Raw genomic sequence first — 44385 nt, 5'->3', positions numbered from 1 at the left:
CTCGGGTGCTTTTTTCGTTTTCGCCAAACTGGAATCGCGCGAATCGGTCGTTACGCGCCCAGTTCCGAGTGATCGACATGCGGCTGCTTGGCGGTATCGACGCTCGCGTCGTCCTGTTGCGGCGCCTTCGGCGCGGCCGTCTTCGCCGACAGCGGCTGCGCGGCCTCGAGCGTCGCATGCATGCGCTTCGCACCGCCGGCCGTGGCCGCCGTCGCAGCAGCCGTGACGATCGGCTTCGCCGGCGCCTGCGGCGCATTGACCGGCACGCTGTGGCCGCGCGCGACATCGCGCAGGCGCCCGCGCTCGGCCATCACCTTGCCGCTATATCCATTGTCGCCCGGGTTCGTCGAGCCGTTGTACATGCGCAGGCCGCTGGCAAGCGAGCCGCCGCGTGCGATGCAGTCCTTCAGCACGAGCGCGCCGACCTGCAGGTTCGCGAGCGGCTGCAGCGCGGTATCCGTGCCGCCAAAATACTCGAACTTGTCGGAGTGGACCTTCGACATCACCTGCATCAGGCCCTTCGCGCCGACGCCGCTCTCCGCATACGGATTGAAGCCCGATTCGATCGCCATCACGGACAGCAGCAGCAGCGGATCGAGACCGATGTCGCGGCCGGTCTGGAACGCGGCCTTGACGAGCTGGCCGACCGGCTCCTGAGCGACGCGGTAGCGACGCGACAGGTAGGTCGCGACGAGCGCCTGTTCGCGGTTCGACGCGAGCGAACGGTCGTCGCGCGCATCGGCGGGCACGCGCTGGGACGGAATCAGCTTGGCCAGCGAGACCGGCGAATGGCCGTTGTGGGCCTCGTCGGCGTCGTTCTGCGCGACGGCATCCGACGCGACGTCGAGACCGACTGCAAGCGCGTCGGGCTCCGGAGCATCGTCCTGCTGCGCCTGCTGCGCCTGCACGCCAGCAGGCGCGAAATTCGGCAGCGGATGACCGGTCAGCAAGCGGGCCGGACCGGCCTGCACGGCCGCGGACACGACCGGCATCAGCTTCGCGGCGATCGTGCCGCGCACGGTCGGCAGCAGCCACAGGGCGAGCGCAACCGCAACAGCGAGACAGCCTACGACGCTGAATAAATGGTGACTGACACGCGTCCCGCGACGCAGCACTGCACGCACGACGTGCGTGTGCCGCTCACTGGGACGCCACGATAACCAAGCGTTCATTCATATCTCCCATGAACATGATTCGTGCGGCTCGCTCAGCTCGATGGCGAGACAGAATGCGCGCCGCGGAATCACGACGCCGCACGTCTTGGTCGGGACGGCAGGCATCGGAGAAACGGTATAAGTACCGTTCGAGGCCACGGCAAAACAGGGCCGGCGCCTTCATATCCATATGAAGGCGGGCATATGCGGTGGCACTCACGCAAAAAACCAGCGTCAGGAGGCGCTGGCTGAGACTACGACGAGAACCGTCGACAAGCCGTGCAGGTTCCGGCAGACGGTGACGCGCTGCGTCAAAAGATCGGTGATTGGCGGCTCGAAGCCTTTTACCCTGCAACCAATGTGAGCCGATTCTAACAGGGTTTTATAGATCGTCAACACTATAAAACCTTCAAATCATAACAAAAAGTAATATTAGACAACCCTTCAGAACCGCGAGGCCCCTGCCGAAGCGGGTTTGCGCGCCGTCAACTTTTTTCGTGTCGGGCAGCCGCGCGGCCGGCCGGGTAAAATCGTCGGTCGATTCGGGGCCGCAGCCGGCCGCTGCGCCCGCCCATTGCTGCCCGCCGCGCGGGTGGCCCGGACCTTGTTCATGAAATACAAAGACTTACGCGATTTCATTCAGCGCCTCGAGGCGCTCGGCGAACTGCGGCGCGTCACGCAGCCCGTGTCGCCCGTACTCGAAATGACCGAGCTGTGCGACCGTGTGCTGCGCGCCGGCGGCCCCGCGCTGCTGTTCGATGCGCCGCCCCCGTACGCATTTCCGGTACTCGGCAACCTGTTCGGCACGCCGCGGCGCGTCGCGCTCGGCATGGGCGTCGATGCGGGCGACGAAGCCGCGCTCGGCTCGCTGCGCGACCTTGGGCGCCTGCTGTCCGCGTTGAAGGAACCCGATCCGCCGAAGAGCCTGAAGGACGCCGGCAAGCTGCTGTCGCTCGCTAAGGCCGTGTGGGACATGGCGCCGAAATCGGTGTCGTCGCCGCCGTGCCAGGAAATCGTCTGGGAAGGCCAGGACGTCGACCTCCACAAGCTGCCGGTCCAGACCTGCTGGCCCGGCGACGCAGGGCCGCTCGTCACGTGGGGCCTGACGGTCACGCGCGGGCCGAACAAGCCGCGCCAGAACCTCGGCATCTATCGCCAGCAGCTGATCGGCCGCAACAAGCTGATCATGCGCTGGCTCGCCCATCGCGGCGGTGCGCTCGACTTCCGCGAATTCACGCTGAGGAACCCCGGCAAGCCGTATCCGGTCGCCGTCGTGCTCGGCGCCGATCCCGCGACCACGCTCGGCGCGGTGACCCCGGTGCCCGATTCGCTGTCCGAATACCAGTTCGCCGGCCTGCTGCGCGGCAGCCGCACCGAGCTCGCGAAATGCCTGACCCCCGGCGTCGACACGCTGCAGGTGCCGGCGCGCGCGGAGATCGTGCTCGAAGGCTTCATCTACCCGCAGGAAGGCGCACCGGCGCCCGCCCCCGCCGGCGCGCCGCCGCGCCCGGCGAACACGCCGTCCGCCGCGTATGAACATGCGCTCGAAGGGCCGTACGGCGACCACACGGGGTACTACAACGAGCAGGAGTGGTTCCCGGTGTTCACGGTCGAGCGCATCACGATGCGCCGCGATGCGATCTACCACTCGACCTACACCGGCAAACCGCCCGACGAACCCGCGGTGCTCGGCGTCGCGCTGAACGAAGTGTTCGTGCCGCTGTTGCAGAAGCAGTTCACCGAGATCACCGACTTCTACCTGCCGCCGGAGGGCTGCAGCTACCGGATGGCCATCGTCCAGATGAAGAAGAGCTACGCGGGCCATGCGAAGCGCGTGATGTTCGGCGTGTGGAGCTTCCTGCGGCAGTTCATGTATACGAAGTTCATCGTCGTCGTCGACGAGGACGTGAACATCCGCGACTGGAAGGAAGTGATCTGGGCGATCACGACGCGTGTCGATCCGGTGCGCGACACCGTGATGGTCGACAGCACGCCGATCGACTACCTGGATTTCGCGTCGCCCGTCGCGGGCCTCGGCTCGAAGATGGGGCTCGACGCGACCAACAAGTGGCCCGGCGAGACGTCCCGCGAATGGGGCCGCCCGATCGAAATGGACGCGGCCGTGAAGACGCGCGTCGATCAGCTCTGGCGCGACCTCGGCCTGTGAGGACCCGCGCCGCCCGATTCCCGAAACCACAAGAAGAAAAACGATGAGCTTTCCGCCCGCCTCGATGATGTCAGACGGCTTCTTCCTGTCGCTGTCGCTTTGTCTCGACATTGGCCTCGTGAATGTCGCGATGCTGTCGCTCACGCTGTCGCACGGCTTCCGGCCGGGCTTCTGGCTGGGTGTCGGCTCGTGCGTCGGCGATCTGGTCTACGCGGCGCTCGCGCTCGCCGGGATGGCCGTGCTGCTGCAGTTCGAAGCGGTGCGCTGGGTGGTATGGATCGGCGGCGGCGCAGTGCTGCTGTTCCTGACGTGGAAGATGGCGCGCGAGGCGCTGGCACCGGCCAGGTCGCCGGACGGCGACGATGCGGACGCAGCGGCACCGCCGCGCGCGAGCGCGCGGCGCAGCTTCATGCGCGGGATGCTGCTCGCGATGTCGTCGCCGAGCGCGATCCTGTGGTTCGCGGCGGTCGGCGGCGCGCTGATCGCGAAGGCCGGCGCAACCACGCCGGCGACCGCGTCGGTGTTCCTGTCGGGCTTCTTCCTCGGCGGCCTCGCGTGGACCCTCTTCATGTGCACGCTCGCGAGCCAGGGCCGCAAGCGCGCGGGCCCTGGGCTGATGCGCGCATGCCACGTCGCATCGGCGCTGCTGTTCGCGTATTTCTCGTACAGCGTGATCATCGGCGGCTATCGCGACCTGATCGTGCACGCGGTCTGAACGGGCACCCGATTTCGTCGGGCGCGCGCCGCAACGCGCGCGCCGCGGTGCCGCGTCAGCCGTGCAGGTATTCCGCGTAGCGCGCGAGATCGACGTTGCCGCCGCTCACCAGCACGCCGACCCGCTTGCCCTCGACCGGCAATACGCCGTCGAGCACCGCCGCGGCCGCGAGACAGCCGGTCGGTTCGACGACCATCTTCATCCGCTGCGCGAAGAAGCGCATCGTCTCGACGAGCTGCGCGTCGCTGACCGTGACGATCTGCTCGACGAGCCGCTGGATGATCGGGAAGTTGTACGCACCCAGATGCGTCGATGCGGCGCCGTCCGCGATCGTGCGCGGCGTCGCGATATGCACGACCTCGCCGCGCGCGAGCGACTGCTGGCCGTCGTTGCCGGCTTCCGGCTCAACGCCGACGATCCGGCAACCCGGCGACAGCGCGGCGGCCGACAGCGCGCTGCCTGCGAGCAGCCCGCCGCCGCCAAGGCACACGACCAGCAGGTCGAGCGGCCCGGTTTCCTCGATCAGTTCCTTCGCCGCCGTGCCCTGCCCCGCGATCACGTGCGGGTGGTCGTACGGTGGAATCAGCGTCATCCCGCGCTCCTGCGCGAGCCGCGCACCGATCTCCTCGCGGTTTTCCGTGTAGCGGTCGTAGGTGATCACCTCGCCGCCGTAGCCGCGCGTCGCTTCGACCTTCGCGGCGGGCGCGTCGTGCGGCATCACGATCGTCGCGCGGATGCCGGCGAGCTTCGCCGCGAGCGCGATCGCCTGCGCGTGGTTGCCCGACGAGTACGTGATGACGCCGGCCTTGCGCTGCTCCGCGTCGAAATGGGCAATCGCGTTGTACGCGCCGCGGAACTTGAACGCGCCCATCCGCTGGAAGTTCTCGCACTTGAAGAACAGCGTCGCGCCGGTGCGCGCGTCGGCGGTACGGGAGGTCAGGACCGGCGTGCGGTGCGCGGCGCCGTCGAGACGGGCGGCAGCGTCGATCACATCGTCGAAGGCGGGCGCGGGCAGGACAGGCATCGGATTCGGGTGCGGGGTGACGAGGAAGGCATCCATTGTCCCAGCATCGCCGCTCGCCGACGAGCGACCCCGACAAAAAACGGCGCAGCATCCCGCCAGGGACGCTGCGCCGTTCGCCACGCGCGGTCAAGCCGCGCGGGAATCAATCAGCGGCGCCAGTAGCCGTGGCCGTAGTAGCCATGGTGACGCCAGTACGGGTGGCCATAATAGCCGCCATACCCGCCATATCCGCCATATCCGCCGACGACCACGGCGGGCGGATAGTAGACCGGCGGCGGCGCATACACGACGGGCGGAGGCGGTGCGTAATACACGGGCGGCGGGGCCGCATAGACCGGGTACGCCGGCGCGACCGGGATACCGATGCCGACCCCGATCGACACGTGAGCCTGTGCGGCACTTGCGGCACCCAGGCCCAGCGCGGCGGCGGCGATGAACGGAACGAGCTTCTTCACTTCGATTCTCCTGCTGGAGCGGTATTTTATGCGCCCCTGTCGGCAACGGCAGGCATGCACGTCGCATGCAAGCAATGTAGCGAAAACCCGGAGCACCCGCGTCGAGCATTTGTTGCAAATTGCAATCGTGCGCGCCCGCAGGCCACGCACCGCACCGCGCGGACGCCTGCCAGAGGGCGCCGCGGGTCGCGGGAATCCGTCCGAACTGACGGCTGCCGTCTGCTTGCGCGGTCAGTCTTACCGATTCCCGCGAACGCCGTGCGCGGCCACTCGTAATCAACGATTACAAATTTGAGACAGGAGCCCGACAGTTCGGGTTCCGGCGTCGAGCGGCCCGCCCGCGGGGTCGGATCGCATTGCGCAATGCATCGCTGATCGAGCCTATGCGATCCGGCTTTGCACGGCCGCAGCAACGACGCCACCCCGGCGCCCTGCCCCGCCGCGACCGCCTCGACATTCCTGCGATACTGACGGTCTCCCGGATTTCGCATTGCCCACTGTCATGTCCCTGCCCGACACACCCCGCCTCGGCTTCATCGGCGCCGGCCGCCTCGCGCGCTGCGTCGCGCAGCGCTTCGCACAGGCCGGCTTCCCCGTCGTCGCGATCGCGAGCCGCACGCCCGCGTCGGCCGCCGCCCTCGCCGCGCGCATCGACGGCTGCCGCGCCGTCGCAACGCCGCAGCATGTGGTCGATGCGGCCGACCTGATCTTCCTGACGGTCCCCGACGACCACCTCGCGGCAACCGCCGCCGCCCTGCGGTTCGATGCGTCGCGCGCCGCGCAACAGGCGCTCGTGCACTGCAGCGGCGCGTCGGACGTCGGCCTGCTCGACCCCGTCAGGCGGCAGGGCGCGGCGACGGGCGGATTCCATCCGCTGTACCTGTTCGGCGGCGGCGACGAAGACCTGACCCGCATCGACGGCTGCTCGGTGACGCTCGAAGCCGATGGCGCGCTGCACGCGGCGCTCACGCGCCTCGCGGCCGCGCTCGGCTGCCACCCGCTGTCGATTCCGGCGGGCGGCCGGATGCTCTACCACGCGGCCGCGCACTACGCGGCGAGCTTCGCGCTGTGCGGGCTCGCCGAAGCGGTGAACCTGTGGCGCTCGCTCGGCTTCGACGAGGAGGCCGCGCTGCGCGCGCTGCTGCCGATGCTGGCCGGCACGATCGAGACGGCACGCGACAAGGGGCTCGCGAACGCGCTCGCGGGGCCCGTGTCGCGCGGCGACACGGGCATCGTCGAACGCCAGCTCGCGCTGCTCGAAGCGCGCGGCGGCGATCACGCGACGCTCTACGCGCTGATGACCCGTCGTGCGGTCGCGCTCGCAGCGCAGCGCGCGGCGCCGCCCGCCTCGCTGCCGGCGCTCGCCGACGCGGTCGAGGCATCGCTCGCCCGTGCGGCAACGGGCGCCTCCCCCTCGCGCGACGAGGCGTGATAAGGTGTCGGCCGATGCGCCGCCATCCGGCGTTGGCGGCCGCACGCTACTCGACTGTATAAAAAGGATGCCAACGATGTTCGGCGAAATCGCCCGTTTTCTGCTCAATACCGTCTTCACGCTGTTCGGCGCCGCGTTGCTCCTGCGCGTCTGGATGCAGGCCGTGCGCGTGCCGCCGTACAACCCCGTCACGCAGGCCGTGCTGCAGGCGACCAACTGGCTCGTGCTGCCGCTGCGCCGCGTGATCGCTGGCGTGCGCGGGATCGACTGGGCGAGCGTCGTCGCGGCACTCCTGACCTCGCTCGTGTACGTCGTCCTGATGATCGTGATGGCGGGCGTCGATCCGACCGCGCTGGCCGCGACGATCGTCGTCGTCGCGCTGCTGACCGTCGTGAAGTGGGCGCTGAATCTCGTGATCTGGATGACGATCCTGATGGCGCTGCTGTCGTGGCTGAACCCGCGCTCGCCGGCGATGCCGATCCTGTACCAGCTCACGGCCCCGTTCCTCAACCCGCTGCGCCGCGTGATCCCGAACCTCGGCGGCCTCGACCTGTCGCCGATCCTGCTGTTCGTGATCGTGCAGGTGCTGCTGATGATCGTGACGCGCGCCGCCGTGTCGCTGACGCTGTTCGGGATCTGACACAGGCGCGCCTGTCATGCGCCCGCGCGCGGCGGGCTAACCCGCCTGCCCCTGCTCCGCCGGCGCGTCCAGCGTGTCGATCACGCCGAAGCGCGCCGGAATCATCGCGTAGCACACGCGCACCTTCTCCTGGCCGACGCGCTCGAGCAGCCGCTGCGCCTCTTCGTCGGTGACGACGAACTCGACCTCGATCGTCATCGATCCTTGCAACTCGAAGAACCGCGCCTCGTGCAGCACGCGGTGCTGGCCGAAGCCGGCCATCGCGCGAAACGCGGAGCCGCCCGCGACGCCCATCCGGCTCGCCTCCTCGAGCAGCCACTCCCACAGCGGCTTCCAGTGCAGCCGATGGTGCTCGTGCACGTAGAAACGCAAAAAGATCCTGTCCATCGCGAGCCTCCGGTGGCGTTCGCGCCCAGGTCGCGCTCAGGCCGCGGCAAGCCACGCGCGGGCCGTCCACATGCCGAGCGCGGTCAACGTGAACGATCCCATCAAGTGTAGGGCAGCCACCGCCAACGCCCATCCGAACTCGCCCTGCAGCGCGTGCGTCATCACTTCGACGGAGTAGGTCGAGAACGTCGTCAGCCCGCCGAGGAAACCGGTGATCACGAACAGGCGCCATTCGGGCGGCAGGCCCGCCCTCTCGGCGAACACGACCGCGGCGATGCCGATCACGTAGCCGCCGATCAGGTTCGCGGCAAGCGTGCCGAGCGGCACGTCGGGAAAGTATTCGTTGAGCGCGAGACTCAGGAACCAGCGCAGCAGCGCGCCGAGACCGGCGCCGACGAAGATCGCGACGATCGAATAGACCAAGTGAATGCCTCGCTGACGATGCGGCGCGGCGCCGGCCGCCGCGCGCGGGAATTGCAGGCTGCCCGCCCGCGATGCGCAACGGCCCGGCGCACGCTGCACTTTATGCGGATTCGGGGCGAGCCGGCAATGCATGCGGTGCGAACCGGCGTCCGCCGGACGCCAAAGCCGGCACGCGAACCCGCGGCAATCGATTCGCGGCCGCACGCGATGCGGATTTCCGTCGAATTACGCTGCACATTACGAAACCATTCGAATAAAAGCGATTATCGAGCGGCCACGTGAAAATCCGGAAATCGATTTCACGGCTTTAGTTTATTTCATGAAAACGACCGTTTCATCGGGCTCGCCGGTATTTTCCCTGATCAGATATTCCCGAATCCTGCCGATATTTCATGCAATTACATCTGGTTATTTCGTAGACTTGATTCGGCCCACCCACTCCATCGGCATGGAGACTCAAAATGAACAAAAACCGCCTGTCGTCCATGTTGATGCCGGCGCTGTGCGTGTCGCTGCTCGCATCGACCGTCGCGTTCGCGCAGGACAACGGATCGTCGTATATCGAAGGCACGCGCGCGCCGAAAGGCTTTGCGCGGCCGCCGTTCCATACGAAGCCGCGCGCGAGCACGGCCGCGGTGTCGGGGCTCACGCCCGCGCTCGCGCGGCACGCATACGGTTTCGACGCGCTGTCGAATCAGGGCGACGGGATGGTCGTCGCGATCGTCGACGCGTACGACGATCCGAAGATCGAGTCCGACCTCGGCGTGTTCAGCAGCACGTTCTCGCTGCCTGCGTGCACGACGCTGAATGGCTGCTTCACGAAGGTGTACGCGAGCGGCAGCAAGCCGAGGAGCGACGCAGGCTGGTCGCTGGAAATGGCGCTCGACGTCGAATGGGTGCACGCGATCGCGCCGAACGCGCGGATCGTGCTCGTCGAAGCCGCATCGAGCAGCTTCAACGACCTGATGAGTGCGGTCGATGTCGCCGTGAAGCGCGGTGCGTCAGTCGTGTCGATGAGTTTCGGCGGCAACGAATTCAGTGGCGAGACCGGCTTCGACAGCCACTTCAGCGCGCCGGGCGTCACGTTCGTCGCGTCGTCGGGCGACAGCGGCACCGGCACCGAATACCCGGCGGCGTCTTCGAACGTGATCGCGGTCGGCGGCACGACGCTGTCCGCCGACGCTTACGGCAATTACATCGGCGAGACGGCGTGGAGCGGCAGCGGCGGCGGCGTGAGCAGCCAGGAGGCCGAACCCAGCGGCCAGGCTGCGTGGCCGATTCCGGTCGCCGGCAAGCGCGGGGTGCCGGACGTCGGTTACGACGCGAACCCGTCCACCGGATTCGCCGTGTACGACTCGGTCACCTATCAGCGGCAAGCGGGCTGGTTCCAGGTCGGCGGCACGAGCGCCGGCGCGCCGCAGTGGTCGGCACTCGTCGCGATCGCGAATTCGCTGCGCACGGCGGCCGGCAAGAGCCGGTTGAGCGGGACGTACAACACGCTCTATGCGGCCGGGAAAACCGCGTATGGCAGCGACTATCACGACGTCACCACCGGCAGCAACGGCAAATGCGGTTCCATCTGCAACGCGGCCGGCGGCTACGACTACGTGACGGGCCTCGGTTCGCCGCACGCGCCGGCGCTCGTGCAGGCGCTCGTCGGCCAGCCGTAGGCGCGGTGACGGGTCACATGCTTGGCGGCGTTCAGCCGCGCCGCCACGCGGCATCGAGCGCGGCGAGCGTCGCAAGTGCCCCGCCCTTCAGCCCGATCACGTCCGCGCGGCGCGCATGCGCTTCGCGCGCGTTGATGCGGATCACGTCGGCGCCGATCCGTTCGCTCAGCAGGCGCACGGTCGGAATCGCCGTGCCCGCGCCGACTTCGACGACGACGACGCGCCCGGCCCCGGCAAGCCAGTCGTCGAGCGCGCGCTGCTGCGCGTCGTAATGCGCGCCGATCCATCCGGCATCGCCGAACATCAGGATGTTGGGCCGCGCGAGCCCGCCGCAGTGCGGGCACGCGGGCAAGTCGCCGACGAGGCGGCAGGTCGCTTCGTCGACGACCGGCACGAACGCGTCCGCGGCCCACGTGTGTTCCGTGCACGGACGCAGGCACTGCATCGCGTGGATCGAACCGTGAATCTCGACGATGCGCGCCGGATCGAACCCGGCCTTCTGGAACTGCCCGTCGACGTTGCTCGTCAGCACGAAGCCGCCGTTCGGCATCGCGTCGATCCAGCGGCGCAGGATCGCGAATCCGGCATGCGGGACCGTCGACCGGTACAGCGCGAGGCGATGGCCGTAGAAGCCCCACGCGAGCGGCGCGCGCGCGCGGAATGCCTGCGGCGACGCGATCTCGTGGAATTCGAAACGCTCGTGGCGCAGCGCGGGGTACGCGCGCCAGAAGCCATCCGTGCCGCGGAAGTCCGGCAGGCCGGAATCGACGCCGATGCCGGCGCCGGCCGTGACGAGCAATGCATCGGCACGGGACAGCGCATCGATGGCGGCGGTGACGAGATGCGCGGGAAGCGGCGGCTCGGTGAGGGTGGCGGAATCGGTGGGCGGCATCGTGGTTCGGTCGTCGGCAGCGAACGTCGCGGCGTTCAGCGTCGCGATCATACGCCGGAACGGACGCCTTGCGACGCGTCCATTCGGCCAGGGGCGGTACTTGGCCGAATGCAGTCGCCGCCATGCGCGAAACCGTCATTGTTCGCCGCCCGCAGCGCGATTGCCGGGGGACGGCTTCCCGCACGCATCAGCGATCACCCGCCAGCACTGCCCGGGTCATCTGGCTTGTCCGGTTCGTCCGGCGCCGCAGCCCGTATCTCGTCGACCGCGAAATAGACGGGCTTGCCGAGCCTGCGCGCGAGCGCGACGTCCGCATCCGCGCCGCGCGATGCGCCGTCGATCCGCAACACCGCGTCGCACCGGTGCAGCAGCCGGTGCGCGGCCGGATACAGGAAGGCCTCGCTGAGCGCATCGCCGACCTGCCGGGATCCGGCCACCGCCGCGAGCGGCAGCGACAGCCACTCGCCGATCATCGGCACATGCCCGCGACGATAGACGGCCAGCGCGGCCTGTTCGAGCCGAGCGAGGTTCGCGGCGATGCGGGCGGGATCGCCGCCGGTGCCGCTGCGATACGGGCCGGCGATCAGCACGAGCTGCGGCGTCATGCGCTCCTCCCGCCGGCCAGTCCGTGCAGCGCGACGTACTGCAGCAGCATGATCGTCTTCGCATCGACGATCTCGCCGCGCTCGATCGCATGCAGCGCCGCGGCGAGCGGCATTTCGACGACTTCGAGATCCTCGCCCTCGTCCGCGAGCCCGCCGCCGTCGCCCGTGCGCAGCGACGCGTCGTATTCGCCGACGAAGAAGTGCAGTTTCTCCGTCACGGACCCCGGGCTCATGTACGCGTCGAACACCTTGCGGACGTTGCGCACCCGATAGCCGGTTTCCTCCTCGGCTTCCGCGCGGATCCGCGCGTCCGGCGTCGCGTCGTCGAGCAAGCCCGCCGCGGCCTCGAGCAGCATCCCGTCATGGCCGTTGACGAACACCGGCATCCGGAACTGGCGCGTCAGCACCACGTTGCCGGTGGCGGGATCGCACAGCAGGATCGTCGCGCCGTTGCCACGGTCGTAGGTTTCCCGGCTGAGCCGCTGCCAGGTGCCGTCGCGGCGGCGGAAATCGAACGTCACCTTCTTCAGCACGTACCAGTCGTCCGACAGCACGGTGGTCTCAACGATGCGCACGCGGTCCTGCGTTGCAGCCATGGCGGCCTCCATTCGACAAATGACGGCGCCCATGCTAACGTGCATATTCGTGCAATATCAAGAAATTTCGCGCACCCATGCACATGACCCCATGCTGACGACACAACGCAAGAAGGCCATCCTCGACAGGCTCGCGCGCGACGGCCAGGTGCTGGCCGGCGCGCTGAGCGACGCGTTCGGCGTATCGGAAGACACGATTCGCCGGGACCTGCGCGAACTCGCCGCCGAAGGGCTGCTGCAGCGCGTGCACGGCGGTGCGTTGCCGGCCTCGCCCGCGACCGCGCCGTTCGCGCAGCGGCAGGACCTCGAGTCGGCCGCGAAGCGCCGCATCGCGCGCCGGGCCGCCGAGATGATCGCGCCGGGGCAGGTCGTGATCGTCGACGGCGGCACGACATCGGCGCTGCTCGTCAGCCAGCTGCCCGCCGATCTCGCGGCGACCGTCGTCACGCACAGCCCGAGCGTCGCGGTCGCGCTCGCCGAGCATCCGTCGATCGACGTGATCCTGATCGGCGGAAGGTTGTTCAAGCATTCGATCGTCACCGTCGGCGCGGCCGCGATGGAAGCGATCGCGCACGTCCATGCGGACCTCTACTTCATGGGCGTGACCGGCGTCCATCCGGTCGCGGGCCTCAGCACCGGCGACTACGAGGAAGCGGGCATCAAGCGCGCGCTCGCCGCGCGCGCGGCCGAGACGGTCGTGCTCGCGTCGTCGTCGAAACTCCGTGCGGCGTCGCCGTTCGTGATCGGCGACATCACGCTCGCGCAGACGATCGTCGTCGAGCAGGCGGCCGACCCGGCACTGACGCAGCCGATCGAAGCGGCCGGCGTGACGGTCGTGCGCGCGTAGCGCCGGGCGCCCGATTCAGCGACCTCGGCCGCGAGGTCCTGCGTTCATGCGTGGATTCGCCGGACCTGCGCCGCAGCGACGGAACTCGGTAAGATGACTCGCATACCGCCCCCTCGAACGCCAACGCAATGTCCACGTCCCGCCCTGCAGCCGATTCGTCTGCCCCGCCATCGCACCCCGGTGTGGCCAGACTCTTCCTGACCTTCGCGCAAATCGGCCTGACCAGCTTCGGCGGCGGCCTGAGCGGACGGATGATGCGCGATCTCGTCCACGAGCGGCGCTGGCTCGACGAAGAGGCGTTCCTCAACGGCCTCGCGCTGTCGCAGGCGCTGCCGGGCGTCAACGTGAAGAATCTCGCGATCTGGATCGGCTACCGCCTGTGCGGATGGCGCGGCGCCGTCGCCGGGTTTGCCGGCATCATCGCGCCGCCGGCCGTGCTGATCGTGCTGTTCGGCGTCGCGTTCTCGACGCTCACGCGGTTCCCGCTGACCCACGTCGCACTCGCAGGCGCTGCGGCCGCCGCGATCGGGCTGTCGATCTCGATGGCGCTCACCGCCGTGCGCCGGCTGCCGCGCCGCACGCTGCCGTTCGTCGTGATGACGCTGACGTTCGTGTCGGTGGCCGTGCTGCATTGGCCGCTCGTGTGGACGGTCCTGATCGGCGGCGGCGCAAGCGTCGCGCTCGAATACCGGCGCGCGGCCGCCGCGTCGCCGAGGAGTGAACGCTGATGTCGGCCGCTTCCCGATACGTGTCGCTGTTCGCGGTGTTCGCGCCGCTGTCGATCGCGACGATCGGCGGCGGACAGGCGATCATCGCGGATGTCCAGCGCCAGGTCGTCGACGTCCATCACTGGATGACGGCCACGCAGTTCGTGAACGACTTCGCGATCGCACGGATGGCGCCCGGCCCCGGCTCGCTGCTCGCGACGCTGATCGGCTGGCAGGTGGCGGGCTTCTGGGGCGCGGTGATCGCGACGCTCGCGCTGTTCGGCCCGACCGCGTTCCTGATCTATGGCGTCGCACACATGTGGCGGCGGCATCAGGGCGCCCGCTGGCAGGTTGCGCTCGAAGCCGGACTGCGGCCGGTGGCGGCCGGCATGATCCTCGCGTCGGTCTGGGTGCTGCTGCAAGGCCTCGACGGCGGGTGGATCGCACGCGGGCTGGCGGTGGTCTCCGCCGTGTGCGTGATGCGTACGCGCATTCATGCGATCGCGTTGATCGCAGCGGGCGCAGCGCTGTTCGTCGCATTGCGGCTGATCGGGCATTGACGCACGCGCTAATCGCGGCGACCGTCGTGAAGCAAAGCCTGCGTAATCGCGCCGAAGTCAGCCTGGATGATGGCGAAGATAAACGCGGTCGACATGCCGAACAGCAGCACGCCATCGGACGACTCGATTGCGCCGAGCATTCGCCAATGTTCGGTCAGCGCAAGGCCCGACGCGCCGCGCGTGGACATCGTGTCGACCGAGTAGAACAGCGCATCGCTGAACGAGCCGATCGCATGAAGCTGCACGAACAGCGCGGCCCACGCGGCGGCTTCGAACGTATGCAGCAATCCAAGGGCGATGCAGATCAGCGTGATCACGCCGATCAGCTTGCGCAGTTGCAGGTGCACGTCCTCGCGCCGCAGATCGAATGCATGACGGAGCCTGCGCGCCGAGACGGCCAGAAAGACCATCGCTGCGGCATGGATCAGGATGGTGACCATGCTGACCAGCACGCCAATCGTCCAGCTTTCCATGAGGGGCTTTTCCGTTCGGGAACGAGGATCGGGGTGGAGGTCAAGATTAGCATTGAAAGCGCGCGGTGCCCGTGCCGATGGAACGCGATGCGAGCAGTCCGGCTCTGCCGTCGATGCCGCCCGGTTGCCATTATTTCTCGAATTCCACATCAGACCTTGATCGGCACGGAGTGGCGTCGACGTGCCCGAAGGTCGTCGGTCTTGGTCACACCATCCGCGCAAGTATCCGCCGTTGCGCCTGATACTGGGCGCTCTGCTCGTCGCCCTGCAGCTCCTCGAGCGCTTTCATCAAGACGTCCTGATACAGCGGCAGCAACGCCTCCAATTGACCGGCAAGTCCGGCCTCCGCTGCCAGATTGTTCACGAGCCGCTGATACCCGTCGAAGCCGGACATCTTGTCCCGAACAGGTCGGAGAACGCACCGGCGGCTGTCGTTCTGCGCCTCGGTGATGTCGATGTACCCGAGATGCTTGAGGTCGAATGCCGCCCCGATCACCTGCCCCTGACTGCCGCCAAGAATGCAACTCAACTCGTGCAGGGTCATGCCGGGAAAGGTATTGACCAACTCGAGCGCTCGCGCGGCCATCGGCGTCACCTGCAATGCGCTTGCGAGCGCCGATGCCCGACAACCTTCATAGGCCGCCATGAAGGCATGAAACCGGGAAAGCGAATCGTTCGTGGTCATGGTCCGTTGATCCTTTCTGGAACCGGCAAGGCCGCACCCCGCTGGCAGGGTGGTCTCCGGACTCGGCCTTCGCCAGCGCTTGCAGCATGACTTCCGACGCGCGTTCGTCCGAACCGGCAGTCCACTGGGCGATCTGATCCAGGAGCTTCCGCTGGTATGTTTCGAGGGCCGTGGCCAAATCATCCGGCATGACGTCTTCCGCAGACACAACGCCCTGGTGCGTGGCTTCCGGCAAGGACGGCAACTCGTGTTGCGCGTACAGGCGCATGTCCTCGTGCACGAATGACGGATCGATATAGGCGAGCAGGCCCTTTCCGCTCAGCTCGAACACTGTGCTCACGACCTTGGCCCGAGTAGCCGTCAGCAGATTCTCGACATCCTCGATCCGGCTGCCCGGCAGGCAGGTAACGATATCCAATACCCTGACGGCGAATGGCGAAATGCCCAACTGCTCGCCGAGCACTGTTGCGCGGTGGTTTTCATACAGCGTAACGACAGCATGGAATAGACGTTGGGGATCCATTTTTGCGCATGAGAATGGTTTATAGGCGCGGCGGCATCCTCGATTCTATGAACCCCCATCAACTGCACATAAGACGTGATCCCCACAAAGGGGATTCGGAAACTACGGTATTGACATCCCCGAATCGCCAGGCACTGGAAGTCGCCCTTCCATTCCCGGACTTCATTCGCCGCCAATCATCCGCAGCCTGACGAGATCCGCGACCGAACCTGCCCCGAGCTTTTCGAACATGGACGCGCGATACGCCTCCACCGTCCGCTGCGACAGATGCAGTCGGTCGGCGATCACCTTGTTCTGCAAACCGTCGCATACGAGATCGAAAACGGTTCGTTCGCGCGGCGTCAGCCGGCTCATCCGGGCACGGGCATCATTGATCTGCTGCCGCATGCCCCGCTGTTCCTGGCCACGATGAATCGCCGCCTGCAAGCTCTCGATCAATGCGGTCTCATCGATCGGCTTCGTCAGAAAGTCCACTGCACCCGCCCGGAACGCGCGTCGGCACTGCGCCACGTCGCCATGCCCGGTAATCAGGATGATCGGCAGGCTGCAACCCATCGCGTTCAACCGCTCCTGAACGGCAAACCCGTTCAACGCGGGCATCCGGATATCGAGCACGAGACACCCGATCTCGTCACCCGTGATCTGGGCAAGAAACGCTGCCGGATCTCCGTAGGTCCTGGCCTTCAGGCCGATGGACCGTATCAGCAAAGCCAGTGCGTCACGCACTGCCGCATCATCATCGACCAGATAGACAATGGTTTCGTCGGCAGGCGTCATCACACATTCCTCGATTGATTGATCGGAAGGACCAGCTGAAATTCCGCGCCCGATGGAGCCGACGGATTCTCGACCACCGTTCCTCCGTAGGTTTCCGCAATGGACTGGCAGATGGTCAAGCCGAGCCCCATGCCATCGGCCTTGCTCGTGCGGAACGGGTGGAACAGCGTCCTGCGCATGTCTTCGGAAACGCCCGGCCCGGTATCCCGCACCGTTAGCGTCGCCATGCGCTCGTCATGCGTCAGAACCAGCGTCAGCACGCGACTGCCCACCGGCGTCGATTCCATCGCCTCGACCGCATTGCGGATCAGGTTGAGCGTAACCTGCTCGATCTGCACGCTATCTGCAAGCACGGCGGGAATCCCGGTCTGAATCTCGACATTGACCACCACCGAGCCCTGCGTCAGCCACGGCTCGGCCAACGACAACGCGTTCTGTACGACCTGCCGCATATCCAACGGGATGATTTGGGCCGGATGCTTGCTGATGAATGCACGCAATCGCACGATGATGTCGGCCGCGCGCTTTGCCTGATCCGTCATCGACTTCATCGCACCTTCGATTGCCGCGAGATCCGGGTTCGACTCACGCAGCATGCGGACGCATGCCTGGTTGTAGCTGAGGATCGCCGCCAACGGCTGATTCAGCTCATGGGCGATTCCCGATGCCATTTCCCCCATCGTATGCAGGCGAGCAACCTGGGCCTGCTCTTCACGCAGGTATATGCGCCGCTTGTTCTCTCGCGCGATCCGCTTGCTCACGATCTGCTGCTGATAGACGACGAGTGCGAGCAAGCTGATAACGAAGGTCGCGATCAGTGCCAGCACGACGGGTAAAACCGGAATGATCTCCGCACCGGGCTGCCGCCGTGTTTCGAAGATGAACGGCTGGATCTGGCTCGGCAGCGTCTTCCGATACACGAATTCGGGCATGAAGGACCTGATCCATGCCGGAACAGGCTTCGCGTCCACGCGATCGATCATCCCGCCCGGCTGATCGTAGCCGAAACCCTGCTCGTAGATTCGCAGCGACACCAATGGCGATGGCATCTCGTTGCTGTTCAGAAATTTCCCGGTATGGATCAGCATCGACACCACCCGAGTCGCCTGCAGCGGCCTCGATGCCTGATCTTCCGGCGCGCGGGCATAGACAGCCTTGAAGATCAGATAGGCCCGCCCGCCCTCGTACAGATCGAACGGCGCGGAGATCACGGACTTGCCCGTCCGAATTGTCTCGTCGATGGCCCCGCGGAATTTGTCGTCGGCATAAACGTCAAGCCCGAGGACGGGAAGCGCCTCCTGTGTCTGCGGCTCCATGAACGTGATCGGGTAATAAACGGGGCGCTCGGCCACCGGATGCCATTTGCGCGCACCACCGTAACCGTAGTCCTTGACGACGTAGCCGGGATAGATCTCGTTCTTCGCCCATGCCTCGAATGCGCCAAGGTCCGCATGCTCCACGCGCGGCTGCAACTCGATCATGTAGATATGGGGATAGCGGACCAGCATCTGGTGTGCGTAGTCGCGCAGCCCTGCCGATTCGACACCCGGGAAGGTATGCAGCAGGGAATCGATCCCGGCCATGACCGCCTCGTTCTGGTCGAGACGCTGACGGATGATTTCGTAGGTCGCAGCGCTCTGCTCGGTGAACTCCCTGCGCAGCCGCGCGACTTCCGAAGCCGTGACCACCCCGATAACGATCATCGCCGTTGCTATCCACGCGACAAGAGCCGTGACGATCACTCGGGCGGACAAGCGGTACTGCTGGGAGAGCAGCGTCATCAGGGCTGGGCATGAAATGAGGGCCAGCCATTGTACGTGGACAATTGAATGCGACCGACTGCGACGCAGCCGTTCAGCTTGCCAGCCATGCCGGTTTCGATGCCACGGGCCCGATCCTCCCGCTTGCCAGATCCGCGCAACCCCCTGTAGAATCATGCGTTCTGCGGGCGTCGTATAATGGCCATTACCTCAGCTTCCCAAGCCCCAACGCGTTAATCAAAACCACTATTCACGCGCGTTCTCACGTCACGTCTTCTCCCGGCTCCACGAAGAACCACTGTTCATGCGGGATTGACGGCGATGCCAGTTTTCACGCCAGCGCCAATTTCAAGAAGCTGACGATATAGACTCTCTCGCCCACTCGGACGCGAGCGACCAAAATTAGATCAGGAATTCCTCGTTCCTGTCGAACCACGCGTCGCCTCTGCCGCATCTAATCTATCGGTGTGCACTTTGATTTCAGCAAGTTTCGTATACCCTAGTTCCACCAGCCCCACCATGCTCACGATCAACCACGCCACCAGCTGACTAAATCTCGATGTATCTCGCTCAGTTATCTGACTGTGCGACGCCCGATGTATCGCACGAGAACGAAGTTTATAGAAAAATGTAATTTCTTTCTTTAACTCTCGGTACTCGTCAACCGGCACGAAATGAAATCCACCAAACACCAGTTGAGCGGCAAGGCCAGAAGAAACGGCGTGTGTAATATTATCTCCGTCAAGTGAGAAGAACGCCTCAACACAGCTCCAATATTTTATAAATCTCATTACCGACACAGAATCTCGATGTGCATCCGAGTACCAGAAAACAGCTCTCGCGATAGCTTCATCGAGTTCAGTCTGCTCTTTTTTCTGCGTTATATAAAATGTTCGATGGAGCATTCTAATCATATCCGAATCGCGAGTCATCACTTCATCCACCGGAAGCAACTGAGCAGACGGGGACTCAAAGTGAGCAACCAGACTACGCTCCCCATCGCGCCAGGAAAACCAGGCAACTCGATTGCCTGCGATATCTGGTTGCATTTCGATGCCGATCCTAAAATTGTTCGCACCAAATTCATACAAGGACGCGGCAGCAATAGCCAAAACCCCAACAGCCAATATAGCTCGGTCATGAAATTCGCGCTGAGCGATGCGGGCCGTACCACGCACCGAATCAGTTATCCACAACCCCCTCTTATTGTTCTCACAAATTTTCTCGATGTCGATCTGATGTTTATCCACCCCTATGCCTTCAAAGTAATTCTCTGACATTCTGAAAATCTTCATACTTCCCAATGAAAACGAGGCATCACCCTTTAGATCAACACCGAACATTGGAACGGCAAAATTATAGTTATCCACTTCCTTTGCCACCAATTCAGAGACTCCCTGTATCACTTCCTCAGCCGTTGTCGGCTCCGCCCCTGCAGACAGCCAACCCTCAACAGCACTACGCCAGGCAGTCCAAATATCTGAATAGCCCACCAATCCATCAAAGAGATCAGCCCCATCTAAAAGATCAACAACGGCACTAAAGTGCTCCAAGCCGAAGTCCGTCAAAAAAATGGTATGCCCATCATTCAGGCGAAGCTGTCGCATAAAATACTTATCAATTGGCACATCACCAATAGATTTCGGCACACTAAACGATTTAATGCCAAATAGGCGCTTCATGCGGCCGAGAATTTTTCGTTTATCGCTCGAGGAGCACTCTTTCATTTGTCCGCCTCCATTAAACCAAGCACCACGCTCACGATGCCAATCTGGCAAAGAGAAGGACTCCCATGGGAGTCATTTGACCATTACGAGGCACGACGGTACTTCTTGCATTGCGGTTCACGCACACCTACAATTATCTGACAATAGGTGTTCGCGCAAGCCCTCGTCAGCTTCACCTCGGCGATGAACTTCTCGATGATGTCGTTATAGATCACATCCTTCCCACCTGTAACTGCACACCTCCGCCTCGCCAGCATATGTCCACATTAACCGAAGAAGTTGCTACGAGTGATGTACAAACAAGGAATTGTCTCTATTGCGGGAAAGACAAGCCCGTAGCTGATTTTTCGCTGGAGCATATTTTTCCGGACAGCCTTGGCGGATCACTATGCGACGACATCTTCAAAACCCGCCAGGTATGCCAACGATGCAATAATCTGTCCGGCCTTTTCATCGATGGCCCGTTCATCAAGAGCTGGTTCCGAAACAATGATGACGCAGTCGCCGCTCGCGAGTACCTAACGGTAGACACCAATGACAGCACGCTACCGTTAATCTATATGGGCGAACTGCAAGCGATTTCGACGACGGACGAAGTATGTGAATCTTGGCTCGGTCCATGTGGTGAGCATGTTTATCACTTCCACAAGCGTGACGACGAGCGATTCGCTACCTACTTGGGCGGGGATCCAATTGCGAGGCGAAAGGATACCGGACGAGCATACATGGCGCTCACCGCTACTCATTCGTGGTGGATTAGCCTCGCACTGCGCTCTTTCAAAGCACATTTCCGACGCGCACGAAGATACGCCCTGAACTTCCACATAACCGACGATCAGGCGCATGACCCATTCGTTCATGCGCCGGACGAACAGGCCCAACCCGACATCGCAAAAATTCAATCTCTCGGCAATGGTCTGCGTCACATCAACATGAGCATCGGTATCAATGCCGAAGCCCGGTTCATGGCGAAGGTTGCTCGCGCGGTAGGCTACAACCTCTTCGGAGATCAATTTCTCGCCACCCCGTATGCCACCCATCTGAAAGATGCGATGTGGGAACAAGACTCCGAGCGGGCGTCAAACATTCCCGTGTATGGAACAGGCTTTTGGGGAGCAACTGACGTTAGCCCCAAGAACCTGCTTTCATGGCGTGGCGCATACACCGTCGTGCTCTTGCCGGGTAAGGAAAAACTCGGATTATCTATTTTCACGCCGGCCGGAAAAAGTGCACATATAGCGATATCAGATGACCCGAGCCTCTGACGTGAAATGATCGCGCTGCACGAGGGTCAAGTCTACGTCGTCATTCCTCAAGCAAAAAAATTCGTCGGCCCGATAGCTTTGTTTGAATACGCTGCTCACATTACCGGTTCGTGGAAGCACACTGCCCTCCGTGAACTCGAGGCATCGAGGCTTGATCCATCATCGCTCCCACCACGAGATCAGACCGAACAAACTACCTGATCGTAGTGAAGCGCGCTCATCCAAAAGCGGAAGGCTCCCGAAGGAGCATTCCGCTGCTACGCCCAACAGTCCAACAGCTCACTTCTTGCCCATCGGCTCGTGCTTGTCCTTGATCAACTGATAGTAGGTGCTCGCGCCGGCCTTCGTCAGCTTCACGTCGGCGATGAACTTCTCGATGATGTCCTTCCGCGTGACATCCTTGACGGTTCGCATCCGCTTGTAGATTTCCGTCGCCAGTTCCATCTTCGTCGGCGTAGTCGGTGCCGCTTTCGTTGCGGGATCATTCCCCGTCGCGTTCGAGGTCGAGCCGACTGCGTCCGGATTCCGGTCCGTGGCAACCGGCTTGCTCGCTTTCTCGTCCTTGCTGGTCACAACTTGCTTCTGATCAACCATGATCGCACTCCATTCGTTGAAAGTGCGCCCAGGGTCCAGCAGACCGACCTTCAAGACAACGGGGCAAGCAACCACGACCGACACAACGGCGACCTCAACATCACCTATACGGCTGCCGTCGACTACGATCCAAACGCAACGTGTCCGATCTGGGAGCAGTTCCTGTTGCAAATCATGAATGGCAACGTCGAGTTGGTCGAATATCTCGCCCGCATCCTCGCGCTTGATGATCAATGCCTTCCCGAGCGACGCGACGACGTACTCGAACATATTCTCCCCACGCTTTCCGTGAAGTAAACGTTCGTCGGCCTGAGCTGCGCCAAGCAAGTCAGGGAAAGAGATAACATTGCCAACTTGAGCAAGATCGATATTTCTCGCTGTCCCGATGCAGTCAGCCAGTTCGAGTGGACCAAAACGCTCGGGATCTCTTTGAATTCGGTGCATGTTCTTGAGACGGTTCTCGAGGAACGTCCTCCAAAACATCGCCCGCAAGGGCCAACTAGAAGATTGATGCCGGAACCGCAGTCGCGCCTGCGCCGACTTGATCGAACAGGTCAGCAGACCGCTGGGCGGGACTGAAAAGCTCATCGTACAGCGCATCGGGCTGAGACTTGAAGCGCAAACTGTCCGCAAGACGAGTCAGTGCGGAAATGCCAACAATGCCCAGTCCAAACCGCTCCGCTTCTTCGATAAATGGCTCTATCTCTGCATCTCCGTGCTTCGTGACGAGAACTCCGTTCACCTGGACGTTCCCAAGTCGCTGTGCGGCAAAACCGTCCTTTATTCGTAGAACACGCTGTTGTAGCTTTGAAAGTTTCTCGGATGAGTTGGTGACCGCTGCCGCGCACTCGATCACTGCGATCCTTCGGGTCGGAGTTTCACAGTAGATATCTGGTGCTTCCTGCAAATGCGACACCTCGCCAAGATACATGCAGTCGAATCCGAGTTCTTCCAAGACGAGCGTTAAAACTCGTTCGAACGGATGACCACGCGATTCGCGCGATAATAGTTCTTCGCGTAGCTTCGTGAGGTCCTTGTCGAATTGTGCAAGGAATGCCGCGCGCTGACTAAGCAGTCGCGTTGGGTCACCGACCCACCAACGTGAAATATGATGTCCAGCGTAGCTCAAAAAGACTTGGCAGACCGGCGCGTCGCCAACATCTTGCTCGACTCGCGCTGCGATTAAGCCGTCATCCTGAGACGTCCAGCCAAGCGTTGCTCCGCCTATCGACAATCGCGTAGCTTTTTGTGTTTCCGGCGCATATTTCACACCGATCTTGAGCAAGGACCGATCAACACGCGGACTAGCTACGATCTTGGCTGAGAGCTTGCCGTCGCTGATCGACGAATCGGCCAAGATGGTCTCCGCTGGTTTTTCGAGCAAGATCTCTATGGCCGTATCCGTACGTTGCATAACTGCGATGGGCAGCAGATGCTCATTCAACAAGTCGACCAAGCCGTCGTACGGGGTGTCGAGAGATCGCACCCGATGATCAAGGTCTCCGTACACTCGTGGGTCCAGACTGGGCGACCGGCCGGCTGACAGCATCAGCGCCGGCGATCTTGCCTGACTTGGTTGAACCTGAGGATGACTATCTGCAAAAAACGTTGCGCTCAGTGAATTCCCTTCAGTCTGTGGCAGCGTGTAGATTTCTCCGTTGATCTCGATCTGCCCTGCTCGGAGGATTCGATCAAGGTCGAAGTTCGCGTTCGCCAAATCGATCGATACTCGCCCTACTACGATCCCGTCAAACCCTACGATTGAAGAGTCGAGCATATTCGGGCGGACTGTCTCGTAGACGTATCGAACTATCGCCCAGTGAAGCCACTTTGTACCTGCAGCCTCAACAGCCAAGTACGACACAATGACATGCTGCGCGGCACTCGTCCAATGCTCTGCGAGAACCCGAAATCGATCGATTTCAGATTGTGCATGGGTCGATATTTGGAATGGAACGCTAGTCGGCATCATCGCCCGCCGTTCGTGGCCGTTGATCGCATGATCATACGCCGAAACTCGGAGCTGGCCCCTTCAACGCGGGCGACAGGACGTCTTGCGAGCGACGCCACCGCCCCACTATCGAGCCATGCCAGTTTCGATGCCACCGCCCAGCATCCCCCGCTTGCCATTCCCACCGAAACCCCTGTAGAATTACGCGTTCTGCGGGCGTCGTATAATGGCCATTACCTCAGCTTCCCAAGCTGATGACGTGGGTTCGATTCCCATCGCCCGCTCCACACACTTTCCGGCTGCACCGCAGCCTGCGCGTCAGCCGCCTCGTCGAAGGCGGCTTTTTTGTACCGCGCGCCCGGCCTCATGGCTCGCGGCGCATCGGGCGCGCCACGGGCCCTCGCCCGCAACCGAGCCTATCTCTGTCACCGATGATGCACGACGATCCGAACGAAGCCGGCCTGCCGCCGCACGACGACGCCCTTTCCGACGAAGCCGCCCCCGGCACCGACGAAGTCAATCCGCTGCATCGCCGCCGCATCCGCAGCTTCGTCACGCGCGCCGGCCGCGTATCGACCGGCCAGCGCCGCGCGCTCGACGATCTCGGCCCGCGCTTCGTCGTCCCGTACACGCCGGAGATGCCCGACTGGAACACGGTGTTCGGCCGCCAGGCGCCGCGCATTCTCGAAATCGGCTTCGGGATGGGCGCGTCGACCGCTGAAATCGCCGCGCTGCGCCCGGGCGACGACTTCCTCGGCGTCGAGGTGCATGAGCCGGGCGTCGGCGCGCTGCTCAAGCTGATCGGCGAGCAGGACCTGACGAACATCCGCATCATCCAGCACGACGCGGTCGAAGTGATCGAGCACATGCTCGCACCGGCGAGCCTCGACGGCGTGCACATCTTCTTCCCCGATCCGTGGCACAAGGCGCGGCATCACAAGCGCCGGCTGATCCAGCCGCCGCTCGTCGCGCGGCTCGCGTCGCGCCTGAAGCCCGGCGCGTACCTGCATTGCGCGACCGACTGGCAGAATTACGCGGAGCAGATGCTCGACGTGCTCGGCGCCGATCCGTCGCTCGAGAATACGGCCGACGGCTACGCGCCGCGCCCCGACTACCGCCCGGTGACGAAATTCGAACGGCGCGGGCTGCGGCTCGGCCACGGCGTGTGGGACCTGGTGTTCCGGAAACGCGCGAGCTGATCGCAGGACGGCCGGCGCATCCCGCGCCTGCGCGCGGCATGCCGGCCTGATGAAGCACGACGGCCCGACCGGCATACGCCGATCGGGCCGTTTTCACCTTTTGCATGGACAGCGCGGCTGGCGCGGCACACGCCGGCCGCCTCGCGATGACATTTCGTACCAATTGCCCGGCGCCGCAACAGGCGCCGCCCGCGCTACCCCGTCTTACGCCCAGTTCAGCCAGCCGCTGTAGCCGACCAGCAGCACGAACAGCCCGAACGCGATCCGGTACCACGCGAACACGGTGAAGTCGTGCGACGCGACGTAGCGCAGCAGCCAGCGCACGCACACGAACGCGCTGACGAATGCCGACGCGAGCCCCAGCGCGAACAGGCCGAGCGAATCGACCGTGAATGCGTGCCAGTCCTTGACGGTTTCGTAGAGCGTCGCGCCGACGATGATCGGGATCGCGAGAAAGAACGAGAATTCGGTCGCGACGCGCCGGTCGAGGCCGAACAGCATCCCGCCGATGATCGTCGAGCCGGAGCGCGACATGCCGGGCACCAATGCAAAGCACTGCGCGAGGCCGACCTTCAGCGCATCGAGCGGCGTCAGCGCATCGACCGACTGCACGCGCGGCGTCTCGCCGCGCTCGCGCTGCCGCGCCTCGGCCAACAGGATGATCACGCCGCCGATAACGAGCGCAAACGCAACAGGCACCGGCGAGAACAGCGCGGCCTTGATGTTTTTCTCGAGCAGCAGGCCGAGCGCAACGGCGGGAATCGTCGCGATCACGACGTTGAGCGCGAACCGCCGCGCATCGGGCCGGCGCGGCAGCCCGGCAACGACGGACACGATCCGGTGGCGATATTCCCAGCACACCGCGAGGATCGCGCCGAACTGGATCACGACGTCGAACGTCTTTTCCTGCGCGTCGTTGAAGTTCAGGAAGCTGCCCGCGACGATCAGGTGGCCGGTGCTCGACACCGGCAGGAATTCCGTCAGCCCCTCGACGACGCCGAGGATCAATGCCTTGCAGATCAGTATCCAGTCCATCCGTGGCCCAGTTTCGAAGTGGTCGAAGAAATGAGCCGCATCGCCGCCGCGGCCCGCCCGGCCGCGCGCGGCGCGACGTCACTTCTCGACGATCGCCACGCGTATGCCGTTTGTAAGGATGGTGATTGTACCGGGTTCGTAGTTCACGCCGGCGAATTGCAGCTGCTCCGGCTTGAACGTGTAGATCGGATAGTTCGTCAGCAATTGGGTTGCGATCATGCCGGCGGCCGCGCCGATCTGCTGCGTGTACGCCTGCGCGTCGCCGTCGAGCGTCAGGCTGTCGACGGCCGGCGCCTTGATGACGACCGAGCGGCTCGGCGCGTCGTACGCGAGCTGGCCGGACACCGTGAACTTGCCGTTGACCGGCGCGCGCAGGAACGGGCTCGCGAACTGCGCGTCGAGCTGCACCGCGACGCGGTTCTGGTCCGGCAGCAGGCCGACGACCGGATTGACGAGCGACACGTCGACGACCTGCGCGACAGTCTTTTGGTACGGAAACTTGCGCGCGACGGCCTTCTGCACGTCGCCGCGCGAGAACGTGTAGTGATCGGGAATGAACGGGAACGTCGACGCGCACGCGGCGAGCGACACCGACACCCCGACGGCGGCGGTGCATGCGACGAGGAAGCGGCGGCGGCCGGGCGCGCGACTGGCGGTCATGCTGGATCTCCTGTGGACCGGAGCTGGCGCTTCAGCGCTTGCTGCGGTCCCGTGCAAAGCTAAAACGGGCGCGACGGCTGCGTCGCGGTTTCGAGCCGGGTGAGCCACGCGAGCGCGTCGGCGCGCGACGCGCCGCACATCTCCGCCGACGGTTGCAACCCCGAACAGCACGCGGGGCGCTCCGGCCGGCCGAAGATCCGGCAGCGCAGGTCGTCGCCGAGCTGCGCGCAGCGCACGCCGGCCGGCTTGCCGCCCGGCATCCCCGGAATCGGGCTGGAAATCGACGGCGCGATGCAGCACGCGCCGCATCCCTCGCGGCACGCATGCGGCGGCGGGATGTCGGCAGGCACCGGGCGGGCAGGCATTTCGACGGACACTCGGCTCTCTCGAACGGAACAACGGAAACGGATGCGGCGCCGCTTTCCGCGTCCGGCTGCCGCACCCCGCATTGTGCCATCCCGGGCTGCGACGTTATTACACAATGCAGGCGAATCGCGCGTTTATATACTCGAAAGCATCTAAAAAGCGCGAGACCATGATGAGCTCTGCTGACACCCTGTTCCGTCCCGATTTGCTTGCGAAGTACGGCGCGAACGGGCCGCGCTACACGTCGTACCCGACGGCGCTGCAGTTCCGCGACGATTTCGACTCTGCCGACTACGTGCGCGCGGCCGGCGACCCGGGCGCGTCGTCGAGCGAGCTGTCGCTGTACTTCCACATCCCGTTCTGCAACACGGCCTGCTTCTACTGCGGCTGCAACAAGATCGCGACCCGCAACCATCGCCGCGCGCGCCCGTACCTCGACCAGCTCAAGCGCGAGATCGCGCTGCAGGCCGCGCGGTTCGACCCCGCGCGCCCCGTCACGCAGCTGCACTGGGGCGGCGGCACGCCGACCTTCCTGTCCGACGACGAGACGGCCGAGCTGATGGCGGCGACCCGCGAGCATTTCTCGCTCGCGCCGGATGCCGACACCGAGTGCTCGATCGAGATCGACCCGCGCACGGTCACGCCGGCCACGCTCGTCCACCTGCGCACGATCGGCTTCAACCGGCTGAGCCTCGGCGTGCAGGACTTCGATCCGGTGGTCCAGCAGGCGATCAACCGGATCCAGCCGGTCGGGATGACGGCCGACCTGCTGAGCGCCGCGCGCACGACGGGTTTTCAGTCGGTCAGTGTCGACCTGATCTACGGGCTGCCGCACCAGACGGTCGCGCGCTTCGGCCGCACGCTCGAGACGATCATCGAGCTCGCGCCGGACCGGCTGTCGGTGTTCGGCTACGCGCACATGCCGCACCTGTTCAAGATGCAGCGACAGATCGACGACGCGACGCTGCCGTCGCCCGCGGCCCGCGTCGCGCTGCTCGGGCTCGCGATCGACCTGCTGACGTCGGCCGGCTACGTGTACATCGGCATGGACCACTTCGCGCGGCCGGGCGACGAGCTCGTCGCCGCGCAGCGCAATGGCACGCTACAGCGCAATTTCCAGGGCTACAGCACGCGCGCGGACACCGACCTGATCGGCATCGGCGTGTCGTCGATCGGCAAGGTCGGCGACGTGTACGCACAGAACGCGAAGGACCTCCCCGCGTATGGCGCCGCGCTCGACGCGGGCCGACTGCCGATCGCGCGCGGCGTGCGGCTCACGGCCGACGACCGGCTGCGCCGCGACGTGATCACGCAGCTGATGTGCAACCTCGAGCTGCCGTTCTCGCACGTCGAGGCCGCGCACGGGATCCGCTTCGCCGACCATTTCGCGCGCGAACTGGACGCGCTGCGCGGGTTCGAGCGCGACGGGCTGGTAACGATCGCCGGCGACCGTCTGACGATCCACCCGGCCGGCCGGATGGTCGTGCGCAATATCGCGATGGCGTTCGACGCGTATCTCGACGGCACGCCGCGGCAGCGCTACTCGCGCACGGTCTGAGCGGGCCGCCGGCCGCGCACGCAGGGCCGGTTGTTGATAAAGTGTGGGCCTCATGTCCGTCGCAGAACCCGCACCATGCGCACCACCAAGGCGACCCACGCGGTCGAACGCCTGAAAACCCGCGCCGGCAACCCGCACTTCGCTGCGGTCGCGATGCCGGGCGGCCTCTTCTACCTCGTCGACCGCTCGGGCGGCACGGCCGAGAAACGCTGCGAGCCGCTGCCGCTCGACGCGTTCGTCAAGTTCGTCGATGACCTTGGCCCCAAAAAGCCGCGCAAGGCCAGCAAGCTCGACCTCGCGTTCGAGGAGCAGATCAAGAACAGCAAGCGATGAGGTCCATTGCAGGGCTTATGAAGGCTGGCTGCCCGTCCTGTTTGGTACAATCCAAAAGTTTCTCTATCCACGCCGATAGCCGACCAGGCTGCACGACCACACCATGAATATCGAACAAGCGCGTTTCAACATGATCGAACAGCAGATCCGTCCGTGGGACGTGCTGGATCTGGAAGTCCTGGGCCTGCTGTCGATCGTCAAGCGTGAGAATTTCGTCCCGGCCGCGTACCGCGACCTGGCATTCGCCGACATCGAACTGCCGCTGCCGGGCGGCCACAAGATGCTGTTCCCGCGCGTCGAGGCACGCGTGCTGCAGGAACTCGCGGTGAAGAAGCACGAGAACGTGCTCGTGATCGGCGCCGGCTCGGGCTACCTGACGGCGCTGTTCGCGCACCGCGCGCAGCACGTGACGGCGGTCGACATCGATCCGGCGATCGCGAAGCTCGCGGAAGAGAACCTGCGCAACAACGGCGTGACGAACGCCGAGGTCGTGCTCGGCGACGGGTCGCGCGGCTGGCCGGACAAGGCGCCGTACGACGTGATCTGCGTGGCCGGCGGCCTGCCCGTCGTGCCGCAGGAGATGCTCGAGCAGCTGAAGATCGGTGGCCGCCTGTCGGCATTCGTCGGCGGCCGTCCGGTGATGAAGGCGCAGATCATCACGCGCATCGACGAAAAGCAGTACCGTGTCGCCGACGTGTTCGAAACCTACGTCGACCACCTCGTCAACGCGATCGAGCCGTCGCGCTTCAAGTTCTGAGGGGCCGCGCCATGCAGATCCTGACGCCCGCGATGCTCGCGGACTGGCTTGCCGACAAGACCCGCCCCGCGCCCGTCGTGCTCGACGTGCGCGAACCGTGGGAAATCGCGACCGCGCAGATCGCGGGCAGCGTATCGATCCCGATGCAGCAGATTCCCGCGCGCAGCGAGGAACTGGACGACGAAGCCGAGATCGTCTGCGTCTGCCATCACGGGATGCGCAGCGCGCAGGTCGCGATGTTCCTCGAATCGCGCGGCTTCACGAAGCTCTACAACCTGCAAGGCGGCATCGACGCGTGGTCGCGCGACGTCGATCCGGCCGTGCCGCGCTACTAGGCCACACCTCGCCGGCCACACTGATCCGCCGAACGGGCGCGCATAGCGCGCCCGTTTCTCTTTCCCGCCCTACTCCGTTTCCTTCAGCGCCTCGGCGACGATCGCGAACAGCTCGGCAATCTGCGCCTCCTCGACGATCAGCGGCGGCGAGAACGCGAGGATGTCGCCCGTATAGCGCACCATCGCGCCCTTCTGGTAGCACCTGACGAACACGTCGTACGCGCGCGCCCCCGGCTTGCCGTCGCGCGACTTCAGCTCGACGCCGCCGACGAGGCCGAGATTGCGCACGTCGATCACGTGGCGCGCGTCCTTCAGCTTGTGGATCTCGCGCTCGAACACCGGCGCCATCCGCGCGGCGCGCTCGAACAGCTTTTCGCGCTCGTACAGGTCGATCGTCGCGCAGGCGGCGGCGGCCGCAAGCGGATGCCCTGAATACGTATAGCCGTGGAACAGCTCGATGCCGGCCGGCGCGCCGTTCACGATCGTGTCGTGGATCGCGTCGCTCGCCGCAACCGCGCCCATCGGCACCGCCGCGTTGTTGGTGCCCTTCGCCATCGTCAGCAGGTCCGGCGTCACGTTGAAGAACTGCGCGGCGAACGGTGCGCCGAGCCGGCCCCAGCCGGTGATCACCTCGTCGAAGATCAGCAGGATGCCGTGCTTGTCGCACAGCTCGCGCAGCCGCTCGAGATAGCCTTTCGGCGGGATCAGCACGCCGGTCGCGCCGGCGATCGGCTCGACGATCACGGCGGCGATCGTCGACGCGTCGTGCAGCGTGACGAGCCGCTCGAGCTCGTCGGCGAGATGCGCGCCCCACGCGGGCTGCCCTTTCGAGAACGCGGCCTCGCTGATGTTCAGCGTGTGCGGCAGGTGGTCGACCGACGGCAGCAGCGCGCCTGAATACGCCTTGCGGTTCGGCGCGATCCCGCCGACCGAGATCCCGCCGAAGCCGACGCCGTGATAGCCGCGCTCGCGGCCGATGAAGCGCGTGCGCTGCCCTTCACCGCGCGCACGGTGATACGCGAGCGCGATCTTCAGCGCGGTGTCGACCGCTTCCGAGCCGGAGTTCGTGAAGAAGATGTGCTTGAGGTCGCCGGGCGTATGGCGCGCGATCCGCGTCGCCGCTTCGAATGCCTTCGGATGCCCCATCTGGAACGTCGGCGCGAAGTCCATTTCCTCGGCCTGCGCCTTCACCGCCGCGACGATCTCGTCGCGCCCGTGCCCCGCGTTCACGCACCAGAGCCCCGCGGTGCCGTCGAGAATGCGCCGCCCGTCGTGCGACGTGTAGTACATCCCCTTCGCGGACACGAGCAGCCGCGGCGCGTCCTTGAACTGGCGGTTGGCGGTAAACGGCATCCAGAACGCGGACAGATCGGGGGTGTTCGATTGCTGCTGACTCATGGGCGGCTCCTCGGTGTGTTCGATCGGCGCGGCAGCGTGGTGACGCGGCGCGCCGGCGTAGTGCGAAAACATGATGCGACGCAAGTCGAAACCCGAGTGTAAGCACCGAAACGGTGAAGCACAACCGTGCACCAATTGCGCCCGCGAACCTGCACCGCAACGGCCCATCCGCGCCGCACGACGCGTCACGCGCACCGCGCCGCCGCCCGCGCGACGCACGTCCGCCGTGCGTGCGCGCGACTGGCACACGCCTTGCGTAAACCCCGACGGTCGACGCCGCAACGGCGCACGCGCATCCAACACGTCAAGGGGAACCCGATGAAACGTCGCAGTCTGTTGAAGTTCGGATCGATGGCCGGCGCGCTCGCGCTGGCAGGCAAGAGCCCGTTCGCGCACGCCGCCGATGCGGGCACGGGCCCGATCAAGGTCGGCATCCTGCATTCGCTGTCCGGCACGATGGCGATCTCCGAGACCTCGCTGAAGGACACCGCGCTGATGACGATCGCCGACATCAACAAGAGCGGCGGCGTGATGGGCCGCAAGCTCGAGCCGGTCGTCGTCGATCCCGCGTCGAACTGGCCGCTGTTCGCCGAAAAGGCGCGGCAGCTCCTCACGCAGGACAAGGTCGCGTGCGTGTTCGGCTGCTGGACGTCGGTGTCGCGCAAGTCGGTGCTGCCGGTGTTCGAGGAGCTGAACGGCCTGCTCTACTACCCCGTGCAGTACGAAGGCGAGGAAATGTCGCGCAACGTGTTCTACACCGGCGCCGCGCCGAACCAGCAGGCGATCCCGGCCGTCGAGTACCTGATGGGCGCCGAGGGCGGCGGCGCGAAGCGCTTCTTCCTGCTCGGCACCGACTACGTGTATCCGCGCACGACGAACAAGATCCTGCGCGCGTTCCTGAAATCAAAGGGCGTGAAGGACGCCGACATTCAGGAGGTCTACACGCCGTTCGGCCACAGCGACTACCAGACCATCGTCGCGAACATCAAGAACTTCTCGCAGGGCGGCAAGACGACCGTGATCTCGACGATCAACGGCGATTCGAACGTGCCGTTCTACAAGGAGCTCGGCAACCAGGGGATCAAGGCGACCGACGTGCCGGTCGTCGCATTCTCGGTCGGCGAGGAGGAGCTGCGCGGGATCGACACGAAGCCGCTCGTCGGGCACCTCGCCGCGTGGAACTACTTCATGTCGGTGAAGAATCCGTCGAACACGAAGTTCAAGGACCAGTTCGCCGCGTGGGTGAAGGCGAACAACCTGCCCGGCGGTGCGAAGCGCGTGACCAACGACCCGATGGAAGCGACCTTCGTCGGCATCCACATGTGGAAGCAGGCGGTCGAGAAGGCGAAGAGCACCGACGTCGACAAGGTGCGGGTCGCGATGATCGGCCAGAGCGTCGCCGCGCCGTCGGGCTTCACGCTGACGATGGACGGCAACCATCACCTGCACAAGCCGGTGATGATCGGCGAGATCCGCGGCGACGGGCAGTTCAACGTCGTGTGGAAGACCAAGACCGCGATCCGCGCGCAGCCGTGGAGCCCGTTCATCGCGGGCAACCAGGGCAAGCCGGACATCGTCAGCTCGATTCCGGCGTTCCTGCGCCGGCAGCGCGCGGCGCTGGCCTGATGCGGGCTGGCGCGCCACGCGAACGCAAGGCGCGCCAGCCGCGGTCGGCTTACCGTCATGGCCCGCCCCGGCGCTTCGCGATCCACGCACGACACCCGTTCTCCACGCCTGCCAGGACAGCCCGATGCCCACTTCCCTACGCCGAGCCGCGATCGCGCTCCTCGCCTGCATCGCCCTCGTCGGCGTCGCGCCGCGCGCCGCGTTCGCGCTGACGGCCGCTGACACCACCGCACTCGCCGGCGACGACTTCGACGCGAAGACGGCCGCGATCGAACGGCTTGCCGCCGATCCCGATCCGCACGCGGTCACGCTGCTCAATGCGCTGTCTTCCGGCGATGCGCTCGCGACCGGCGACGGCCGCATCCTGATCCAGAGCGGCGACACCGCGCACGACGCGCTCACGCAAGCCGCGACGCCCGCCGGCGACGCGCAGCCCGTGATGCTGAACAACCTGCTGCGCACGAAGATCGCCGGCGCGTTGTCCGGTCTCGCGCTCGCGTCGCCGGACGTCGCGACGCGGCGCGACGCGATCGACGCGCTGCTGAAGTCCCCCGACCCCGCGCTGAAGCCGATGATCGATCGCGCCCGCGCGCAGGAAACCGACCCGTCGCTGAAGCGCCGCCTCGATGCGCTGTGGGCGATCGCCGCACTGCACGACGCCGATCCCGCGAAGCGTCTCGAAGCGGTGCAGGTCGTTGCTGCGCGCCACGACCTCGACATGATCGAACAGTTGCGACCGCTCGTCGCGCAGAACGCCGACGGCAGCTTCGCCGAACCCGACGCGCGCGTGCGCGACGCCGCACAGCGAGGGCTCGACGCGCTGCATTCGCTGCAGCGCCGCGGCGAAATCGCCGGCACCGTGTTCGCAGGCCTGTCGCTCGGCAGCGTGCTGCTGCTCGCGGCGCTCGGCCTCGCGATCACGTACGGGCTGATCGGCGTGATCAACATGGCGCACGGCGAATTCCTGATGATCGGCGCGTATGCGACCTACGTCGTGCAGACGCTGATCCAGCGCTACGCGCCGGCCGCGTTCGACTGGTATCCGCTCTTCGCGGTGCCTGCGTCGTTCGCGGCGGCCGCGCTCGTCGGCGTCGTGCTCGAACGGCTCGTGCTGCGGCATCTGTATGGCCGCCCGCTCGAGACGCTGCTCGCGACGTTCGGCGTCAGCCTGATCCTGATCCAGGCAACGCGCATGCTGTTCGGCGCGCAGAACGTGCAGGTCGTGAATCCGTCGTGGATGAGCGGCGGCGTGACCGTGATGCAGAACCTGATCCTGCCGTACAACCGGCTCGCGATCCTCGCGTTCGCGCTCGCGGTGGTCCTCATCGCGTGGGCCGTGCTGACGAAGACGCGGCTCGGCCTGTTCGTGCGCGCGGTCACGCAGAACCGGCGGATGGCCGCGTGCGTCGGCGTGAAGACCGCGCGTGTCGACGCGTATGCGTTCGCGTTCGGCGCAGGCATCGCGGGCCTCGGTGGCTGCGCGCTGTCGCAGATCGGCAATGTCGGCCCCGATCTCGGCCAGAACTACATCATCGATTCGTTCATGGCGGTCGTGCTCGGCGGCGTCGGGCAGATCGCCGGCACCGTGCTCGGCGGCTTCGGGCTCGGTCTCGTCAGCAAGGCGATCGAACCGTTCTGGGGCGCGGTGCTCGCGAAGATCGCGGTGCTCGTGATGATCGTGCTGTTCATCCAGAAGCGTCCGCAGGGCATGTTCGCCCTGAAGGGACGCAGCGCGGAGGCCTGACTTGAGACAACCCGCACGCGCCGCGAACGCCCCGGCACGCACTGGAGTACCGGCATGACTTCCATCACGAATTCCCTGTCGAATTCCGCCGCCACGCCACCGGCCCCCGCCGCCTCGCGCGCGGCCGACGGCTTCGCGCTCGGCCTGCCGCCGCGCCCCGCGCTGCTGTCGCGCCGCGCGTGGTTCGCGCTCGTCGCGCTGTGCATCGCGATCGGCGTCGGCGTGCCGCTTGCGGCGCTCGTCGCGCCGGAGTCCAGCGCATTCCACCTGTCCGCGTATGCGATGACGCTCACCGGCAAGCTGATGTGCTACGCGATCGCGGCGCTCGCGCTCGACCTGGTGTGGGGTTACTGCGGCATCCTGAGCCTCGGCCACGGCCTCTTCTTCGCGCTCGGCGGCTATGCGATCGGCATGTACCTGATGCGCGAGATCGGCCGCGACGGCAAGTACGGCAGCGACCTGCCCGACTTCATGGTGTTTCTCGACTGGCACCAGCTGCCGTGGTACTGGAGCGGCACGCAGCATCTCGCCTATGCGCTCGCGCTCGTCGTGCTCGTGCCGGCGGTGCTCGCGTGGGTGTTCGGCTTCTTCACGTTCCGCTCGCGCGTGAAGGGCGTGTACCTGTCGATCATCACGCAGGCGATGACGTTCGCCGCGATGCTGCTGTTCTACCGCAACGAGACCGGCTTCGGCGGCAACAACGGCTTCACCGACTTCAAGCGCATCGCCGGGTTCCCGATCACGTCGCCCGGCACGCGCACGGTGCTGTTCCTGCTGACGTTCGCGACGCTCGTGCTCGCGTTCGTCGCCGCGCGCGCGATCGTCACGAGCAAGCTCGGGCGCGTCGTTACCGCAGTGCGCGACGGCGAGACGCGGCTGATGTTCCTCGGTTACAGCCCGCTCGCGTACAAGCTGTTCGTGTGGACCGTGTCGGCCGTGCTGTGCGGCATCGCAGGCGCGTTGTACGTGCCGCAGGTCGGCATCATCAATCCCGGCGAGATGTCGCCGGGCAATTCGATCGAGATGGCAATCTGGGTCGCCGTCGGCGGGCGCGGCACGCTGATCGGACCGATCGTCGGCGCATTCGCGGTCAACGGTGCGAAGAGCCTGTTCACCGCTTACTTCGCCGAATACTGGCTGTTCTTCCTCGGCCTGATCTTCGTGCTCGTGCCGCTGCTGCTGCCGCGCGGCATCATGGGCCTCGTCGAGGCCGCCATCGCGAAGGGGAAACGCGCATGAACGGAACCGCCCTCTACCAGTTCGCGCCGCCGAGCGAAGACGAGCTGCTCGCGGTCAGCGGCACCGCGTCGCTCGCGCGCGTCGTCACGCCCGGCATCGACACGTCGCACGGCACGATCCTCTATCTCGAGGACATCGAGGTCAGCTTCGACGGCTTCCGCGCATTGAACAAGCTGTCGCTGTCGATCGATGCGGGCGAATTGCGCTGCGTGATCGGCCCGAACGGCGCGGGCAAGACGACGATGATGGACGTGATCACCGGCAAGACGCGCCCCGACGTCGGCAAGGTGTTTCTCGGCCAGACGCTCGACCTGTCGCGGATGAGCGAACCGGAAATCGCGCGCGCGGGCATCGGCCGCAAGTTCCAGAAGCCGACGGTGTTCGAGCAGCATCCGGTGTGGGAAAACCTCGAGCTCGCGATGCAGACCGACAAGGGCTGGCTCGCGTCGCTGCGTGCGCGGCTCGACAAGGCCGCACAGGCGAAGATCGAGGAAACGCTCGCGCTGATCGGACTCGAATCGCATGCGTTCCGTACGGCCGGCGAACTGTCGCACGGTCAGAAGCAACGGCTCGAGATCGGCATGCTGCTGATGCAGCGTCCGGCGCTGCTGCTGCTCGACGAACCCGCGGCCGGCATGACCGATCACGAGACGATGGAACTCGCGGAACTGCTGAACACGTTGCGGGGCACCTGCTCGATGATGGTCGTCGAGCACGACATGGAATTCGTCGCGGCGCTCGCGGGTGACACGGGCCGCGTGACGGTGATGGCCGAAGGCGCGGTGCTCGCGCAAGGCACGCTCGATCAGGTCAAGCGCGACGACGCGGTGATCGAGTCTTATCTCGGACGTTGATGCGATGCTGACAATCGACTCGCTGAACCAGTATTACGGCGGCAGCCATATCCTGCGCAACGTGACGCTCGCCGCCGACGACGGCAGGCTGACGGTGCTGCTCGGCCGCAACGGCGTCGGCAAGACGACGCTGCTGCGCTGCCTGATGGGCATCGTCGCCGCGAAGAGCGGCACGGTGTCGTGGCGCGGCACGACGCTCGGCGCGCTGCCGCCGTATGCGCGCGTCGCGGCCGGGCTCGCGTATGTGCCGCAGGGCCGCGACATCTTTCCGCGGCTCACCGTCGAGGAGAACCTGCTCGTCGGCGCGGCGAGCCGCCGCGCGCCTTCGAATGTGCCGGACCGCATCTACGACCTGTTCCCGGTGCTGAAGGACATGCGCGCGCGGCGCGGCGGCGACCTGTCGGGCGGCCAGCAGCAGCAACTCGCGATCGGCCGCGCGCTGATGAGCGAACCGCAACTGCTGATCCTCGACGAGCCGACCGAAGGCATCCAGCCGTCGATCATCCAGGACATCGGCCGTACGCTGCGGCAACTCGTCGACGAATCGAAGATGACGGTGCTGCTCGTCGAACAGTATTACGATTTCGCTCGCTCGATCGCCGACAACTACTGGGTGATGAGCCGGGGCGAGATCGTCGCGGGCGGCGATGCGAAGGACATGGAAACGAACGGCGTGCGGGAGCTGATCGCGGTGTAGCACGTGGCGCCGGATCACGGGTTCGGCGCCGCATTCCAGACGCCGCATTTCGGCAAAGGGACGAATTCCAGCATTGGTTGGTACCGACCTTCCAATGAACGCGGCGCGTGGATTATTGTTCCGGTAGCATCCCCGTTCCCCGCGCCCGCTGCTTGCCGATGTCCGCCCACGATCCCCACGCCTCGCTGTCCCGCCCCGCCGTCGCCAAATCGTGGCGCGCCCGCCTCGAACTCGGCTTCGAACGGCACGGCGCACGCACGACGCTCGTCCACCGGCTGCACGACGGCCCGCTGCGCGTGCAGCGGCCGCTGTACCCGGAAGGCGACGCGATCTGCCACGCGGTGATCGTCCATCCGCCGGGCGGCGTCGCGGGCGGCGACCGGCTCGATCTCGACGTTGCGCTCGGCGACGGCACGCACGCGGTGCTGACGACGCCCGGCGCGACCAAGTGGTACAAGTCGAACGGCCTCGACGCGACCCAGCGCATCGGCATCGTGCTCGGCGACCACGCGAAGCTCGACTGGCTGCCGCAGAACAACCTGTTCTTCGACGCCGCGCATGCGTCGCTCGACTTCACGCTGACGCTCGGCGCGGGCGCAAGCGCGCTCGGGTGGGACGCGACGCAGCTCGGCCGGCAGGCGGCCGGCGAAGCGTGGTCGGCGGGCCGCATCGCGTCGACGTCGACGCTCGTCGACGCCGCCGGCCAGCCGCTCTGGACCGAACGCGCGCGGCTCGACGCGACCGACACGCTGCGCGGCGCGCCGCAGGTTCTCGCGGGTTTTGCGGTCTACGGCACGCTGTGGGCGGCCGGCGCCACGTGCGATGCCGCACTTGCCGAATCGCTCGCCGCGCGCATGCCGTTCGACGACACGCTGCGCGCGGGCGCGACCTGCGTGACGCCGGGCGTCGTGCTCGTGCGCGCGCTCGCCGTGTCGATGGAGGTGCTGCAGCGGCACTTCGCCGACTGCTGGCTGCACCTGCGCCCGATCGTGCACGGCGTCGCCGCGCAGCCGCTGCGGCTATGGCAGACCTGAACGCACCATTTCGATGCAACGCCGTGCGCGACCCGGTCGAGCGCGCACGCGCCGTGCACCATGAACGCGCATCCGCTCCCCACCGGAACGCGTGCCGCGCATGGCATGCACCTTGCTCCCCTTTTATCTGACGATCGCGACGGTCGCTGCGACGCGGTGCTACGATAAGCCGCCCACCCGATCGCGTGCCGGTCGCCGGCAAATATTACGTTTTCCTGAACGCCCGCCTTCATGAAACTGACTCCCCGAGAAAAAGACAAGCTGCTGATCTTCACGGCAGCGCTGCTCGCCGAGCGCCGCCGCGCGCGCGGCCTCAAGCTCAACTATCCGGAAGCGGTCGCGTTCATCACCGCCGCGCTGATGGAAGCGGCGCGCGACGGCAAGACCGTCGCCGAGGTGATGCACTACGGCACCACGCTGCTCACGCGCGACGACGTGATGGACGGCGTGCCGGAAATGATTCCCGACATCCAGGTCGAGGCGACCTTCCCGGACGGCACGAAGCTCGTCACCGTCCATCACCCGATTCCGTGAGGCACTGCGCATGATCCCCGGCGAAATCCTCACCGACGACGGCGAGCACGAACTGAACGCGGGCCGCGCGACGATCACGCTGACCGTCGCGAACACCGGCGACCGCCCCGTGCAGGTCGGCTCGCACTACCACTTCTTCGAAGTCAACGACGCGCTGTCGTTCGACCGCGCGGCCGCGCGCGGCTTCCGGCTCAACATCGCGGCCGGCACTGCCGTGCGCTTCGAGCCGGGCCAGACGCGCACGGTCGAGCTCGTCGCGCTGGCGGGCGAACGCGCCGTCTACGGTTTTCAGGGCAAGGTGATGGGGCCGCTGTAAGCCGCTCCGCTCTTCAGGAACAGCACGACATGACACTACGCTTGAGCCGCCGCGCATACGCGGAGATGTTCGGGCCGACGACGGGCGACCGCATCCGTCTCGCCGACACCGAATTGCTGATCGAGATCGAACGCGACTTCACGATCTACGGCGAGGAAGTGAAATTCGGCGGCGGGAAGGTGATCCGCGACGGGATGGGCCAATCGCAGCGCGTCGCCGCCGACGTGCCCGACACCGTCGTCACGAACGCGGTGATTCTCGATCACTGGGGCATCGTGAAGGCCGACATCGCGATCAAGCACGGCCGCATCGCCGCGATCGGCAAGGCCGGCAACCCCGACATCCAGCCGGGCGTGACGATCCCGATCGGCGCCGCGACCGAAGTGATCGCGGGCGAAGGGCTGATCGTGACCGCGGGCGGCATCGACACGCACATCCACTTCATCAGCCCGCAGCAGATCGACGAGGCGCTCGCATCGGGCGTGACGACGATGCTCGGCGGCGGCACGGGCCCCGCCACCGGCACCAACGCGACGACCTGCACGCCGGGCCCGTGGCACATGGAGCGGATGCTGCAGGCGGCGGACGGCTGGCCGATCAACCTCGGCTTTCTCGGCAAGGGCAATGCGAGCCTGCCGCAGCCGCTCGTCGAGCAGATCGCGGCCGGCGCGATCGGGCTGAAGCTGCACGAGGACTGGGGCACGACGCCCGCCGCGATCGACAACTGCCTGTCGGTCGCCGACGACACCGACACGCAGGTCGCGATCCACACCGACACGCTGAACGAAGGCGGCTTCGTCGAATCGACGGTCGCCGCGTTCAAGGGCCGCACGATCCACACTTACCACACCGAAGGCGCGGGCGGCGGCCATGCGCCCGATATCCTGAAGGTGTGCGGCGAGGCGAACGTGCTGCCGTCGTCGACCAACCCGACGCGGCCGTACACGATCAACACGCTCGACGAGCACCTCGACATGCTGATGGTGTGCCATCACCTCGATCCGTCGATCGCCGAGGATCTCGCGTTCGCCGAATCGCGGATCCGCCGCGAGACGATCGCGGCCGAGGACATCCTGCACGATCTCGGCGCGCTGTCGATGCTGTCGTCCGACTCGCAGGCGATGGGCCGCGTCGGCGAGGTGATCATCCGCACCTGGCAGACGGCGCACAAGATGAAGGTGCAGCGCGGCGCGCTGCCGGAAGACAGCGCGCGCCACGACAACTTCCGCGCGAAGCGCTACGTCGCGAAATACACGATCAACCCGGCGCTCACGCACGGGATCGCGCACGAGGTCGGCTCGATCGAGCCCGGCAAGTGGGCGGACCTCGTGCTGTGGGAGCCCGCGTTCTTCGGCATCAAGCCGACGATGATCCTGAAGGGCGGGATGATCGCGATGGCGCAGATGGGCGACCCGAACGCGTCGATCCCGACGCCGCAGCCGGTCCACTACCGCGAAATGTTCGCGACGCGCGGCGGCGCGCTCGCACGCACGTCGCTGACGTTCGTGTCGCAGATGGCGGCCGACGCCGGCATCGCCGAACGCTACGGGCTCGCGAAGCGGATCGTGCCGGTGCGCAACTGCCGCAACGTGACGAAGGCCGACATGATCCACAACGCATGGCGGCCCGCGATCAGCGTCGATCCCGAAACCTACGACGTAATCGCCGACGGCCAGCTCCTCACCTGCGAGCCGGCCACCGTGCTGCCGATGGCGCAGCGCTATTTCCTGTTCTGATTTCCGGTTCCTGTCTTATGCGCACCATCGACAAACGCATTGCCCCGAACGTGAAACTCGCCGCGTCGCTCGTCGCGCGCGCGCCGACGCTCACGCTCGCGTACGACGCCCGCTGCAAGAGCCGCCTCGCGGCGACGCTCGACACCGGCGAGGAAGTCGCGCTCGTGCTGCCGCGCGGCACCGTGCTGCGCGACGGCGACGTGCTCGTCGCCGACGACGGCGCGCTCGTGCGCGTCGCCGCCGCGCCGGAAACGGTGCTGCGCGTGCGCGCGCCCGATCCGATGACGCTGATGCGTGCCGCGTACCACCTCGGCAACCGCCACACGCCAGTCGAGATCGGCGATGGCTACCTGTTGCTCGAAGCCGACCCCGTGCTCGCCGACATGCTGCGCCGGCTCGGCACGCAGGTCGAGCAGGTCGACGCGCCGTTCCAGCCGGAAGCCGGCGCGTACGGCGGCGGCCACAAGCACGGCCACGACGCGACGTTCGCGGAAGACTACGCACTCGCGCAGCAGGTGTTCGGCGAACACCACGGCCACTCGCACGATCACGATCACGATCACGATCACGATCATCAGCATGGTCCGGGATGCACGCACGGGCACGGGCATGGCCACGGTCATGAACACCACTGAACTCGTCGCGCTGCTGCACCTCGCGTCGCCGGCGCTGCCGATCGGCGCGTACAGCTATTCGCAGGGTCTCGAAGCGGCGCTCGATGCGAACCTGATCCGCGATGCCGACACCGCGCGCGACTGGATCGCAAGCGGCCTGACCGACGTGCTCGCGCACGGGGAGCTGCCGTTCCTCGCGCACCAGCTCGCGCGCTGGCGCACACACGATGCCGACGCGCTCGCGCGCGACAACGCGTGGTTCGTCGCGAGCCGCGAATCGGCGGAGCTGCGCCGCGAGACCGAGCAGATGGGCTGGTCGCTCGCGCAGCTGTGCACGTCGCTCGAATGGGGTGATGCCGCGCGCCGCGCGACGCTGTTGTCGATCTCGCCTGTCGCGCTGCCGACCGCGTTCGCGTACGCGGCAGCCGCGCACGACGCGAGCGCCGACGCGACGCTCGCCGCCTACGCATTCGGCTGGGTCGAGAACCAGACGGCCGCCGCGCTGAAGGCGGTGCCGCTCGGCCAGCTCGCGGGCCAGAAGATCCTCGTCGCGCTGCGCGGCGCAATCGACGCGGCCGTGCAGCGCGCGCTCGCGACGCCACCCGACGCGATCAGCACGTTCGCGCCGCAGCTCGGCATCCTGTCCGCGCGGCACGAAACCCAATACTCGCGGCTGTTCCGCTCCTGACTCCGAAGCAACCTACGATGAACGCACCTCAATCCTCATCCCCCCGCCGCACGAAGAAGCTGCCGCCGCTGCGCGTCGGCATCGGCGGCCCGGTCGGCTCCGGCAAGACCACACTGCTCGAAATGCTGTGCAAGGCGATGCGCGAGCGCTACGACCTCGTCGCGATCACCAACGACATCTACACGAAGGAAGACCAGCGACTGCTGACCGTCGCGGGCGCGCTGCCCGAGGAACGGATCATGGGCGTCGAGACGGGCGGCTGCCCGCACACCGCGATCCGCGAGGACGCGTCGATCAACCTCGAGGCCGTCGACCGGATGCTCGCGCGCTTTCCGGACGCGGACATCGTGTTCATCGAATCGGGCGGCGACAACCTCGCAGCGACGTTCAGCCCCGAGCTGTCGGACCTGACGATCTACGTGATCGACGTGGCGGGCGGCGAGAAGATTCCGCGCAAGGGCGGCCCCGGCATCACGAAGTCGGACCTGCTCGTGATCAACAAGACCGACCTCGCGCCGCTCGTCGGTGCGAACCTCGACGTGATGGCGTCGGATACGAAGAAGATGCGCGGCGAGCGGCCGTACGTGATGACGAACCTGAAGGCGCTCGACGGCGTCGCGGACGTCGTCGCGTTCATTGAAAAGAAGGGATTGCTGAAGATCTGAGCAGGGTTGCCGCGGGTGTCGCGGCCTGCATGAGCGGCGCGGGCGACGCTCATGCAGGCTGCATTACCGGATGACGATCAGACATCAGCGGAGCGGCCGGCGGGGCGTGCCGCCGCGTCACAACGATGCACGCGCTGCGACGATCCCGCACGACACAGGACCAGCCGCGCCGCTCGCCCTACTCGCCCTACTCGCCCTACTCGCCCTACTCGTCCTGCTCGTCCTACTCGTCCCGCTCGCCGTTCGTGACGGGCGGCAGCAGCGCGGCAAGCACGTCGACCGTGCGAGCAGTCGCACCGCGATGGCGCGCGGCAAATGCCGCGCCCGCCGCGCCCATCGCGATGCGCCGCGCATTGTCGGCGAGCAGCGCGTCGAGCACGTGCGCGAGATCCAGCGGATCCTCGACCTGCAGCGCCGCACCGGTTGCCACCGCATCGGCGGTCGCCTGCGTGAAGTTGAACACGTGCGGCCCGATCAGCACCGGCACGCCGACCGCGCATGCCTCGATCAGGTTCTGTCCGCCGAGCGGCAGCAGGCTGCCGCCGATGAACGCGACGTCCGCGGCCGCGTAGTACGCGCCGAGCTCGCCCATCGAGTCGCCGAGCAGCACCGTCACGTCGGAAGGCAGCGGCGCCGCCGCGGGACGGCCCGCCGCGAGCGCAGCGGCATCGGCCGCCCACGCGGATCGCCGTACGCACTTGAACCCGTTGCGCTCGACCAGCGCCTCGACCTCGGCAAAGCGTTGCGGATGACGCGGCACGAGGATCAGCAGCGCACCGGGCGTCATCACGGCCGCGAACGCCTGCAGCACCAGCGCCTCCTCGTTCTCGCGCGTGCTGGCCGCAACCCACACCGGCCGTGCGCCGATCGCTTCGCGCCACGCGTGGCCGCGCGCCGCGAGCTCCGGCGGCGTCGTCATGTCGAACTTCAGGTTGCCGAGCACCGTCACCTGGCGCGCGCCGAGCGAC

47 protein-coding genes and 1 tRNA gene (1 of these 48 only partly in view) are annotated in these 44385 nt (G+C 65.8%); 27 read left to right on the top strand and 21 right to left on the bottom strand.

Going from position 1 to position 44385, the window contains the following annotated elements:
• Positions 1 to 50: 50 nt before the first annotated feature.
• On the bottom strand, positions 51 to 1172 hold the full coding sequence (locus ACV229_RS26370) for a transglycosylase SLT domain-containing protein (protein ID WP_448086037.1): 1122 nt from the start codon (positions 1170 to 1172) through the stop codon (positions 51 to 53).
• Between the two features lie 592 nt (positions 1173 to 1764).
• On the opposite strand from ACV229_RS26370, the gene ACV229_RS26365 reads away from it, so the two are divergent.
• Together ACV229_RS26365 and ACV229_RS26360 are read left to right on the top strand one after the other, a co-directional pair.
• Entirely contained in the window at positions 1765 to 3321 is a 1557-nt protein-coding gene (locus tag ACV229_RS26365) for a UbiD family decarboxylase (RefSeq protein ID WP_448086036.1), read from the top strand.
• Positions 3322 to 3364: 43 nt separating this feature from the next.
• Positions 3365 to 4036, top strand: coding sequence for a LysE family translocator (locus tag ACV229_RS26360; protein WP_448086035.1), 672 nt, complete (start codon positions 3365 to 3367; stop codon positions 4034 to 4036).
• A 55-nt stretch (positions 4037 to 4091) separates the two neighbouring features.
• On the opposite strand, the gene ACV229_RS26355 is transcribed toward ACV229_RS26360, so the two are convergent.
• Together ACV229_RS26355 and ACV229_RS26350 are read right to left on the bottom strand one after the other, a co-directional pair.
• Complete coding sequence (locus ACV229_RS26355) at positions 4092 to 5060, bottom strand: threo-3-hydroxy-L-aspartate ammonia-lyase (protein ID WP_448086049.1); 969 nt, start codon at positions 5058 to 5060, stop codon at positions 4092 to 4094.
• 146 nt (positions 5061 to 5206) lie between these two features.
• Positions 5207 to 5590, bottom strand: a complete 384-nt coding sequence (locus ACV229_RS26350; protein WP_448086048.1) for a hypothetical protein — start codon at positions 5588 to 5590, stop codon at positions 5207 to 5209.
• Positions 5591 to 6017: 427 nt separating this feature from the next.
• On the opposite strand from ACV229_RS26350, the gene ACV229_RS26345 reads away from it, so the two are divergent.
• Positions 6018 to 6947 (top strand): Rossmann-like and DUF2520 domain-containing protein, encoded by a 930-nt coding sequence (locus tag ACV229_RS26345; RefSeq protein WP_448086034.1) that lies wholly within the window; start codon positions 6018 to 6020, stop codon positions 6945 to 6947.
• Between the two features lie 76 nt (positions 6948 to 7023).
• Complete coding sequence (locus tag ACV229_RS26340; RefSeq protein WP_448086033.1) at positions 7024 to 7587, top strand: YggT family protein; 564 nt, start codon at positions 7024 to 7026, stop codon at positions 7585 to 7587.
• Positions 7588 to 7623: 36 nt separating this feature from the next.
• Here ACV229_RS26340 and ACV229_RS26335 read toward each other — a convergent pair whose 3' ends face one another.
• Together ACV229_RS26335 and crcB are read right to left on the bottom strand one after the other, a co-directional pair.
• Positions 7624 to 7974, bottom strand: a complete 351-nt coding sequence (locus tag ACV229_RS26335; protein ID WP_448086032.1) for a DUF190 domain-containing protein — start codon at positions 7972 to 7974, stop codon at positions 7624 to 7626.
• A 36-nt stretch (positions 7975 to 8010) separates the two neighbouring features.
• Positions 8011 to 8397, bottom strand: a complete 387-nt coding sequence (gene crcB / locus ACV229_RS26330) for a fluoride efflux transporter CrcB (RefSeq protein ID WP_448086031.1) — start codon at positions 8395 to 8397, stop codon at positions 8011 to 8013.
• Positions 8398 to 8858: 461 nt separating this feature from the next.
• Here crcB and ACV229_RS26325 point away from each other — a divergent pair, with 461 nt between their 5' ends.
• The gene (locus ACV229_RS26325) at positions 8859 to 10067 is read left to right on the top strand and encodes a S53 family peptidase (protein ID WP_448086030.1); all 1209 of its coding nucleotides are present in this window, start codon (positions 8859 to 8861) and stop codon (positions 10065 to 10067) included.
• 31 nt (positions 10068 to 10098) lie between these two features.
• Here the strand turns inward: ACV229_RS26325 and ACV229_RS26320 are convergent, their stop codons facing one another.
• The 3 genes from ACV229_RS26320 to ACV229_RS26310 all read right to left on the bottom strand — a co-directional run bounded on the left by ACV229_RS26320 (position 10099) and on the right by ACV229_RS26310 (position 12160).
• On the bottom strand, positions 10099 to 10959 hold the full coding sequence (locus ACV229_RS26320; protein WP_448086047.1) for an SIR2 family NAD-dependent protein deacylase: 861 nt from the start codon (positions 10957 to 10959) through the stop codon (positions 10099 to 10101).
• 194 nt (positions 10960 to 11153) lie between these two features.
• Positions 11154 to 11564, bottom strand: coding sequence for a DUF4406 domain-containing protein (locus ACV229_RS26315; protein WP_448086029.1), 411 nt, complete (start codon positions 11562 to 11564; stop codon positions 11154 to 11156).
• On the bottom strand, positions 11561 to 12160 hold the full coding sequence (locus ACV229_RS26310; protein ID WP_448086028.1) for an NUDIX domain-containing protein: 600 nt from the start codon (positions 12158 to 12160) through the stop codon (positions 11561 to 11563). The genes ACV229_RS26315 and ACV229_RS26310 overlap by 4 nt, the downstream gene beginning before the upstream one ends.
• Positions 12161 to 12251: 91 nt before the next feature.
• On the opposite strand from ACV229_RS26310, the gene ACV229_RS26305 reads away from it, so the two are divergent.
• The 3 genes from ACV229_RS26305 (at position 12252) to ACV229_RS26295 (ending at position 14274) form a co-directional block, all read left to right on the top strand.
• Positions 12252 to 13007, top strand: a complete 756-nt coding sequence (locus ACV229_RS26305) for a DeoR/GlpR family DNA-binding transcription regulator (protein WP_448086027.1) — start codon at positions 12252 to 12254, stop codon at positions 13005 to 13007.
• Between the two features lie 128 nt (positions 13008 to 13135).
• Positions 13136 to 13735 carry a chromate transporter gene (locus ACV229_RS26300; protein WP_448086026.1) on the top strand — a complete coding sequence of 200 codons (600 nt, stop codon included), beginning with the start codon at positions 13136 to 13138 and terminating at the stop codon, positions 13733 to 13735.
• On the top strand, positions 13735 to 14274 hold the full coding sequence (locus ACV229_RS26295) for a chromate transporter (RefSeq protein ID WP_448086025.1): 540 nt from the start codon (positions 13735 to 13737) through the stop codon (positions 14272 to 14274). Before ACV229_RS26300 ends, ACV229_RS26295 begins: the two co-directional genes overlap by 1 nt.
• A gap of 8 nt (positions 14275 to 14282) precedes the next feature.
• Here the strand turns inward: ACV229_RS26295 and ACV229_RS26290 are convergent, their stop codons facing one another.
• From ACV229_RS26290 to ACV229_RS26265, 6 genes are all read right to left on the bottom strand, one after another.
• The gene (locus ACV229_RS26290; protein ID WP_448086024.1) at positions 14283 to 14897 is read right to left on the bottom strand and encodes a two pore domain potassium channel family protein; all 615 of its coding nucleotides are present in this window, start codon (positions 14895 to 14897) and stop codon (positions 14283 to 14285) included.
• A gap of 55 nt (positions 14898 to 14952) precedes the next feature.
• Positions 14953 to 15432, bottom strand: coding sequence for a MarR family transcriptional regulator (locus tag ACV229_RS26285; protein ID WP_448086023.1), 480 nt, complete (start codon positions 15430 to 15432; stop codon positions 14953 to 14955).
• On the bottom strand, positions 15380 to 15955 hold the full coding sequence (locus ACV229_RS26280) for a hypothetical protein (RefSeq protein WP_448086022.1): 576 nt from the start codon (positions 15953 to 15955) through the stop codon (positions 15380 to 15382). The genes ACV229_RS26285 and ACV229_RS26280 overlap by 53 nt, the downstream gene beginning before the upstream one ends.
• Before the next feature lie 162 nt (positions 15956 to 16117).
• Positions 16118 to 16732, bottom strand: coding sequence for a response regulator transcription factor (locus ACV229_RS26275; protein WP_448086021.1), 615 nt, complete (start codon positions 16730 to 16732; stop codon positions 16118 to 16120).
• The gene (locus ACV229_RS26270) at positions 16732 to 18513 is read right to left on the bottom strand and encodes a CHASE domain-containing protein (RefSeq protein WP_448086020.1); all 1782 of its coding nucleotides are present in this window, start codon (positions 18511 to 18513) and stop codon (positions 16732 to 16734) included. Before ACV229_RS26270 ends, ACV229_RS26275 begins: the two co-directional genes overlap by 1 nt.
• Before the next feature lie 386 nt (positions 18514 to 18899).
• Complete coding sequence (locus tag ACV229_RS26265) at positions 18900 to 20219, bottom strand: hypothetical protein (protein WP_448086019.1); 1320 nt, start codon at positions 20217 to 20219, stop codon at positions 18900 to 18902.
• A gap of 257 nt (positions 20220 to 20476) precedes the next feature.
• Between ACV229_RS26265 and ACV229_RS26260 the strand changes: the two genes are divergently transcribed.
• A complete protein-coding gene (locus ACV229_RS26260; RefSeq protein ID WP_448086018.1) occupies positions 20477 to 21484 on the top strand; it encodes an HNH endonuclease in 1008 nt (335 codons plus the stop codon).
• Positions 21485 to 21763: 279 nt separating this feature from the next.
• On the opposite strand, the gene ACV229_RS26255 is transcribed toward ACV229_RS26260, so the two are convergent.
• Entirely contained in the window at positions 21764 to 22078 is a 315-nt protein-coding gene (locus ACV229_RS26255; RefSeq protein WP_448086046.1) for a hypothetical protein, read from the bottom strand.
• 499 nt (positions 22079 to 22577) lie between these two features.
• A complete protein-coding gene (locus ACV229_RS26250) occupies positions 22578 to 23855 on the bottom strand; it encodes a hypothetical protein (RefSeq protein ID WP_448086017.1) in 1278 nt (425 codons plus the stop codon).
• Positions 23856 to 24241: 386 nt separating this feature from the next.
• On the opposite strand from ACV229_RS26250, the gene ACV229_RS26245 reads away from it, so the two are divergent.
• Positions 24242 to 24316: transfer RNA gene (locus ACV229_RS26245), tRNA-Gly, on the top strand.
• 144 nt (positions 24317 to 24460) lie between these two features.
• Positions 24461 to 25228, top strand: coding sequence for a tRNA (guanosine(46)-N7)-methyltransferase TrmB (gene trmB, locus ACV229_RS26240; protein ID WP_448086016.1), 768 nt, complete (start codon positions 24461 to 24463; stop codon positions 25226 to 25228).
• 204 nt (positions 25229 to 25432) lie between these two features.
• Here trmB and ACV229_RS26235 read toward each other — a convergent pair whose 3' ends face one another.
• The 3 genes from ACV229_RS26235 to ACV229_RS26225 all read right to left on the bottom strand — a co-directional run bounded on the left by ACV229_RS26235 (position 25433) and on the right by ACV229_RS26225 (position 27288).
• Positions 25433 to 26263: an undecaprenyl-diphosphate phosphatase gene (locus ACV229_RS26235; RefSeq protein WP_448086015.1), complete on the bottom strand. Its 831-nt coding sequence runs from the start codon at positions 26261 to 26263 to the stop codon at positions 25433 to 25435.
• A gap of 78 nt (positions 26264 to 26341) precedes the next feature.
• Positions 26342 to 26923 carry a DUF1439 domain-containing protein gene (locus tag ACV229_RS26230; RefSeq protein WP_448086014.1) on the bottom strand — a complete coding sequence of 194 codons (582 nt, stop codon included), beginning with the start codon at positions 26921 to 26923 and terminating at the stop codon, positions 26342 to 26344.
• Between the two features lie 59 nt (positions 26924 to 26982).
• Positions 26983 to 27288, bottom strand: a complete 306-nt coding sequence (locus tag ACV229_RS26225) for a YkgJ family cysteine cluster protein (protein WP_448086045.1) — start codon at positions 27286 to 27288, stop codon at positions 26983 to 26985.
• 170 nt (positions 27289 to 27458) lie between these two features.
• Here ACV229_RS26225 and hemN point away from each other — a divergent pair, with 170 nt between their 5' ends.
• From hemN to ACV229_RS26205, 4 genes are all read left to right on the top strand, one after another.
• Complete coding sequence (gene hemN / locus ACV229_RS26220) at positions 27459 to 28847, top strand: oxygen-independent coproporphyrinogen III oxidase (protein WP_448086013.1); 1389 nt, start codon at positions 27459 to 27461, stop codon at positions 28845 to 28847.
• Positions 28848 to 28922: 75 nt separating this feature from the next.
• Positions 28923 to 29180, top strand: coding sequence for a hypothetical protein (locus tag ACV229_RS26215; protein WP_448086012.1), 258 nt, complete (start codon positions 28923 to 28925; stop codon positions 29178 to 29180).
• 103 nt (positions 29181 to 29283) lie between these two features.
• A complete protein-coding gene (locus tag ACV229_RS26210) occupies positions 29284 to 29937 on the top strand; it encodes a protein-L-isoaspartate O-methyltransferase family protein (protein WP_448086011.1) in 654 nt (217 codons plus the stop codon).
• 11 nt (positions 29938 to 29948) lie between these two features.
• A complete protein-coding gene (locus ACV229_RS26205) occupies positions 29949 to 30272 on the top strand; it encodes a rhodanese-like domain-containing protein (protein ID WP_010091617.1) in 324 nt (107 codons plus the stop codon).
• Positions 30273 to 30341: 69 nt separating this feature from the next.
• On the opposite strand, the gene ACV229_RS26200 is transcribed toward ACV229_RS26205, so the two are convergent.
• A complete protein-coding gene (locus ACV229_RS26200; RefSeq protein WP_448086010.1) occupies positions 30342 to 31670 on the bottom strand; it encodes an aminotransferase class III-fold pyridoxal phosphate-dependent enzyme in 1329 nt (442 codons plus the stop codon).
• Between the two features lie 318 nt (positions 31671 to 31988).
• Here ACV229_RS26200 and urtA point away from each other — a divergent pair, with 318 nt between their 5' ends.
• The 12 genes from urtA (at position 31989) to ureG (ending at position 43417) form a co-directional block, all read left to right on the top strand.
• A complete protein-coding gene (gene urtA / locus ACV229_RS26195) occupies positions 31989 to 33296 on the top strand; it encodes an urea ABC transporter substrate-binding protein (RefSeq protein ID WP_448086009.1) in 1308 nt (435 codons plus the stop codon).
• A gap of 124 nt (positions 33297 to 33420) precedes the next feature.
• Entirely contained in the window at positions 33421 to 35040 is a 1620-nt protein-coding gene (urtB, locus tag ACV229_RS26190; protein WP_448086008.1) for an urea ABC transporter permease subunit UrtB, read from the top strand.
• Positions 35041 to 35094: 54 nt separating this feature from the next.
• On the top strand, positions 35095 to 36279 hold the full coding sequence (urtC, locus tag ACV229_RS26185) for an urea ABC transporter permease subunit UrtC (protein WP_448086007.1): 1185 nt from the start codon (positions 35095 to 35097) through the stop codon (positions 36277 to 36279).
• Positions 36276 to 37133: an urea ABC transporter ATP-binding protein UrtD gene (gene urtD, locus ACV229_RS26180; RefSeq protein WP_448086006.1), complete on the top strand. Its 858-nt coding sequence runs from the start codon at positions 36276 to 36278 to the stop codon at positions 37131 to 37133. Before urtC ends, urtD begins: the two co-directional genes overlap by 4 nt.
• Before the next feature lie 4 nt (positions 37134 to 37137).
• On the top strand, positions 37138 to 37830 hold the full coding sequence (urtE, locus tag ACV229_RS26175) for an urea ABC transporter ATP-binding subunit UrtE (RefSeq protein ID WP_448086005.1): 693 nt from the start codon (positions 37138 to 37140) through the stop codon (positions 37828 to 37830).
• Between the two features lie 158 nt (positions 37831 to 37988).
• Positions 37989 to 38864 carry an urease accessory protein UreD gene (locus ACV229_RS26170; protein ID WP_448086004.1) on the top strand — a complete coding sequence of 292 codons (876 nt, stop codon included), beginning with the start codon at positions 37989 to 37991 and terminating at the stop codon, positions 38862 to 38864.
• 231 nt (positions 38865 to 39095) lie between these two features.
• Positions 39096 to 39398 (top strand): urease subunit gamma, encoded by a 303-nt coding sequence (gene ureA / locus ACV229_RS26165; RefSeq protein ID WP_006406310.1) that lies wholly within the window; start codon positions 39096 to 39098, stop codon positions 39396 to 39398.
• Positions 39399 to 39408: 10 nt separating this feature from the next.
• On the top strand, positions 39409 to 39714 hold the full coding sequence (locus ACV229_RS26160) for an urease subunit beta (protein WP_448086003.1): 306 nt from the start codon (positions 39409 to 39411) through the stop codon (positions 39712 to 39714).
• A 29-nt stretch (positions 39715 to 39743) separates the two neighbouring features.
• The gene (gene ureC, locus ACV229_RS26155; RefSeq protein ID WP_448086002.1) at positions 39744 to 41450 is read left to right on the top strand and encodes an urease subunit alpha; all 1707 of its coding nucleotides are present in this window, start codon (positions 39744 to 39746) and stop codon (positions 41448 to 41450) included.
• Positions 41451 to 41467: 17 nt separating this feature from the next.
• Positions 41468 to 42085 carry an urease accessory protein UreE gene (ureE, locus tag ACV229_RS26150; RefSeq protein ID WP_448086001.1) on the top strand — a complete coding sequence of 206 codons (618 nt, stop codon included), beginning with the start codon at positions 41468 to 41470 and terminating at the stop codon, positions 42083 to 42085.
• Complete coding sequence (locus tag ACV229_RS26145; protein WP_448086000.1) at positions 42072 to 42752, top strand: urease accessory protein UreF; 681 nt, start codon at positions 42072 to 42074, stop codon at positions 42750 to 42752. Before ureE ends, ACV229_RS26145 begins: the two co-directional genes overlap by 14 nt.
• Positions 42753 to 42769: 17 nt before the next feature.
• The gene (ureG, locus tag ACV229_RS26140) at positions 42770 to 43417 is read left to right on the top strand and encodes an urease accessory protein UreG (RefSeq protein ID WP_448085999.1); all 648 of its coding nucleotides are present in this window, start codon (positions 42770 to 42772) and stop codon (positions 43415 to 43417) included.
• A gap of 223 nt (positions 43418 to 43640) precedes the next feature.
• On the opposite strand, the gene waaA is transcribed toward ureG, so the two are convergent.
• Positions 43641 to 44385, bottom strand: partial view of a lipid IV(A) 3-deoxy-D-manno-octulosonic acid transferase gene (gene waaA, locus ACV229_RS26135; protein WP_448085998.1) — the 3' portion only. It continues 584 nt past the right edge of the window; only the last 745 of its 1329 coding nucleotides appear in the window; the start codon falls outside the window, past its right edge; it ends in the stop codon at positions 43641 to 43643.

It is taken from the genome of Burkholderia sp. MR1-5-21, from assembly GCF_053427715.1.
The sequence above is the reverse complement of the archived record's forward strand: the minus strand, read 5'-3'. Positions and strand labels throughout refer to the sequence as shown.

Bases quoted from the DNA above. Each gene is read 5' to 3' on its own strand.
- ACV229_RS26200 (WP_448086010.1), bottom strand. From the start codon at position 31,670: ATGAGTCAGCAGCAATCGAACACCCCCGATCTGTCCGCGTTCTGGATG.
- ureC (WP_448086002.1), top strand. From the start codon at position 39,744: ATGACACTACGCTTGAGCCGCCGCGCATACGCGGAGATGTTCGGGCCG.
- ACV229_RS26305 (WP_448086027.1), top strand. From the start codon at position 12,252: ATGCTGACGACACAACGCAAGAAGGCCATCCTCGACAGGCTCGCGCGC.
- urtE (WP_448086005.1), top strand. From the start codon at position 37,138: ATGCTGACAATCGACTCGCTGAACCAGTATTACGGCGGCAGCCATATC.
- urtC (WP_448086007.1), top strand. From the start codon at position 35,095: ATGACTTCCATCACGAATTCCCTGTCGAATTCCGCCGCCACGCCACCG.
- ACV229_RS26295 (WP_448086025.1), top strand. From the start codon at position 13,735: ATGTCGGCCGCTTCCCGATACGTGTCGCTGTTCGCGGTGTTCGCGCCG.
- ACV229_RS26345 (WP_448086034.1), top strand. From the start codon at position 6,018: ATGTCCCTGCCCGACACACCCCGCCTCGGCTTCATCGGCGCCGGCCGC.
- ACV229_RS26280 (WP_448086022.1), bottom strand. From the start codon at position 15,955: ATGGATCCCCAACGTCTATTCCATGCTGTCGTTACGCTGTATGAAAAC.
- ACV229_RS26275 (WP_448086021.1), bottom strand. From the start codon at position 16,732: ATGACGCCTGCCGACGAAACCATTGTCTATCTGGTCGATGATGATGCG.
- ACV229_RS26320 (WP_448086047.1), bottom strand. From the start codon at position 10,959: ATGCCGCCCACCGATTCCGCCACCCTCACCGAGCCGCCGCTTCCCGCG.
- ACV229_RS26255 (WP_448086046.1), bottom strand. From the start codon at position 22,078: ATGGTTGATCAGAAGCAAGTTGTGACCAGCAAGGACGAGAAAGCGAGC.
- ACV229_RS26265 (WP_448086019.1), bottom strand. From the start codon at position 20,219: ATGAAAGAGTGCTCCTCGAGCGATAAACGAAAAATTCTCGGCCGCATG.
- ACV229_RS26290 (WP_448086024.1), bottom strand. From the start codon at position 14,897: ATGTGGAATTCGAGAAATAATGGCAACCGGGCGGCATCGACGGCAGAG.
- hemN (WP_448086013.1), top strand. From the start codon at position 27,459: ATGATGAGCTCTGCTGACACCCTGTTCCGTCCCGATTTGCTTGCGAAG.
- urtA (WP_448086009.1), top strand. From the start codon at position 31,989: ATGAAACGTCGCAGTCTGTTGAAGTTCGGATCGATGGCCGGCGCGCTC.
- ACV229_RS26215 (WP_448086012.1), top strand. From the start codon at position 28,923: ATGCGCACCACCAAGGCGACCCACGCGGTCGAACGCCTGAAAACCCGC.
- ACV229_RS26300 (WP_448086026.1), top strand. From the start codon at position 13,136: ATGTCCACGTCCCGCCCTGCAGCCGATTCGTCTGCCCCGCCATCGCAC.
- ACV229_RS26315 (WP_448086029.1), bottom strand. From the start codon at position 11,564: ATGACGCCGCAGCTCGTGCTGATCGCCGGCCCGTATCGCAGCGGCACC.
- ACV229_RS26270 (WP_448086020.1), bottom strand. From the start codon at position 18,513: ATGACGCTGCTCTCCCAGCAGTACCGCTTGTCCGCCCGAGTGATCGTC.
- ureE (WP_448086001.1), top strand. From the start codon at position 41,468: ATGCGCACCATCGACAAACGCATTGCCCCGAACGTGAAACTCGCCGCG.
- ACV229_RS26225 (WP_448086045.1), bottom strand. From the start codon at position 27,288: ATGCCTGCCCGCCCGGTGCCTGCCGACATCCCGCCGCCGCATGCGTGC.
- urtB (WP_448086008.1), top strand. From the start codon at position 33,421: ATGCCCACTTCCCTACGCCGAGCCGCGATCGCGCTCCTCGCCTGCATC.
- ACV229_RS26230 (WP_448086014.1), bottom strand. From the start codon at position 26,923: ATGACCGCCAGTCGCGCGCCCGGCCGCCGCCGCTTCCTCGTCGCATGC.
- urtD (WP_448086006.1), top strand. From the start codon at position 36,276: ATGAACGGAACCGCCCTCTACCAGTTCGCGCCGCCGAGCGAAGACGAG.
- trmB (WP_448086016.1), top strand. From the start codon at position 24,461: ATGATGCACGACGATCCGAACGAAGCCGGCCTGCCGCCGCACGACGAC.
- ACV229_RS26335 (WP_448086032.1), bottom strand. From the start codon at position 7,974: ATGGACAGGATCTTTTTGCGTTTCTACGTGCACGAGCACCATCGGCTG.
- ACV229_RS26170 (WP_448086004.1), top strand. From the start codon at position 37,989: ATGTCCGCCCACGATCCCCACGCCTCGCTGTCCCGCCCCGCCGTCGCC.
- ACV229_RS26235 (WP_448086015.1), bottom strand. From the start codon at position 26,263: ATGGACTGGATACTGATCTGCAAGGCATTGATCCTCGGCGTCGTCGAG.
- ACV229_RS26310 (WP_448086028.1), bottom strand. From the start codon at position 12,160: ATGGCTGCAACGCAGGACCGCGTGCGCATCGTTGAGACCACCGTGCTG.
- ACV229_RS26205 (WP_010091617.1), top strand. From the start codon at position 29,949: ATGCAGATCCTGACGCCCGCGATGCTCGCGGACTGGCTTGCCGACAAG.
- ACV229_RS26160 (WP_448086003.1), top strand. From the start codon at position 39,409: ATGATCCCCGGCGAAATCCTCACCGACGACGGCGAGCACGAACTGAAC.
- ACV229_RS26285 (WP_448086023.1), bottom strand. From the start codon at position 15,432: ATGACCACGAACGATTCGCTTTCCCGGTTTCATGCCTTCATGGCGGCC.
- ACV229_RS26365 (WP_448086036.1), top strand. From the start codon at position 1,765: ATGAAATACAAAGACTTACGCGATTTCATTCAGCGCCTCGAGGCGCTC.
- ACV229_RS26260 (WP_448086018.1), top strand. From the start codon at position 20,477: ATGTCCACATTAACCGAAGAAGTTGCTACGAGTGATGTACAAACAAGG.
- ACV229_RS26360 (WP_448086035.1), top strand. From the start codon at position 3,365: ATGAGCTTTCCGCCCGCCTCGATGATGTCAGACGGCTTCTTCCTGTCG.
- ureG (WP_448085999.1), top strand. From the start codon at position 42,770: ATGAACGCACCTCAATCCTCATCCCCCCGCCGCACGAAGAAGCTGCCG.
- ACV229_RS26370 (WP_448086037.1), bottom strand. From the start codon at position 1,172: ATGAACGCTTGGTTATCGTGGCGTCCCAGTGAGCGGCACACGCACGTC.
- ACV229_RS26250 (WP_448086017.1), bottom strand. From the start codon at position 23,855: ATGCTCGACTCTTCAATCGTAGGGTTTGACGGGATCGTAGTAGGGCGA.
- ACV229_RS26145 (WP_448086000.1), top strand. From the start codon at position 42,072: ATGAACACCACTGAACTCGTCGCGCTGCTGCACCTCGCGTCGCCGGCG.
- ACV229_RS26340 (WP_448086033.1), top strand. From the start codon at position 7,024: ATGTTCGGCGAAATCGCCCGTTTTCTGCTCAATACCGTCTTCACGCTG.
- ureA (WP_006406310.1), top strand. From the start codon at position 39,096: ATGAAACTGACTCCCCGAGAAAAAGACAAGCTGCTGATCTTCACGGCA.
- ACV229_RS26325 (WP_448086030.1), top strand. From the start codon at position 8,859: ATGAACAAAAACCGCCTGTCGTCCATGTTGATGCCGGCGCTGTGCGTG.
- ACV229_RS26355 (WP_448086049.1), bottom strand. From the start codon at position 5,060: ATGCCTGTCCTGCCCGCGCCCGCCTTCGACGATGTGATCGACGCTGCC.
- ACV229_RS26210 (WP_448086011.1), top strand. From the start codon at position 29,284: ATGAATATCGAACAAGCGCGTTTCAACATGATCGAACAGCAGATCCGT.